This window comes from Actinomadura alba, assembly GCF_014323705.1.
Classification (GTDB): domain Bacteria; phylum Actinomycetota; class Actinomycetes; order Streptosporangiales; family Streptosporangiaceae; genus Actinomadura_C; species Actinomadura_C alba.
Genome location: NZ_JABVEC010000040.1, coordinates 1 through 56934, shown reverse-complemented (window position 1 = coordinate 56934; position 56934 = coordinate 1). Strand labels below are relative to the sequence as shown.

At 70.7% G+C, this 56934-nt stretch carries 57 protein-coding genes (1 of these 57 only partly in view); 18 read left to right on the top strand and 39 right to left on the bottom strand.

The features are described 5' to 3' along the window. Positions 1-2711, top strand: the 3' portion of a protein-coding gene (locus HKK74_RS33580) for a HEAT repeat domain-containing protein (protein ID WP_187247431.1). Its footprint begins 2140 nt before the window's first position; only the last 2711 of its 4851 coding nucleotides appear in the window; the start codon falls outside the window, past its left edge; the stop codon is at positions 2709-2711. A gap of 43 nt (positions 2712-2754) precedes the next feature. Here HKK74_RS33580 and HKK74_RS33575 read toward each other — a convergent pair whose 3' ends face one another. From HKK74_RS33575 to HKK74_RS33510, 14 genes are all read right to left on the bottom strand, one after another. Continuing rightward, on the bottom strand, positions 2755-3168 hold the full coding sequence (locus HKK74_RS33575) for a hypothetical protein (RefSeq protein WP_187247430.1): 414 nt from the start codon (positions 3166-3168) through the stop codon (positions 2755-2757). Further along, positions 3161-3526 (bottom strand): hypothetical protein, encoded by a 366-nt coding sequence (locus tag HKK74_RS33570; RefSeq protein WP_187247429.1) that lies wholly within the window; start codon positions 3524-3526, stop codon positions 3161-3163. The genes HKK74_RS33575 and HKK74_RS33570 overlap by 8 nt, the downstream gene beginning before the upstream one ends. A 351-nt stretch (positions 3527-3877) precedes the next feature. Next, complete coding sequence (locus HKK74_RS33565; protein WP_187247428.1) at positions 3878-5488, bottom strand: monocarboxylic acid transporter; 1611 nt, start codon at positions 5486-5488, stop codon at positions 3878-3880. Next, positions 5485-5814, bottom strand: a complete 330-nt coding sequence (locus HKK74_RS41150; RefSeq protein ID WP_312882045.1) for a DUF485 domain-containing protein — start codon at positions 5812-5814, stop codon at positions 5485-5487. Before HKK74_RS41150 ends, HKK74_RS33565 begins: the two co-directional genes overlap by 4 nt. Positions 5815-5981: 167 nt before the next feature. Continuing rightward, positions 5982-7472 (bottom strand): sodium/solute symporter, encoded by a 1491-nt coding sequence (locus HKK74_RS33555; RefSeq protein WP_187247426.1) that lies wholly within the window; start codon positions 7470-7472, stop codon positions 5982-5984. A 43-nt stretch (positions 7473-7515) separates the two neighbouring features. After that, positions 7516-8022 (bottom strand): DUF485 domain-containing protein, encoded by a 507-nt coding sequence (locus HKK74_RS33550; RefSeq protein ID WP_246492236.1) that lies wholly within the window; start codon positions 8020-8022, stop codon positions 7516-7518. Beyond that, a complete protein-coding gene (locus tag HKK74_RS33545) occupies positions 8015-8770 on the bottom strand; it encodes a LytR/AlgR family response regulator transcription factor (protein ID WP_187247425.1) in 756 nt (251 codons plus the stop codon). Before HKK74_RS33545 ends, HKK74_RS33550 begins: the two co-directional genes overlap by 8 nt. 116 nt (positions 8771-8886) lie before the next feature. Beyond that, positions 8887-10071 carry a sensor histidine kinase gene (locus HKK74_RS33540; protein WP_187247424.1) on the bottom strand — a complete coding sequence of 395 codons (1185 nt, stop codon included), beginning with the start codon at positions 10069-10071 and terminating at the stop codon, positions 8887-8889. Beyond that, positions 10056-11459 carry an ADP-ribosylglycohydrolase family protein gene (locus HKK74_RS33535; protein ID WP_187247423.1) on the bottom strand — a complete coding sequence of 468 codons (1404 nt, stop codon included), beginning with the start codon at positions 11457-11459 and terminating at the stop codon, positions 10056-10058. Before HKK74_RS33535 ends, HKK74_RS33540 begins: the two co-directional genes overlap by 16 nt. A 32-nt stretch (positions 11460-11491) precedes the next feature. Beyond that, complete coding sequence (locus HKK74_RS33530) at positions 11492-12517, bottom strand: ADP-ribosylglycohydrolase family protein (protein ID WP_312882044.1); 1026 nt, start codon at positions 12515-12517, stop codon at positions 11492-11494. Between the two features lie 23 nt (positions 12518-12540). Beyond that, complete coding sequence (locus HKK74_RS33525; protein ID WP_312882043.1) at positions 12541-13641, bottom strand: ADP-ribosylglycohydrolase family protein; 1101 nt, start codon at positions 13639-13641, stop codon at positions 12541-12543. A gap of 196 nt (positions 13642-13837) precedes the next feature. Further along, a complete protein-coding gene (locus tag HKK74_RS33520) occupies positions 13838-14092 on the bottom strand; it encodes a hypothetical protein (protein ID WP_187247420.1) in 255 nt (84 codons plus the stop codon). A 370-nt stretch (positions 14093-14462) separates the two neighbouring features. Beyond that, on the bottom strand, positions 14463-14669 hold the full coding sequence (locus HKK74_RS33515; RefSeq protein WP_187247419.1) for a hypothetical protein: 207 nt from the start codon (positions 14667-14669) through the stop codon (positions 14463-14465). A gap of 355 nt (positions 14670-15024) precedes the next feature. Next, positions 15025-15405, bottom strand: coding sequence for a hypothetical protein (locus HKK74_RS33510; RefSeq protein ID WP_187247418.1), 381 nt, complete (start codon positions 15403-15405; stop codon positions 15025-15027). Positions 15406-15700: 295 nt separating this feature from the next. On the opposite strand from HKK74_RS33510, the gene HKK74_RS42055 reads away from it, so the two are divergent. Further along, positions 15701-16096 (top strand): hypothetical protein, encoded by a 396-nt coding sequence (locus HKK74_RS42055; RefSeq protein WP_376771581.1) that lies wholly within the window; start codon positions 15701-15703, stop codon positions 16094-16096. Positions 16097-16121: 25 nt separating this feature from the next. On the opposite strand, the gene HKK74_RS33500 is transcribed toward HKK74_RS42055, so the two are convergent. The 7 genes from HKK74_RS33500 to HKK74_RS33470 form a co-directional block, all read right to left on the bottom strand. Further along, positions 16122-16760 (bottom strand): hypothetical protein, encoded by a 639-nt coding sequence (locus HKK74_RS33500; protein ID WP_187247417.1) that lies wholly within the window; start codon positions 16758-16760, stop codon positions 16122-16124. A 459-nt stretch (positions 16761-17219) separates the two neighbouring features. Further along, complete coding sequence (locus HKK74_RS33495; RefSeq protein WP_187247416.1) at positions 17220-17609, bottom strand: hypothetical protein; 390 nt, start codon at positions 17607-17609, stop codon at positions 17220-17222. Between the two features lie 383 nt (positions 17610-17992). After that, on the bottom strand, positions 17993-18301 hold the full coding sequence (locus tag HKK74_RS33490; protein WP_187247415.1) for a hypothetical protein: 309 nt from the start codon (positions 18299-18301) through the stop codon (positions 17993-17995). A gap of 539 nt (positions 18302-18840) precedes the next feature. Then, the gene (locus tag HKK74_RS33485; protein ID WP_187247414.1) at positions 18841-19107 is read right to left on the bottom strand and encodes a hypothetical protein; all 267 of its coding nucleotides are present in this window, start codon (positions 19105-19107) and stop codon (positions 18841-18843) included. Between the two features lie 363 nt (positions 19108-19470). Continuing rightward, positions 19471-19776 (bottom strand): hypothetical protein, encoded by a 306-nt coding sequence (locus HKK74_RS33480; RefSeq protein ID WP_187247413.1) that lies wholly within the window; start codon positions 19774-19776, stop codon positions 19471-19473. Between the two features lie 445 nt (positions 19777-20221). Beyond that, positions 20222-20611: a hypothetical protein gene (locus HKK74_RS33475; protein ID WP_187247412.1), complete on the bottom strand. Its 390-nt coding sequence runs from the start codon at positions 20609-20611 to the stop codon at positions 20222-20224. 854 nt (positions 20612-21465) lie between these two features. Then, positions 21466-21918, bottom strand: a complete 453-nt coding sequence (locus HKK74_RS33470) for a hypothetical protein (RefSeq protein ID WP_187247411.1) — start codon at positions 21916-21918, stop codon at positions 21466-21468. A 675-nt stretch (positions 21919-22593) separates the two neighbouring features. On the opposite strand from HKK74_RS33470, the gene HKK74_RS39415 reads away from it, so the two are divergent. Next, positions 22594-22938: a hypothetical protein gene (locus HKK74_RS39415; protein ID WP_222723055.1), complete on the top strand. Its 345-nt coding sequence runs from the start codon at positions 22594-22596 to the stop codon at positions 22936-22938. Positions 22939-23241: 303 nt separating this feature from the next. On the opposite strand, the gene HKK74_RS33460 is transcribed toward HKK74_RS39415, so the two are convergent. The 10 genes from HKK74_RS33460 to HKK74_RS33420 all read right to left on the bottom strand — a co-directional run bounded on the left by HKK74_RS33460 (position 23242) and on the right by HKK74_RS33420 (position 31035). Further along, positions 23242-24396, bottom strand: a complete 1155-nt coding sequence (locus HKK74_RS33460) for a 4-hydroxybenzoate 3-monooxygenase (protein WP_187247409.1) — start codon at positions 24394-24396, stop codon at positions 23242-23244. A gap of 51 nt (positions 24397-24447) precedes the next feature. Then, a complete protein-coding gene (locus HKK74_RS33455; protein ID WP_187247408.1) occupies positions 24448-24963 on the bottom strand; it encodes a MarR family winged helix-turn-helix transcriptional regulator in 516 nt (171 codons plus the stop codon). Positions 24964-25053: 90 nt separating this feature from the next. Further along, positions 25054-25824, bottom strand: a complete 771-nt coding sequence (locus tag HKK74_RS33450) for an IclR family transcriptional regulator (protein ID WP_312882041.1) — start codon at positions 25822-25824, stop codon at positions 25054-25056. Between the two features lie 8 nt (positions 25825-25832). Further along, a complete protein-coding gene (gene pcaC / locus HKK74_RS40515) occupies positions 25833-26228 on the bottom strand; it encodes a 4-carboxymuconolactone decarboxylase (RefSeq protein ID WP_312882040.1) in 396 nt (131 codons plus the stop codon). Further along, positions 26218-27033 carry a 3-oxoadipate enol-lactonase gene (gene pcaD, locus HKK74_RS33445; protein WP_246492235.1) on the bottom strand — a complete coding sequence of 272 codons (816 nt, stop codon included), beginning with the start codon at positions 27031-27033 and terminating at the stop codon, positions 26218-26220. Before pcaD ends, pcaC begins: the two co-directional genes overlap by 11 nt. After that, on the bottom strand, positions 27030-28241 hold the full coding sequence (gene pcaB / locus HKK74_RS33440; protein WP_187247407.1) for a 3-carboxy-cis,cis-muconate cycloisomerase: 1212 nt from the start codon (positions 28239-28241) through the stop codon (positions 27030-27032). Before pcaB ends, pcaD begins: the two co-directional genes overlap by 4 nt. Further along, positions 28231-28794 (bottom strand): protocatechuate 3,4-dioxygenase subunit alpha, encoded by a 564-nt coding sequence (pcaG, locus tag HKK74_RS33435; protein ID WP_187247406.1) that lies wholly within the window; start codon positions 28792-28794, stop codon positions 28231-28233. The genes pcaB and pcaG overlap by 11 nt, the downstream gene beginning before the upstream one ends. After that, entirely contained in the window at positions 28791-29465 is a 675-nt protein-coding gene (gene pcaH, locus HKK74_RS33430; RefSeq protein ID WP_187247405.1) for a protocatechuate 3,4-dioxygenase subunit beta, read from the bottom strand. Before pcaH ends, pcaG begins: the two co-directional genes overlap by 4 nt. 20 nt (positions 29466-29485) lie before the next feature. Next, a complete protein-coding gene (locus tag HKK74_RS33425) occupies positions 29486-30208 on the bottom strand; it encodes a CoA transferase subunit B (protein WP_187247404.1) in 723 nt (240 codons plus the stop codon). An 80-nt stretch (positions 30209-30288) separates the two neighbouring features. After that, positions 30289-31035: a CoA transferase subunit A gene (locus tag HKK74_RS33420; RefSeq protein ID WP_187247403.1), complete on the bottom strand. Its 747-nt coding sequence runs from the start codon at positions 31033-31035 to the stop codon at positions 30289-30291. 202 nt (positions 31036-31237) lie between these two features. Between HKK74_RS33420 and HKK74_RS33415 the strand changes: the two genes are divergently transcribed. From HKK74_RS33415 to HKK74_RS33405, 3 genes are all read left to right on the top strand, one after another. After that, the gene (locus HKK74_RS33415; RefSeq protein ID WP_187247402.1) at positions 31238-32269 is read left to right on the top strand and encodes a VldE C-terminal domain-containing protein; all 1032 of its coding nucleotides are present in this window, start codon (positions 31238-31240) and stop codon (positions 32267-32269) included. Between the two features lie 74 nt (positions 32270-32343). Then, positions 32344-33027, top strand: a complete 684-nt coding sequence (locus HKK74_RS33410; RefSeq protein ID WP_187247401.1) for an SDR family NAD(P)-dependent oxidoreductase — start codon at positions 32344-32346, stop codon at positions 33025-33027. Beyond that, on the top strand, positions 33012-34082 hold the full coding sequence (locus tag HKK74_RS33405; protein ID WP_312882039.1) for a threonine aldolase family protein: 1071 nt from the start codon (positions 33012-33014) through the stop codon (positions 34080-34082). Before HKK74_RS33410 ends, HKK74_RS33405 begins: the two co-directional genes overlap by 16 nt. A 41-nt stretch (positions 34083-34123) precedes the next feature. Here HKK74_RS33405 and HKK74_RS33400 read toward each other — a convergent pair whose 3' ends face one another. From HKK74_RS33400 to HKK74_RS33385, 4 genes are read right to left on the bottom strand one after another with little or no spacing between them, the layout of a single operon-like run. Further along, positions 34124-34825: an adenosylcobinamide amidohydrolase gene (locus HKK74_RS33400; RefSeq protein ID WP_312882038.1), complete on the bottom strand. Its 702-nt coding sequence runs from the start codon at positions 34823-34825 to the stop codon at positions 34124-34126. Then, positions 34822-35589 (bottom strand): ABC transporter ATP-binding protein, encoded by a 768-nt coding sequence (locus HKK74_RS33395; protein ID WP_187247400.1) that lies wholly within the window; start codon positions 35587-35589, stop codon positions 34822-34824. Before HKK74_RS33395 ends, HKK74_RS33400 begins: the two co-directional genes overlap by 4 nt. Further along, on the bottom strand, positions 35586-36644 hold the full coding sequence (locus HKK74_RS33390; RefSeq protein WP_187247437.1) for a FecCD family ABC transporter permease: 1059 nt from the start codon (positions 36642-36644) through the stop codon (positions 35586-35588). Before HKK74_RS33390 ends, HKK74_RS33395 begins: the two co-directional genes overlap by 4 nt. A gap of 46 nt (positions 36645-36690) precedes the next feature. Continuing rightward, entirely contained in the window at positions 36691-37635 is a 945-nt protein-coding gene (locus tag HKK74_RS33385; RefSeq protein WP_246492234.1) for an ABC transporter substrate-binding protein, read from the bottom strand. Positions 37636-38016: 381 nt separating this feature from the next. On the opposite strand from HKK74_RS33385, the gene HKK74_RS33380 reads away from it, so the two are divergent. The 4 genes from HKK74_RS33380 to HKK74_RS33365 all read left to right on the top strand — a co-directional run bounded on the left by HKK74_RS33380 (position 38017) and on the right by HKK74_RS33365 (position 42775). Then, a complete protein-coding gene (locus HKK74_RS33380; protein ID WP_187247399.1) occupies positions 38017-38658 on the top strand; it encodes a maleylpyruvate isomerase family mycothiol-dependent enzyme in 642 nt (213 codons plus the stop codon). A gap of 9 nt (positions 38659-38667) precedes the next feature. Then, the gene (locus HKK74_RS33375; protein WP_187247398.1) at positions 38668-39576 is read left to right on the top strand and encodes an LLM class F420-dependent oxidoreductase; all 909 of its coding nucleotides are present in this window, start codon (positions 38668-38670) and stop codon (positions 39574-39576) included. Positions 39577-39618: 42 nt separating this feature from the next. Beyond that, positions 39619-41379, top strand: a complete 1761-nt coding sequence (locus tag HKK74_RS33370; protein WP_187247397.1) for a DUF2207 domain-containing protein — start codon at positions 39619-39621, stop codon at positions 41377-41379. Positions 41380-41512: 133 nt separating this feature from the next. Next, entirely contained in the window at positions 41513-42775 is a 1263-nt protein-coding gene (locus HKK74_RS33365) for an MFS transporter (RefSeq protein ID WP_222723054.1), read from the top strand. A 10-nt stretch (positions 42776-42785) separates the two neighbouring features. On the opposite strand, the gene HKK74_RS33360 is transcribed toward HKK74_RS33365, so the two are convergent. From HKK74_RS33360 to HKK74_RS33350, 3 genes are all read right to left on the bottom strand, one after another. Next, positions 42786-43184: an ankyrin repeat domain-containing protein gene (locus HKK74_RS33360; RefSeq protein ID WP_187247396.1), complete on the bottom strand. Its 399-nt coding sequence runs from the start codon at positions 43182-43184 to the stop codon at positions 42786-42788. A gap of 150 nt (positions 43185-43334) precedes the next feature. Then, positions 43335-44102, bottom strand: coding sequence for an alpha/beta hydrolase (locus HKK74_RS33355; RefSeq protein WP_187247395.1), 768 nt, complete (start codon positions 44100-44102; stop codon positions 43335-43337). 335 nt (positions 44103-44437) lie between these two features. After that, positions 44438-44692 carry a hypothetical protein gene (locus HKK74_RS33350; protein ID WP_187247394.1) on the bottom strand — a complete coding sequence of 85 codons (255 nt, stop codon included), beginning with the start codon at positions 44690-44692 and terminating at the stop codon, positions 44438-44440. A gap of 521 nt (positions 44693-45213) precedes the next feature. Between HKK74_RS33350 and imuA' the strand changes: the two genes are divergently transcribed. The 7 genes from imuA' to HKK74_RS33315 all read left to right on the top strand — a co-directional run bounded on the left by imuA' (position 45214) and on the right by HKK74_RS33315 (position 55443). Then, the gene (gene imuA' / locus HKK74_RS33345) at positions 45214-45948 is read left to right on the top strand and encodes a DnaE2-dependent mutagenesis accessory factor ImuA' (RefSeq protein WP_187247393.1); all 735 of its coding nucleotides are present in this window, start codon (positions 45214-45216) and stop codon (positions 45946-45948) included. Positions 45949-46298: 350 nt separating this feature from the next. After that, the gene (locus tag HKK74_RS33340; RefSeq protein ID WP_187247392.1) at positions 46299-47849 is read left to right on the top strand and encodes a DNA polymerase Y family protein; all 1551 of its coding nucleotides are present in this window, start codon (positions 46299-46301) and stop codon (positions 47847-47849) included. Between the two features lie 50 nt (positions 47850-47899). Beyond that, positions 47900-51310 carry an error-prone DNA polymerase gene (locus HKK74_RS33335; protein ID WP_187247391.1) on the top strand — a complete coding sequence of 1137 codons (3411 nt, stop codon included), beginning with the start codon at positions 47900-47902 and terminating at the stop codon, positions 51308-51310. Between the two features lie 19 nt (positions 51311-51329). Then, entirely contained in the window at positions 51330-51842 is a 513-nt protein-coding gene (locus tag HKK74_RS33330) for a GNAT family N-acetyltransferase (protein WP_187247390.1), read from the top strand. 138 nt (positions 51843-51980) lie between these two features. Beyond that, a complete protein-coding gene (locus tag HKK74_RS41145) occupies positions 51981-52676 on the top strand; it encodes a TetR/AcrR family transcriptional regulator (protein ID WP_187247389.1) in 696 nt (231 codons plus the stop codon). Positions 52677-52888: 212 nt separating this feature from the next. Then, on the top strand, positions 52889-53815 hold the full coding sequence (locus HKK74_RS33320) for an ABC transporter ATP-binding protein (RefSeq protein WP_187247388.1): 927 nt from the start codon (positions 52889-52891) through the stop codon (positions 53813-53815). Next, positions 53812-55443 (top strand): ABC transporter permease, encoded by a 1632-nt coding sequence (locus HKK74_RS33315; protein WP_187247387.1) that lies wholly within the window; start codon positions 53812-53814, stop codon positions 55441-55443. Before HKK74_RS33320 ends, HKK74_RS33315 begins: the two co-directional genes overlap by 4 nt. A gap of 102 nt (positions 55444-55545) precedes the next feature. On the opposite strand, the gene HKK74_RS33310 is transcribed toward HKK74_RS33315, so the two are convergent. Continuing rightward, a complete protein-coding gene (locus HKK74_RS33310; RefSeq protein ID WP_187247386.1) occupies positions 55546-55896 on the bottom strand; it encodes an ATP-binding protein in 351 nt (116 codons plus the stop codon). 169 nt (positions 55897-56065) lie between these two features. Between HKK74_RS33310 and HKK74_RS33305 the strand changes: the two genes are divergently transcribed. Then, positions 56066-56887 (top strand): DUF5753 domain-containing protein, encoded by an 822-nt coding sequence (locus HKK74_RS33305; protein ID WP_187247385.1) that lies wholly within the window; start codon positions 56066-56068, stop codon positions 56885-56887. The last annotated feature ends 47 nt before the right edge of the window (positions 56888-56934 follow it).

The window sequence follows — 56934 nt, the reverse complement described above, 5'->3', positions numbered from 1 at the left end:
GGGTGCACCGGTTGCTGCGCCACCGCGACCGGCACGTGCGCAAGCAGGCGATAGCACTGCTCACCCGCGACGCCACCGGTGATGACGCGCAGGCGCTGTCGGCGAGCCTGATCTCGCTCACCTCCGCCGGTGACGTGCAGACCGTACGGCAGGCGCTGCTCGCGCTCGGTCACGCGCGTGCCCGCTGGGCGTGCCACGCGATCGCGGCGTGCCTCGAACATCCCAACATGAACGTCAAGAGGACCGCCGCCCGCGTACTGGCCCGTACCGGGACGCCCGCCGCGGTGCCGGGCCTGCTGTCCTGGCTCGGCCGTCATGACAATCCCGGCCTGCGCGACGAACTGGCCGGTGCCTTGCGCGCGATCCTGGGCGACGCCTACCCCGCGACCGTGCTCGCCGCGGCCGACCGTTCCGGTGACGAACGGACCCGCACGCTCCTGCTCGAAGCCCTGAGCCGCCGGCTCTCGGCCCGCGCGGTGGGCGCTCTCGTAGACCAGGGATCGCCGGCCGGGCCGATCCTGCTGGCGCTGGTCGCGCGGGGGCGGCTCATCCTCGCCGCCGGAACGCCAGAAGAGCTGGCGGACCGGTTCGCCGCACACGGCATCGCCGCCACGGCCGGGCCACCGGCGGCACACGACGATCCCCTGGACGCCGGCGTACGGCTCCTCGCGGACCGCGGCTGGAACATCGAGGTCGCGCGGCGCCTGGTCGAAGAGGTCGAAGAGCATGAGCGCGCGCCCGTACCGGTGACCTCCGACCGGCTCCGCCGGGTCCGGCCGATGCTGGGGAACTGGCTCGACCTCGCGGCCACGGGACGGTCCGGCCGGGCTCCGGTCCTGCGGCTCACGCTGCGGTCGTGCCCGGAGCCGTGGACGGCGGCCGAGATCGAGACGTTCACCCGGTCGGCCCGGGTGCTCATCTCCGGGCTCGCCAACCTCGGCGGCCACGACCGGGACGGTCTGCTCGCCGTGCTCGAGGAGGTGGCACCGCGGCTGCCGACCGCGGCGGCGCTCGACCTCGCCGCGCGGGTACGCGCGCTGCCACCCGGATCCGGTGGCGGCCGGTCCCCGCTGACCCTGCTGGGACGGTGCGGCGCGGTGCTGACCCTTGCCGACGTCCTGGCCGCGCTCACCGGCGCGCGTTCCGGCCCCGACCCCGCGACGGTCGAGGAGAGTGTGCTGCGAGAGGCCTTCATGCTCTCGCAGCGCCCCGCGTCGGGCGCGCCGGAGCCAGACGGGACGCGTGAGTGGCGCGCCGCGCTCAGGGCCGCCGCGCGCTCACCGGAGACCCTCGACGAATTCCGGCGCGGTGCGGGGCCCGTCGCCCGCGTGGCCGGCTCGCGTGACCATCTCGACGCGCTGATCGAGGTGTTCCCCTCGGCCGGTCACGAGACGCGCGAGGCGCTGCTGGACTGGATGTGCACGCTTCAGCCGATCGGCGCAGCGCCCTGGACCATCGCCGAGACCGCCCGGGGCGCCGCCCCGGCCCGCGCTCCGCGCTCCGGCGATCTCGACCAGCCCCGGTCGCGGGCGCTGCGCGACCGGCTGCTCGCCATGCTCGACGGCGAGGATCCGGGCCGTCGCGAAACCGCGGCCCGGGCCCTGCGCGACTGGCCGGAGCCCGAGATCAGGCTCGCGCTGCTGCGTGCCTTCCTGCGCGGCCGGGTCGATCTCGCGCTCACCGCCGATCTCACCCGCGCCCTGACCGTGGAGGAGGCCGAGCGCCTCACGGGCGGCACCGGCACCGGCACCGGCACCAGCGACGACGACGACCGCGAGGCGGTACGCGAACGGGTGGCCCGCGCGGCCGCCCATCTGGATCCGCCGGAGGTCGAGCGGCTGATCCCCCTGCTGCTGGAATGGTGGGAGCGGGGTGCCCCCGCCACCCGCGCGGCGGCCGGGCGGGCGCTTCGGAGGGCGGCTCCCGACGCGCTCGCCACGGCGTTGTCGGGCCGGCTCGACGCGGGCGCCTGGGGCTTCCTGGATCTGCTCGACGGGATGCCGCTACTGCGCACCGCGCCGCTCGCCGAGACCCGCAGGCGGCTGATCGCCGAGGGACGTGACGATCTGGCCGGCCGGCTCGTGCTCGTGGAGGGGCCGCTGCGCCACCCGGGCGCCCCCGAGCGGGACGCCGCCACCCTCGCCGCGCTGCGCGATCGCGCCCGGCCGCCCGCGCGTTCCAGTGTGGGACCGCGGCGCGAGGAACTGCTGGAGCTGGCCCGCGCCGGCCGGCCCGAGCAGATACGCCGCGCGCTCTCCCGGCTCGCCGAGCCGTACGACGACCGTCCGACGAGCCCGGGCAGTGCGGGGCGGCCGGACCACGACCCCGAGCTCGAGGACGTGCTCACCGAGCTGTCCGGACATGCCGAGGCGCGCGTCCGCCTGCACGCCCACCGCATCGCGCGCAAGGTGCTGGACCGGCCGTCCTACCTGCGCCGCACCACGCTCCTGCTCGACGACCCGCAGCCCGACGTGGTGCGCTCGGCGGTCAAGACCCTGTGCCACGCGGGGTACGAGCCCGCCGTCCCGGCGGTGGTCGGCCTGCTCACCCACTCCCACCCGAGCGTGCGCAGGGCGGCCGCCGACGGGCTCACGCTGGTCGGGACGTCCGCCGTCCCGGCCCTGAGGCACGCCACCGGACGAGCGCGACCGGACCGGCGGCACCTCTACGTCGCCGTGCTGGAGAAAATCACCGCGACGACGACCGGGTGAGGATCAGCGCGGTCCATCCGTGCCCGCCGTACGGGCGGCCGGGTCATGGGCCGACGGTCGCGGAGGCCGTCCGGCGCAGCCACAGGAGTCCGATGATCGGCAGCACCAGGGGGACGAAGCCATAACCAGCGCCGTAGTCCGACCAGACGGTCGCGTCGGGGAAGGCGGCGGAGTCGGCCAGACTGAGGGTACCGACCGTCAGCACCCCGGCGAGTTCCACGGCACAGGCCGCCACGGCGACGCGGCGGGCGTCGCGGGCCAGCGCGGCCGTGGCCACCAGGTAGATCACCGCGGCCAGTGCCGACAGCAGATAGGCCAGCGGGGCCTCGTCGAACCGGGTGGCGATCTGCACGCCCGACCGCGCCCCCGCGGCGAGGGTGAAGACGGCGTAGACGAAGACGAGGGCGCGTCCCGGCCCCGCCGAGATCGCGCGTGAGGCCCGGGCGCGTTCAGCCAACTGTGCCCTGCCAGATCTGCTGCATTCTCATGACCAGGACCGGGACGACGAGGCAGGCGACACCCGCGACCACAGCCCCCCAGCGGGTCCGCTCGGCGGCCCCGAGGAAGCCGCCGATGGGAAGGACGATGAGCGAGCCGACCAGGTAGCCGATGAAGACGGCGAGCTCTCGCGGCTGCTCACCACCGGCCAGCTTCACCACCGCGAACACCACCTGCACGAGGAGTGCCAGCTCGACCACCGCGAGCGCGGCGAGATGCGACCAGCCGATCGGCCGGTCGCGCGCGGCCGGCACCAGCGTCCACGCCGCGGCGGCCAGCGAGATGACGATGATCGCCGTCGCCAGTCCGTCGATCACGGATCCGCCTCTCACACTCCGCAGTTCGTCACGCGCCCGAGCGGGGCTCGCCCGATGCCCGGCTCCGCCGGCGCACCCTTGCGCAGACTACTACAAGGGGTAGTATTTCCGGTCGCCGAAGCGATGGACGGGACTCGACAGCCTACCGATGCCCGCTCATGGCCGATCGGCGCCCCGCCGTCGCCGACCGTGCCTTCACCGACCGTGCCTTCACCGATCGCGGCCTGGCCGATCGTGCCTTCACCGATCCGGGCCCCGGGAAAGGGACCGGCCGGCCGCGGGGGTCAACGCGGCCGGCCGGTGGGCGGGGAGAGATTCGTCAGGGACCGGGAAACCGGTCAGATGGACGGCTCAGTGGTGGACGGCGCCCTCCGCGTGCGCGCCGGTCAGCGCGCGCACCTCGATCTCGGCGTACTTCCCGGGGTTGCTCTCCTTGCTGAGCACCGTGCCCAGCCAACCGCACAGGAAGCCCACGGGGATCGACACGATGCCCGGGTTCTCCAGCGGGAAGTACGAGAAGTCCACACTGGTGAACAGCGCCTTCTCACTGCCGGACACCACCGGTGAGAAGAACACCAGGAGCACCGCGGACCCGAGGCCGCCGTAGATGGCCGCGACGGCGCCGGCGGTGTTGAACCTCTTCCAGAACAGGCTGTAGAGGATCGCGGGCAGGTTCCCGGACGCGGCCACCGCGAAGGCCAGCGCAACGAGGAACGCCACATTGAGCTTCTGCGCGAAGATGCCCAGGACGATGGCGACGGCGCCGATCACGAAGGCCGAGATGCGGGCGACCCGCACCTCTTCCTTGTCGGTCACGTTGCCCCTCTTGATCACGTGGGCGTAGATGTCGTGCGCGAAGGAGGAGGACGAGGCCAAGGTCAGCCCCGCCACCACCGCAAGGATCGTGGCGAACGCGACCGCCGCGATCACCGCCAGCAGGATCGTGCCTCCCACGTCACCGAAGATGAGCTCGCCGATCTTCTCGGCCAGCTGTGGCGCCGCGGTATTGCCCGCCGGGTTGGCCGCGGCGATCTCCTTGGTGCCGACCAGGGCGGCGGCGCCGAAGCCCAGAACCAGGGTGAGCAGGTAGAACGTGCCGATGATCCCGATGCCCCACAGGACCGACTTGCGGGCGTCGCGCGCGGTCGGGACGGTGTAGAAGCGGATGAGGATGTGCGGCAGGCCGGCCGTGCCGAGCACCAGCGCGAGACCCAGGCTGATCAGGTCGAGCTTGCCGCTGAGGCCCTGTGCCTCGGTCGCGTAGCGCAGCCCCGGCTCGAGGAACGCCTCGCCCTTGCCGCTCTGCTCCGCGGCGTCGCGCAGCAGGGTGGAGATGTTGAAGCCGAACTTGCCGAGCACGAGCACCGTCACGAGCGTCGCGCCGCCCATGAGCAGGACGGCCTTGACGATCTGGACCCAGGTGGTGCCCTTCATCCCGCCGACCACGACGTAGACGATCATTAGTGCGCCGACGAGGACGATGGTGGCGGCCTTGGCGAAGTCGCTGGTGAAGCCGAACAGCAGGGCGACCAGCGCGCCGGCGCCGACCATCTGGGCGAGCAGGTAGAAGATCGAGACGGTGATGGTGGAGACGCCGGCCGCCGTCCGCACCGGGCGCGGGCTCATCCGGAACGCCAGCACGTCGGCCATCGTGAACTTGCCGGAGTTCCGCATCAGCTCGGCGACGAGCAGCAGCGCGATGAGCCAGGCCACCAGGAACCCGATGGAATAGAGGAAGCCGTCGTAGCCGAACAGCGCGATGAGGCCGGCGATGCCGAGGAACGAGGCGGCGGACATGTAGTCGCCGCCGATCGCCATGCCGTTCTGCGCGGCCGAGAAGGACCGGCCGCCGGCGTAGAAGTCCGTGGCGTCCTTGGTGTGCCGGCTGGCCCAGACCGTGATGACCAGCGTTCCCGCGACGAAGATCAGGAACAGCGTGATGGCGAGTGCCTCGTGGCTCATTTGGCCTCCCCCTCGACCTCATGGCGGATCTTGTCGGCCAGCGCGTCGAGCTTGGTGTTGGCGCGCCGGGCGTACAGCCAGGCGATCAAGAAGGTGGAGACGAACTGCAGGATGCCGAACACCAGGGCGACGTTGATGTGCCCGACCAGCTTTGCGCCCATGAAATCGCGCGCCCAGCCGGAGAGAATGACATAGAGCAGGTACCACGCGAGGAACGCCACCGTCATCGGAAAGGCGAAAGAGCGGAATCGTCGGCGCAACTCTTGAAAGTCTGGGCTCTCCTGGGTCCGTTCGAAGACGGTCCCTTCCTCCTGTGCCGTGCTCACGAAGCCTCCTGACCATGTGATGCGAGTCACCACACCGTAGGGGGCGCCCGTTCGGGTGAGGAGGGGCTCGTCGGCAGGCCGTCCCCGTACTGCGGCCATCCGCACTCAGGTGCGACGAGCGGTCGATTCGGTGCGTCGAGCGGTCGTTACCGTACCTTGATCTCCGGTCAGGCCCCACCGCGCGGGTGCCAGTCGCCCCGGTCGACGTCGAGCGTCTCGGGCGCGTGCAACCGCACCATCGTGCGCGCCACGCCGGCCGGAACGCGACCGGGGGTCAGCAGCGAGACCACCACCATCACGCCGAACGCGATCGGCACCGTCCAGGCCGCGGGCTGGGCCAGCAGCACCCCCGGCCAACCCCTGAGCGGCCCGCTCACGATCGTCCACATCACGGCGGTGCAAGCGAGCCCGCCGCTGACCAGCAGCCCGGCCAGGGCCCCCGCATCGGTGAGCCGCCGCCACCAGATGCCGAGCACCAGCAGCGGGCAGAACGTCGAGGCCGCCACCGCGAAGGCGAGCCCCACCACGTCGGCCACGGGCAGCGCCCGGGCCATGGTGGCCAGCATCAGCGGCATCGCCACCGCCAGCACCGTCGCCACCCGGAAGGACCGGACCCCTCCGTGCAGGATGTCCTGGGCGATGACGCCCGCCACCGACACGGTCAGCCCGGAGGACGTCGACAGGAACGCGGCGAACGCGCCCCCCGTGACCAGCGCGCCGAGCAGGTCGCCGAGCGCTCCGCCGACGACCCGCTCGGGCAGGGTGAGCACGACCGCGTCGCCGTGGCCGGACACCAGCAGATCGGGGGCGTAGATCCGGCCGAGCGCGCCGTACAGCGCCGGCAGAAGGTAGAAGGCCCCGAGCAGCCCGAGCACCACCAGAGTCGTGCGTCTCGCGGCCCGCCCGTCGGGGTTGGTGTAGAAGCGCACGAGCACGTGCGGCAGGCCCATGGTGCCGAGGAACGTCGCCAGGATCACGGAGTACGTGGCGTAGACCGGATGCTCACGGGTCCCGGCGAGCGGCACCAGCCACTGCTGGTCGGTGATGCCGGGCATCCCGTCCCCGCGCCACGCCAGCAACAGGAAGATCACCGGGACCGCCAGCGCCGTCAGCTTCAGCCAGTACTGGAACGCCTGCACGAACGTGATGCTGCGCATGCCGCCCGACAGCACGTTCACGACCACGACCACGGCGACGAGCAGCCCTCCGGCCCAGACCGGGGCGCCCGTCAGCGTCCGGAGGACCAGTCCCGCGCTCTGGAACTGCGGCATCAGATAGAACCAGCCGATGAGGACGACCAGCACGCTCGCGGCCCGCCGGACCCGCATCGACTCCAGCCGGGCCTCGGCGAAGTCCGGCAGCGTGTAGGCGCCGGACCGGCGCAGCGGCGCCGAGACCAGGACGAGCAGCACCAGATAGCCGCCGGTCCAGCCCACCGGCAACCAGAGCATGTCGGCGCCGTACGCGAGGATCAGGCCCGCGATACCGAGGAACGAGGCGGCGGAGAGGTACTCGCCGCCGATCGCCGACGCGTTCCAGAGGGGCGAGACCGTACGCGACGCCACGTAGAAGTCCGAGGTCGTACGCGACAGGCGCAGCCCGAACGTTCCGATGGACACCGTCGCGACCACGACCAGCACGACCGCCGCGAGGCTCAAGCCGTCCGCTCCCTGTCCGGGCCGTACGGGCCGGCCGGTCCGCTCACCGGTGGTCCACGAGTTCGGCGAAGTCCTGCTCGACGCGTTCGGCCTGCCGTACGTACCACCACGCGCAGACCACGAACAGGGGATATATGAGCACGGCCAGCAGCAGCCACGGCAACGGGACACCGAGCAGCCGCAGGTCGCCGAGGCCCGGAGCCAGCAGGAACAGCGCCGGCAGACCGCCGATCACGCCGGTCACCGCCACGCAGACCGACAGCGCCAACCGCAGCTGAGAGCGGATGAGCGAGCGCATGTACACCTCGCCGAGCCCCGTCTGCTCATCGATCTCACGGGTCCCCGGATGGCGCGGCCGCGTCGCCGCCCGCGTGCGCGGGCTGGTGACCAGCACTCTGTTGGATTGCCTCGCTCCGCTCGGCGGCTCGTCGCGCTTCGAGGGCTCTTCGGGATGTGGGTACGCGCGGGGTCCCTCGGCATCGGAGGACTCGGAACGCTCACCGGGTGGAGCGGTGGGCTCAACGGCCGGGGGGGTGTCGTCGTCATTCATGGGGGGAGCTCCGGCGGGCCCGGCGGACGAGGAGATCGCGCAGCTCACGGGTGTGGCGGCGGCTGACCGGGAGTTCGGCGCCACCGACCCGTACGGTGCACCGGCCGGAGTCCAGCCGCAGTTGCTCGATGTGGTGCAGGGAGACCAGGTGGCTGCGGTGCACCCGGACGAAGCCTGCGTCGCGCCATCGCTCCTCGAGCGTGTTCAGCGGGATGCGGACGAGGTGGCTGCCGGACGCGGTGTGCAGGCGCGCGTAGTCTCCCTGCGCCTCGACGTAGTGCACCTCGGTGGCCGGAACGAACCGGGTGACCCCGCCCAGTTCCACGGGGACCGGCTCGGGCTCGGCGACGGCCAGCGGACCCGTTCCAGTGCCCGCCACCACCCGGCGGACGGCCTCGGCGAGCCGCTCCGGCCGGACCGGCTTGAGCAGGTAGTCGGTGGCCTTCAGCTCGAACGCGTCGACCGCGTGTCCCTCGTAGGCCGTCACGTAGACGATCTCCGGTGGGCGGACGAACCGGGACAGCAACCTGCCGAGCACGATCCCGTCGAGGCCCGGCATCCGGATGTCGAGGAACACCGCGTCGACCGGACGGCCCTCGGCGAGGGCGCGGTCGAGGCACCGCAGCGCGGCGGCGCCGTCGCGGGCGGTGCTGACCTCGGCGACGCGGGGGTCGGCGCGCAGAAGATACCCCAGGTCCTCGAGAGCGGGCAGTTCATCGTCCACCGCGAGGACGCGCAGACCGGCCACTGCTCCTCCGCACCATCACACCGTCCATCGGATCCTCTTGAGGGTGGTGACTCGGCCATTCGATGTCAACACAGGGACCATTCGAGGTCAGCACACCGGGCAGGCGCCCGGAGACGCTACGTCGCGGAAACGCCGGGACGGTATTTCGGCACCCGCAGGCTCACCTTCATCCCGGCGCCCTCGGCCGTCTCGACGACGAGCCCGTAGGCGTCGCCGTACACCTGGCGCTGCCGCTCGTCCACGTTGGCGAGGCCGATGCCGGCCCCGCTGCGCGCCTCACCGGCCAGCACGCGGCGCATCCGGTCGGGGTCCATGCCGACGCCGTCGTCCTCCACGCTGATGACGCACTCGGCGCCGCCGTCCTCGGCGAGGATCGTGATGCGTCCTGGCCCCGGCTTGCCCTCCAGCCCGTGCCGCACGGCGTTCTCGACCAGCGGCTGTACGCACAGGAACGGCACGGCGACGGGCAGCACCTCGGGGGCGATTCGCAGGGTCACGTGCAGGTCGTCGCCGAAACGGGCGCGTTCGAGCAGCAGGTAGCGGTCGATGCTGCGCAGTTCCTCGGCGAGCGTGGTGAAGTCGCCATGTCTGCGGAAGGAGTACCGGGTGAAGTCGGCGAACTCCAGCAGCAGTTCGCGGGCCCGTTCGGGATCGGTTCGCACGAACGAGGCGATCGTGGTCAGCGAGTTGTAGATGAAGTGCGGTGAGATCTGCGCGCGCAGGGCGCGTACCTCGGCCTCCATGAGAAGGGTCCGTGACCTGTCCAGATCGGCCAGTTCGAGCTGGGCGTCGACCCAGCGGCCCACCTCCTCGGCCGCGCGCACCAGCCCGGCCGACGCCTGGGTGCCGTAGGCGGTGAGCGTGCCGACGACCCGGTCGTCGGTGGTGAGCGGCACCACGATCGCGTGGCGGACCGGGCAGTCCAGGTCGCCGCACGCCACCACGTCGGGGCCCAGCACCCGGGTGCGGCCGCCCGCGAGGGTGTCCTTGGCGTGATCGAGGGCCGCTTGGGCGTGATGGCCGCCCGCCCCCTCCCAGGCGAGCAGTTCCTCGGCGTTCGTGATCGCGAGCGCGGCCTGCCCGAGGAGCACGCCCAGGTGCCGTGCCGCCTTCTCGGCCCCCTGGGCGGTCAGCCCCGACCGCAGCGGCGGGGCGGCGAGCGACGCCGTGTGCAACGTCTCGAAGGTGGCCCGGTCGACCGGGCCGCCGAGGTCCCGGCGCCCGCGCAGGACCCGGCGGAGCAGGAGGGCGGGGACACCGATGACCGCCACGACCACCAGCGTCGCTATGACCGCTTCCACGGCGCCACGCTAACGCCTCCGGGGCGGTGCGGAGCGGGCAATGCGCACACGCGTGCGGCCAGCTCGCCGAAGGACACCCCGTCGAAGCCGGCCAGGCCGCTGGACGCACGGCCGCGCAGCGCGGTCGTCCATCTCGAGGGCAGCAGGCGGGCGCCGGTGAGGGCGCCGGCGATCGACCCGACGGTCGCGCCGTCGGAGTCGGTGTCCCAGCCACCGCACACGGCGGCCGCGATCGAGGTCGTGAAGTCGCCCGCACCGTGCACCAGCGCGGCGGCGACCAGGGCGGCGTTGTTGACCACGTGCACCCAGTGCAGGTCCCCGTGGCTCGCGTACAGCTCGCCGAGGACGCGCTCGAAGTCCTCGTGCCGCCGCGCGGCCGTGACCGCCCGGCGGACGGCGCACGCGAGCCGCGATCGCGGAGGCACCACCGACAGCCCCGCGGCGAGCACCTCGTCGAGGCAGGCGCCCGTCACCGCCGAGGCGCACATCGCGGCGACGAACATCGCCCCGTACACGCCGTTGGCGGTGTGACTCAGCCGGGCGTCCCGGTGCGCCATCGCGGCCGCGGCGCCGGGGTCGCCGGCGTTCACCCAGCCGTACACGTCCGTGCGGATCTGAGCGCCGATCCACTCGCGGAACGGGTTGTGGTACGTCGCTGTATCCGGCGGTTCGACGCCCAGCAGCAGGTTGCGGTAGGCGACGCGTTCGGCGGTGAAGACGCGGCCGCCGGGCAGGTGCTCCAGCCAAAAGCGCGCCACGTCCTCGGTGGTGAAGTCCCGGCCGTGGCGCTCCAGCGTCGCCAGCGCCAGCATGGAGAACTCGAGGTCGTCATCGGGCGGAGCGCCGTCGAGGTTCTCGGCCAGGGAGGTGGCCGCGCCGTGGGTGTTCCACGGCCACCGGTCCGCGATGTCGCCGGGCAGCCCCTCGGCCGTGAACCAGCCGCGGATCGGCCAGTTCCCCGTCGCCTCGGCTATCTCCCGGATGCCCTCGCGGGGGATCTTCTCCACCGGTGCGCCCAGTGCGCAGCCGGCCGCCCGGCCGAGCCACGCGCCGAGCACCCGGTCGGGATCGGGTGCCGTGCGCCCGCCCTCGGGCCAGTCCGGGCAGGCCGCGATGATCTCATCGAGCCCTGAGGGTTCACCGTCCGGCACCGGCAGGCCGGCGAGTTCGTCCAGCAGTCGTTCCGCGAGACCGCGCAGTGCGGGCGTGGGCCGTGCCGCCGTGCCCGCGCGCGGCGGGGGGTCCGGGCCGCCGGCCGCCCGCCATCGCGCCGCGACCGAGCGGACGGCTCTGGGATCGCGCCCGTCCTGCCCGGCCTGCCGGAGCTCGTGCCCGACCAGGTCCTCGGGATGAGTCCAGGTGAGCCGCGTCCAGGTATGGCCGGTCATCGGACGTGACTCCTCATCAGACGTGACTCCTCTCAGACATGGCCCGTCATCCGCCGGGCATCGCTGTGGGGTGGCGTCGCGCGGTCCGTACGGCCGGCCGCGACGTGGTCGGCGATCTGGGCGAGATCGGCTCCGGCGAGGCAGGGCAGGCAGCACCCGGGCAGCACGCGGGCGCTCCTGCGCCATCCGCCCGGCAGCGCGGCGTAGCCGGTGAGCGCGCCGGTCAGCGCGCCGGTGAGCGCCGGCGCCGAGTCGGCGAGCGAGGGAAGGCACGCGGCGGCCGGGACCGCGCTCATGAGCGCTCCGCCGGAGGCCCGGGTGAGCGCGAGGGCCACCGGGATCGTCTGCGCGGCGGCCACCCCATAGCTGTAGACATGGTCCTGTACGGCCGCGTCGAGCAGGGGCACGGCGGCGAAGGCGTCACCCGCGAGCTCCGCGGCCGTCAGCGCGGCGCCGGCGGCGCACCGGATCGCAGTGTGCTCGGGCAGCTCCGCGAGTGCCGCAGTGACGACGGTCGCGACGGGCTCTCCCACGACGGCCACCGAGACCGCCGCGGCCATCGCCGCCGCGCCGTGGACGCCGTCCTCCGCGTTCGTGATCTCGGCGTCGGCACGCCCGGCGCGAGCCGCCCGCGCGGGATCACCGGGATGGGCCGCTCCGAACGCGACCGCCCGCACGGCCGCGGCGTCATCGAAGAAGTGCGGATTGTCATGGCCGCTCGCGGGCGGTCCGATGCCGCGCCGGAGGTTGTCGAGCGCCGCGCGCACCGACATCCGCACGCGGAGGCCCGGGGCGCCGGCCAGCGCCTGGAAGGCGGCGCGGCGATCGGTGCGCAGGCCGCGCGCGGTCCACGCGAGCCATTCGGCGTCGTCGGACGGACCGACCTGCAGCGCGGTGACCGGCTGGTTCAGTGTGAACGGCACCGGCAGCGTGGTGAGCCGGTGCTCTTCGGCGAACTCGTCGAGTTCGCGGGCCAGCCTGCGGGTCCACGGCGCCAGGAGTCCCGAGCGGTGCCGCGCGGCCGGCCAGCCCGCGGCGTCCCCGATGGCGAGCCCCACGAACGCACCTCGGACGCGGTCTCTCAGATCCCCCGCCGGCACGCCCGCCACCCCCCTTGGTCTCGCGGCTGTTCGCGCCGCGCGCCGGGGGCACGCCCCGGGCCGGTGTGCTCCCGGCGCGCGGCGGCCGCCAGGGCGTCGGCGGCATCGCGGACGTCACGCCCGGCGACGGCGCGCAGGCACGTTCCGCGAGCCGGGCCGATGCGGGCCGACCAGCGCTCGGGCACACCGTCCTCGCCCTGGCCCGCGCCCGCCAGGGCACCGGCGATCGCCGCCGTGGTGTCGGCGTCACGGCCGAGGTTCACCGCGTTGGTCACCGAGACCTCTACCTCTCCCGCGCCGAGCAGGTACGCGGCGAAGGCGAGCGCCACCGCCTCGGGCGCGAGATCGGCCCAGGGACAGTGCCGTACGACCACGGCCTCGTGCAGATCGGCCGTGTGCCGCTCGTCGGCGATCACGGGTATGGCGGAGCGTCGCGCACCGGCGATCCGCACGCTCGCGCGGACGGTGCGACCGGTCCAGGAGTCCGCCGGGATGACCGCCAGCGCGGCGTCGATCACCTGGGCCGGTGGGGCGCCCGTCATCGCGAGGGCCACGGCCGCCGCAACGGCGCGCCCGCCGTGCACGCCCTCACCACCATGGCTCACGGCTCCGTCGACGCCCGCCAGGCGGGCCGCCTCAGCGGGCTCGCCCGCGGCGAAGACGCCGTACGGGGCGGCGCGCATCGCCAGGCCGTCCGACCAGCCATGCTGCTGCCACCGGCCGCTCAGCGGAGGCTCCAGGCCACGGCGCAGCGCCTGCACCGTGCCCAGCTCGGAGAAGCCCGCCCCGCGCATGGGGCCCGGCCGCTCGTCCAGCGGCGCGATGATGTTCCGGCGCCATTCCCGCGCCACGTCCCCGCTGCTCAGGGCGGAGCCGTAGGTCTCCAGCAGGAAGGCGGTGAAGAGGGCGTACTCGGTGTCATCGGTGCCCACCGCCATGCCGTCCGGCCCGCGAGCGAGCTCGGTGAGGCGTCCCCAGCGCCCGGCGATCTCCTCTGGCGCCAGGTTCTCGGCGGGACGGCCGAGGGCGTCGCCGGCCGCGAGGCCGAGCAGGCATCCCCTGGCCCGTTGCCGGTCGACCACGACGACACTCCCCTCATCCGCTCCGCGGCGTCGCACGCGGCCCGCACGCCTGATCCGGCGCCCCACCCACCCCGGCGCGTCCCTCCGGCGAAGGGCCCCGCACCGCCCGGTGCGGGGCCCTCGTGCCGACAGCGTCCTACGGGCGATCTCTCACCTCGGCCCGGCGTGCGCTGTCACTGGTCGGTCGCCGCCGGTGTCAGACGTCGTCGAAGTCGTCGTCTTCGAAGTCGTCGTCGAAGTCGTCGTCGTCATCGAAGTCGTCGTCATCGTCGAAGTCATCGTCGAAGTCGTCATCGCAGTCGTCGTCGAAGAAGGACAGGACGGTGCCGGTCTGGCCGGCCGTGGCCACGGTGGCCGCGGCGGCGGGTGCGGTGGTACCGAAGGCGAGGGCTGCCACCCCCGCGAGCAGCAGGCCGAAGATGGCGACAGTCATGCGCTGCAGAATTCCCACGGAAACTACCTCCTTGGAGAATTCGAGCCATAAAGGCTGGAATCGCGTTTCTGTGGTACGGAGTCGATCCCCCGGCGCGACGCGTGGACGCCGCACCGGCGAACGGCTGCATGAATGGCCCACTGCCTCCATGACCCCATGCCACATCTTCCGAATAACGGCATTCCCGGGGCCAACTGGGCGAAACTGGGAAAAATCCGGATTTGACCCAATTTATAGAGGTTTGACAGAACCTGCAGCGAGAAACGAAAACAGGTCCCGCACCCTCAGGTGCGGGACCCATGGGCCCCAGCGCCGGCCAGACCGGCGGTGGCCTCGTCACCGCCCGCCTGGCGCGCGCACTGGCCTCTCTACCGCGCGAACGCCGCGATCACCACCAATCGACAAAGCAGTCGTCACAGCAGTCGTCCCAACAGCCACATTCCCAGTCGCCGCACCAGGCGGACAGGGTGATGCCGTGACTGCCGGCCGTCGCCGACGAGGCGGCCGCGGCCGGGGCCGCGCCCATCGCGAGGGTCGCCACTGCCGCCAGCAGCAGACCCGAGATGGCGAGAGTGATGCGCTTCAGAATTCCCACGGAGACCTCCTTGGAGAATTCGAGCCGTGAAGGCCGGAATCGCGTTCCGCGGCACGGAGCACCTGCCGGCACCCTTCCCGACCGCCACGCCTCAGGGTAATAGGACATACGACACCTATTGCCCGTATCACCACATACCGCACCTTTCGGTAACGCCATCCCCCCGGCATGCCGCGCCAAAACGCGACTTGACCGCATGCCGGAAAACTCCCAGAAGTGACTTTAATCGCGGGCACACGAAAGGGCCCCGCGCTCCTTCGAGCGCGAGGCCCATCCTCGATACGACCCCGTACAGGTGCCGGTCGGTACGCCGCTACCCGGCCCCGGGGACCGCTGTCACCGGTGAGGACACGGTTCAGTCGTTCCAGCCACCGCCGTCACCGAAGTCATCGTCGTCCACGCCCCTGAGGTCGTCGAGGCCCCTGAAACCACGGCGCTGGCCGATTTCGGGGCCGCTCCGGCTGATGTTGTTGTTCCTGTTGATGACGACGATGCGCTGGTTGTGTGAGAACGTGTGGCGGTTGCTGTGCCGGCCGTGGTGGCGGTTGCAGCCCCCACAGCCCCGACGGCAGCCGCAGCTGCGGTTGCAGCCGCATCCGCGGCGGTGCCCGCACGACGACTTGGCGGATGTGACTTGAGGTGCGGCGGCCATCGCCTCGGCACTGGCCGAAGTCGCTCCGCCGATCATGAGAGCAGCACCTCCCGCGAAAACCAGGCCGGACATGGCGATCGCCATGTGCGTCGGAATTCCCATGGAAATACCTCCTGGGGGAATTCAAGCCGTAAAGGCTGGATTCGGGCATGTACGGAACAGTGCCGATCTGCCAGCGCGACCCCCGCCACGCTGAATGATGAGCATATTTCCGCTCACCACGCGACCCTGTACCGCATGTTCGCTAATGTCATCCCCTAGGGCTCTAAGCACGAAACGGTAAGAAAGCTAGCTTGACTACGATTCTCCACCTTGGACAGCTCTTCTTTAATCTCCAGAAATAGTCAAACTTAGGGTATTTATACCATTGCGTCCGAATATGTCCCGGTTGATAGAGTTTGGAAGTCGCGGGCCCGGGCCGGGGGCACTGGACAGGCTCGACGCGGGCGAGGGCGTCGTGTGGATGGCGATGTCCCGTGGTTCCTCTGGGTTCATCCAGCTCACCGGTGATCGAGAGTGCCTGGAGGTGGTCGTGGATGTCGTCGCGGACTTCCCAGGGGATGCGTGGACGCCGGAAGCGGTGCAGGAGCGCGAAGGCGCGCTCTACCAGCCAGCGGTGGACGCCCAGTCGCGGGTCAGCGTGAACGCGAGAGGTATCCCGGTGCCGTCCGTGATCAGATGGTGCTTGCTCCCCGTTCTGCACCTGTCGACAGGGCTCATGGCACTCGGGTCCGGGTCCCGCATAGTGCGAGGACCCGGACCCGAGCGGATCTGAGTGGATCTGAGTTTGATTTGGATCGCTACATGGGCGCCGCAGGCACCCCCGAGTCAGGCGCTCCGGGCGCGATGGCCGGCGCGGCCACCGGAGCCGCACCCTGCGTCGAACCTTGCGCCGCTCCCGGGGCCGCTGCCGGAGCCGCCGCAGGGGCCGCCGCAGGGGCCGCTGCCGGAGCCGCCGCGGGCGCAGTCGTGTCCGGCGCGCCGGGCGTCAGCAGGCCGGGCTCGAGACTACGGATGAACCGCTCTTCCGGGTCCACCCGCTGGCGCTGGACCTGGCCGCTGCGGCTGACGTTGTTGTTCCGGTTGATGACGATGATCCGCTGATGAAGGTGGTGGACGTTCAAGTGCCGGTTGGAGCCGTGGTGCCGGTTCGAACTGCAACCACAGCCACCACGACCGCCCACGAAGTGGCGAACCCCGGCCCTGCGGACATGGAATCGCCGCACCGCCACCCGTCCATGGCGGACCTTGCCACCACGGATCTTTCCGCCGCGCGCCTTTCCGGCCGCTTTTCCGGACGCCTTCCCGCCGCAGACGACGCCAGGCGCGATCGCCACGCCCGCAGCGCGGGCCGGACTGGCCGCGCCCACCGCGAGCGCGGCCGCTCCCGCGAAAACCAGGCCGGACACGGCAACCGCCATGCTCTTTGGAATTCCCATGGAACTTGCCTCCTTGGAGAAATCAAGCCATAAAGGCCTAATTCAGATTTCTACGGAACGAGGTCGGCCCCGTGGCAACGATCAAATGTTCCGACGATAAAGTGGGCATCAATGGGCCCACCGACTGACTTCATGCCGCATGTTCCATTAACGTCATCCCCGGAGGGAGGCCCACAAAACAGCGAGATATAAGACTTGGCGTCAGTTCGATACTCTCGACAAAGCCGCTTTAATTGCCGGAGATTGTGCACATTTCACCCTATGCCCGTTTTGCAGGAATCACGGGTACATGCGGCCGAGTCCTCGGCGGCGGCGCGGGACGGGGTCCCGCACCGACCACCGGCGCGAGACCCCCATGCCCGCAAGACCCAAAGGTCCTGATCCGGTCACCCGGCCGGTCCACCGACGGGCGGCGACGTGGTGACGCAGCGACCCTCCCACCGCGAACGGTGTATCTATCTACCTGTCTTCTTCTGGTCGGATTTCCTGCTGCTGCCGCTCCTGCTGCCGCTGGAACTGGTCGGTGTCACTGTCGCTGAAGTTGCGGTTCCGGTTGACGATGATGGCGCGCCTGTGCTCCCGGGCGTGGAAACGGTCGAACTCGCGGAAGTGATCGCGGTTGTGGCATCTGTTGATGCAGGGCCGGTGGACCCTGACCCTGTGGACCGGCCTGTGAACGACCACCCTGCGATGGACCACCGGACGGGGGCCGGGACCCACACCGCCACCGCCCACAACGCCACCGGAAATCACATGCTGAGGTGCGGCGGCCATGACCTGCGCACTGGCCGGGGCGGCCGCGAGAACGGCACCTCCCGCGAAGGCCAGGCCGGACACGGCAATCGCCATGTACTTCGAAATTACCATGGAACTTGCCTCCTTGGAGAAATCGAGCCATAGATGGCCGACTTTCGAATCTCTACGGAACAAGGTCTGTCACGTTGGTGACACTTCTCAGCGCGACGAACAATGGGCAGGCGAATCAAATCCATCACTTGACCCCATCCCCGATGTTCCGCTTATTTCATCCCCTGGGCCAACTTCACGAAACCGCGAGATATGAGACTTTGGACTCTTTACCACCGTGCTTTAATGAACGGCGATCCGGGGCACTGAGGGCCCTTTTAGATACGTGCACGGCGGGGTCCCACACCAGCCGATGTGGGACCCCTCATGCCGGCCACGGCCATGAGCACCGGTCGGCCAGAGATTTCGCGGTTCCGACTGATTCCTCAGTTTTCGTCTTCGTCGAATCGCTGTTGCTGACGCTGCTGCTCCCGCTGCCGCTGGAACTGGTCGCTCCTGCTGAAGTTGTTGTTGCGGTTGATCACGATGATCCGCTGGTTGTGGCGGAAGTGATGGCGGTTGAAGTGGTGCGACCTCCTGTGGGAACGCCCGCAGCAGCCATCGGAGACCAACTGGCCGGGGGCGGCGACCACGGTGTGGGCACTGGCCGGCGCCGCCGCGCCCACCGCGAGGGCGGCACCCCCCGCGAACACCAGACCCGACACGGCAACCGCCGTGCTCTTCGAAATTCCCATGGAACTTGCCTCCTTGGAGAAAACCAGGCCATAAGGCCGAATTCTAGTTCTTACGGACGATGGCGAGCCCGCCGTGCGACATTTGGCCGCTACACGAATCATGGATGCGTTGACGTATCCACTACCTCACTCCATGCCGTATTTTCCATTTATCTCATCCCCTGCACCTAGTTCGCGAAACCGCAAGATATAAGACTTGGCACCGATTCGGGGATCTCGACATGGATGCTTTAATGAGGTGCTAGTTGCGACATCAAACACCCTATTATCCACGATTTGGCTCTATGTCCAAATTCAGTGACCTGTCCCGCAATTCACCATTTGCATAAAGCGGGTCCCGCGCCTACCATGCGCGACCCCACAGCTGTGGACGTTGGTTCAGGTCGCTTGCGGCTTCCAGGCGCTACGACCAGGTCACGGCGAGGTCCTTGCCCCACGGACGGTCGCCGGCGTGGGCCCTTAGAGCGGCGCGGGGCCCTGGAACCGCGGCCTATGCGCTGCAGCTCCCGCGCCGCCCCGCCATTGTCCTCCCGCAGGCGCTAGCGCCGACGCAGGAACTGGTCGCTCCTGCCGAAGTTGTTGTTGCGGTTGATCACGATGATCCGCTGGTTGTGGCGGAAGTGATGGCGGTTGAAGTGGTGCGACCTCCTGTGGGAACGCCCGCAGCAGCCATCCGAGACCAACTGGCCGGGGGCGGCGACCACCGTGTGGGCACTGGCCGGCGCCGCCGCGCCCACCGCGAGGGCGGCACCCCCCGCGAACACCAGACCCGACACGGCAACCGCCATGTACTTCGAAATTACCATGGAACTTACCTCCTTGGAGAAATCAAGCCATAAAGGCAGAATTCGGATTAGTGGAACCAAGTCGGCTACATGCCACTACTCACGGCTTGGCCAGGCGAATAGGCCCACCCACCTGACTTGCAACGCCGAACATCGGAATTACCGAGCCATTTAGCCAGGCCGCGTATTGGCGTCGACCAGTGGGCGATGAGAATGTCACCGTGACCGAAGAAAGTGAGACGGCGAACCAGATGGGGTCTCGCACCGATTCGGTACGAGACCCCAGCCGACGATACCAGCGGATGGCGGCTACATCGTCAACAGTGCTTGTGGCATGGCGACCATGCCGCGGCATGGTGACCGCCATTGATTCTGGACAATCGCCTAGTCGTCCTCTTGGAACCGCTGACGCTGCTGCTCCTGCTGCCGCTGGAACTGGTCGTTGTTGCTCCTGCTGAAGTTGTTGTTACGGTTGATCACGATGATCCGCTGGTTGTGGCGGAAGTGATGGCGGTTGTGGTGATGGAACCTGTGGTGATTGCGCCCGCAGCAGCCATCGGCCACCAGCTGCACAGGGGCGGCGGCCGTGGTGTGGGCGCTCGCCGACGTGGCCGTACCCACCGTGAGGGCCGCGCCACCCGCGAACATCAGACCCGACACGGCAATCGCCATGCGCTTTGACATTCCCATGGAACTTGCCTCCTTGGAGAAAACGAACGTGCAGAAATCAGACCATGTAGGCCGAATTTCAGATTTCCAATGGAACAAGGTCGGCTTTGTAGCGCGACTCCCGTCACACCGGAGAACGAGGATCAACGGATCGTTCGCCTGAGTCCATACCCTTCGTTCCGATTAGTTGATCCCCAGAGCCAAGTCCACGAAACCGCAAGATGTGAGACTTGACATCCATTCGATGCTCTCGGCGATCCGGCTTTAATCAGCACGATCACATATGCTATGCACGCAATATGTCACTACATAGGAATATGTCCAGATCTATGGCTACACAGCCGCTGATTCCTGCTGCCTGCACGGCTGGAGATGTGACCGGGTCCCGCACCGAATCGATGCGGGACCCATGGCTATAGCACTCGACCGGATGCGGCTACGGCATGAACGGTTCTCGTGATAGTGCTCAGCGCGGCTGTGCGGCGTTAGCGTTCATGCGCGGACCGTTCTGCTCTTCTTCCTCTCTGATCCGCTGCCGCTGCTGCTCCAGCTGCCGCTGGAACTGATCGTTCCTGCTCCTGCTGAAGTTCTGGTTCCGGTTGACGATGATGGCGCGATCGTGGTTCCGGTAGTGGTGGTGCCTGAATTGCCGGAAATGGTTATGGTTGCTACTCCTGGTGCAGCATCCACGGCCGCGGCAGCCGCCTTGGCAGCCGGTAAGGGCCTGCTGAGGCGCAGCGACCGTGGTCTGGACGCTGGCCGAGCTGGCCGGAGTGGCCACCATCACCCCGAGGGCGGCACCCCCGGCGAGAGTCAGGCCGGACACGGCGACCGCCATGCTCTTCGGAATACCCATGGAACTTGCCTCCTTGGAGAAATCAAGCCGGAAAGGCTGAATTGCATCTCTACGGAACAAGGACGGCGCCGTGGCGACGTATGCCGTTGCACGGAACAATGGATGCATAATGGACCCACCAACTGACTTCATGCCGCATGTTCCGCTAACGTCATCCCCTGGGCCAACTCCACGAAACCGCAAGATGTGAGACTTGACATCGATTCGACAATCCTAGAGATCCTGCTTTAATCAAGGCGATCAGTACCGTTACACAGATTTATGTGGGCGTACATACGCGTATGTCCGAATAGCCGCGACTGTTCTGATGTCCGGGTATTCGCAGCGGCATACCGTTCACTTCAGAGCATGGCCTGTTCGTCCCTACAGAAGGAGTCCGGCGGTCTCCGGGCCGAGTCCCCAGCGGCACTCCCCCCACGTGCTCCGCCGGCGGCGTCAGGATGACGACCGCTCACGGGCCGACGGACGAACCGTGGGCGGCCGCCGGAGACATGCTTGACCGGATGGAGCGGTTCCCGGTCGCTCAGGCCGGGGTGAGCCCGGGAGACAGAGCGCACCGGGCCGTGAGCGCCCGGAAACGGTACCAGCGGATCGTTGAAGGCGACGGCCGGACGGATATGACGCCTTTTGACCGTTCACCACTTTCTCAAGGCCGATCGGAACGGGGGCGGCCGAAGCTCAGTTGGTCGGTGACCTCACAGGTGGTCAGGCTCGATGAGCGCCTCCTTTCCCGAGAACCGTCTCGCGGTCAAGTCTCACCGGCCTTGGACCGCAGCCTCAGCGGCCGGGCACGGAAAGGGTCTCGCGCCGACCGGCGCGAGACCCGAACGAGAGTATTTCCGTGATGCCGGTCCTCAGCGTGGCAGCGGCATACCAGGCATCGCACCGGGAAGGCCCGAGGCTCCCGGAGCTCCCGGAGCGATGTTCGCTCCACCGGCTCCCCCTGGCGCGTTTTCCGAATCACGGTTCCGCGGTGCCGCTTCCGGCCTTCTCAAGGCTCCCTGCGTTCTCGACGTCGAGCCCCTCCGCGCGCTGGGCGTACTGGTCGTTCCGGGCGGCGCTGCGGCACCGCCGCGATTCTCCTCCTGCTGCTGCTGCTGGCCTTCATCGCCGCCACCGCCGCCGCCACCGCCGCCACCGCCACCGGCGGCGGCGGCCGCCGCGGCCGCCTCTCCCCGGGCGCGCTGGCGCTGCTGCTCCTCCTGCCGCTGGAACTGGTCGTTGTTGGCCCTGGCGGTGTTGTGGATCCGGTTTATCACGATGATCCTCTGACGGCTGTGCTGCCGATGCGCCGCGCGGTCGGTCATCCGGCTATGACTATGGCTCGAGCACCTCGCACGACCGCACCCGTGACCTGAGATGACCTGTGTGGGAGCGGCCACCAGGGCTGCCGCGCTGACCGGGGCCGCCGCGCCCACGGCGAGGCCCGTACCCCCCATGAACACCAGGCCGGACACGCCGACGGCCAGCCGCCTTGATATTCCCATTGACTTGCCTCCTTGGAGAATTCACCCTTAAGGCCGATTTCGAACTACTGCGGAACAAGACAGGCCGCCATCTGACATTACATTCTTGCCATGACGAACGATAAATGAATGCACCATATACCCAGTGGCCGACTTCCTGCCGCATCTTCTACTAACCTCATCCCCAGGGCCAAGTTCACGAAACCGCAAGATGTGCGACTTGGCTTCGATTCAACATTGCAGACAACTGCGCTTTAGGCCGCGCCAGTCATTCACGCCACACGCTTTTATGCGACAATTAATATGACTATGTCCGACTCCGCAATAGGATATCCTTCATGTGCAACAGGATCCGACTTCGGGCCATAAATTGTATCCATCGCCAATTATCTTCGAGTGGCGCACAAATGAGCAGGGGCCTCGCACCCGAAGATGCGAGGCCCCTTTCACCGCAGCCGCACCCGAACGGGTGCTCGCGGTCACCGCACGGCGATGGCGCCGGTGCTAGAGGACCCAGTGTTCGTTGTTTTCGTCCTTTTCGTTGTTTCTGTTCTCCTGCTGCTGCTGTTGCTGCTGCTGCTGCTGCCCACCGCCACCGCCGCCACCGCCACCGCCACCGGCGGCCGCGGCTGCTGCTCCCTTACCGGCGGCCGCAGCGGCACCGCCGCCACCACCGCCACCACCACCGCCACCACCGGAGATCACCTGTTGCGGCGCCGCGGTCACGGCCGCGGCGCTGGCCGGAGCGGCCGCGCCGACGGCGAGGGCGGCTGCGCCCGTAAGAACCAGCCCGGACATCACAACTGCCACACGCTTCTGGCTTTCCATGGAACTTACCTCCTTGAAGAAATCGAGCCATAGGGCCAGATTTTCTATGGAACCGGTCGGCTTCGCAGCACGACATCAGTCGCACCTGAGCAATTAATGCTTTATGCCGGATGTTCCGCTTGCATAAATCCCCTGGCACTAACTCCATGAAACCGCGGATTGTGAGATTTGGCTTCGATGCAACGCCCTCGACAGACATGCTTTAATAATAGGGATTCGGCATCTAATGTCCTCTTTGTACGGCTTCAAGTCATACATCTGATAAGCACCGCTTTGGCAAGCGTCCGAACGGTGCCGGGAAGCCTGTGCATGGCCCGTTGCTGCGCGACAACGACGTCAGAGAGGAAACCCGACGTAGTTCTCCGCCAGCGTGGTAGCAGCGGCACGGGAGGAGACCACATAGTCGAGGTGCGACAGTCGCAGGCGGCGCCCGAAGGCGTTCTCGGAGGGATCGGTGTGCAGCAGGGTCGTCATCCAGTACGAGAAGTGCTCGGCCCGCCATGCCCTTTTGAGACAATTGTCAGAATAGCTGTCGAGCAGGGCTTCCGACCCGATTTCGGCCATTTCGACCAGCGCCTCGGCTAGCATCGTCACGTCGGACACCGCGAGGTTGAGCCCCTTCGCCCCGGTCGGCGGCACGATGTGCGCGGCGTCCCCGGCGAGGAACAGCCGGTCGTGACGCATGGGCTCGGCGACGAAACTGCGCATCGGCGTGATGCCCTTCTCCAGGATCTGGCCGTCCTTCAGCCGCCAGCCGGAATCGACGGCGAACCGCGTGCTGAGCTCCTCCCAGATGCGCTCGTCCGGCCAGCGGGCGATGTCCTCGTCGTGGGGGACCTGGAGATAGAGACGGCTGATCGTGGGTGAGCGCAGGCTGTGCAGTGCGAACCCCCGCTCGTGATGGCAGTAGATGAGCTCGTCCGTGGAGGGCGGGACGTCCGCCAGGATGCCCAGCCATCCGTACGGATAGTCGCGCTCAAATGTCCGCAGCGTCGGCACAGCCGGGCGGCACACCCCGTGGAAACCGTCGCACCCGGCGATCACGTCGCAGTCGAGGGTGTGCGTGCGGCCGTCCTTCCGGAAGGTCACGGACGGGGCCGACGGGTCCACCGCCACGACCTCGCTCTCGAAACGCAGGTCACCGCCCGCGGACAACCGCTCCGCGATCAGGTCCTTCACGATCTCGGTCTGCGCGTACACGGTGACGGTCCGGCCGGTGAGCTCGGTCAGCGGAATGCGGTGCCCGGCGCCGCCGAAACGCAGCTCGAGCCCTTCGTGGACGAGGCCCTCACGATCCAGCCGTCCGCCCACCCCGCTGTCGCGCAGGATGTCGGCGGTGCCCTGCTCGAGCAGGCCGGCGCGCTGCCTACGCTCGACGTACGACCGGTCGCGGCTCTCCAGCACCACGGAGTCGATGCCCCGCGTGTGCAGCAGGTGGGAGAGCAGCAGCCCAGCCGGGCCGGCTCCGACGATCGCCACCTGGGTGCGCATGACGCCTCCTCATCCGGTATCACCACGATCCTGGCCTGATCGCGTACCGGGTCAGGGGCCTTCCTTCCGTCCAGCGGAAGTCCCGAGGCCCTCGCGACGCAGGAGCGGGTGATCGGGGACGAGCGGCTCGACGACCGCCTCACAGATGGCCCGCAGCTGGTCGACCTGCTGTGGCGTGAGCCGATCGAACAGATGGGTCCGCACGCCCTCCACATGCCCGGGAGCCGCTTCCACCAGGGCGGCCATCCCCTCGTCGGTGAGCATCGCGAGCTGGCCGCGCTTGTCGTCCGGGCACTCCCGGCGCCGTACCCAGCCGCGGCCCTCGAGCCGTGACACGGCGTGCGACAGCCGGCTCGGGCTCGAACGGGTGAGCTCGGCGAGTTCTCTCATGCGCAGTTCCCGTCCCGGAACCTCCGACAGCACAACGAGAATCTCGTAATAGGCGTGCGGCATGTCCGAATCGCGCTGGAGCTCCCGATCGAGCTGGTCGAACAGCACCCTGCTCGCGGCGTAAAAGGCGCGCCACGCACCCTGTTCATCGTCGTTCAACCACCGGGGTCGGCTCACGAGGTCATCCTAGTAGTTGTTCAACGCTCAACTAATTGATAGCGTCGGCGGTGGCACCCGCCCGATACGGTGGCCGTCCTGTCCCGTGCGTCAGTCGTCGCCCCAGTGCGCGGCGACGTCCCGGGACAGGGCGTGGGCGGCGGTGACGACCGCGGGGACCAGGCGGCGCAGATCGGCGCCGCGGTTGTGGGCCACCACCGACAGCGCCGCCACCACACGCTCATCGGCGGCCCGGACCGGGGCGGCCACCGAGCACGATCCCAGCGTCATCTCCTCGCGGGTGACGGCGTACCCGTCCCGGTGCACCTCGGCCAGGCACATGCGCAGCCGGGCCGGGTCGGTGATCGTGTTGGGGGTGTGGGCCGAGAGCCCGACGTCCAGGACCTTCTCCCGCAGGCCGCCGGGCGCGTAGGCCAGCAGGACCTTGCCCACGCCCGTGGCGTGCAGTGGCAGTTCGGCGGCGACGCGGGTGACGACCGGCACCGAACGCGGCCCGCGGAGCCGTTCCAGGTACAGGGCCTTGTCGTCGCGGAGCACGGCGAGCTGGACGTTCTCGTGCGTTCCCTCGTACAACTCCTCCATGTGCGGCAGGGCCAGCTCACGCAGCGTGGACGCAGCGGAGGCCTGGGCCCCGATGCGCCAGAGCCGCATGCCGACGCGGTAGGTGTTGTCGGCCTGCCGGTCGAGGAAGCCGCCCCGGGCGAGCTCGCCGACGAGGCGGTGCCCGGTCGTCAGCGGGAGCCCGGCCCGGCGGCAGACCTCGGTCAGCGAGAGACCGAGATCGCCGGGGGCGAAGGCCTCCAATATCGCCATGACCTTGCCCGTCACGCTGGGAGGGGTCGATTTCGTTGCATCTGCCACACGCGTCATCATGTGCCGACATCGCCCGGTGCGTCCACCCGTCCCTCCTCGATCAGCACCCGCTGAGCGACCGCGAAGGCGGAGTTCGCGGCCGGGACACCGCAGTAGATCGCGGTCTGCAACAGGACTTCCTTGATCTCGTCGGGATCCAGCCCGTTGCGCAGGGCGGCGCGCACGTGCATGGCGAGCTCTTCGAGGTGCCCGCCGGCGACCAGGGCGGTGAGGGTGACGCAGCTGCGGGTCCGGCGGTCCAGCAGCGGCCTGGCCCAGATCTCACCCCACGCGTAGCGAGTGATCAGCTCCTGGAAGTCCGCGGTGAACTCCGTGGTGCGCGCGGTGGCACGATCGACGTGGGGGTCGCCGAGGACCTCGCGCCGGATCCGCATCCCCTCGTCATGACTCACGTGCTCCTCCTCCGGCCGGGGACCAGGTGGCGGTCAGGTGCTCGGCGATCGCCTCGCCGACCACCGCGGGGCTTTCGACGTTGGCCAGGTGCGCCGCCGGTGAGACGACGCAGAGGGCGGCTCCGGAGATGCCGTCGAGCAGCAACTTGGAGTGCTCAACGGGGGTGGCCGGGTCACCGGCGCCGGCGATGATCAGGGTCGGGGCGGTGACCTCGCCGAGCCGGTCGCGCGCGTCGAAGTCGGCGATGGCCTCGCAGCAGGCGGCGTAGCCCTCCCGGTCGGTGGCGCGCAGCATCGCCAGCTGCGGCCGCGAATCGGTGAAGTCCGGGGTGAACCAGCGGCCGCGGGTGGTCTCGACGAGCGGCTCCGTGCCCTCGCGGCGCACCAGCGCCGCCCGCTCGTGCCAGCTCTCCGCCGGGCCGAAGCGGGCGGAGGTGCAGCACAGCACGAGGCTGCCGATCCGCTCCGGCGCGGTGATGGCGAGGGTGGTGCCCACGGCGCCGCCGATCGAGAGGCCGCAGTAGGCGACCCGGTCCAGCCCGTGGAGATCGAGCAGCGCGACGACCTCGGCGGCCAGCCCCTCCATCGTCACGCCCCCCTCCACACCGGGCCCGGCGCCGTCCGGCCCGCTCACGGGCGGGGCCGCCGAGCCGCCGTGCCCGGGCAGGTCGTAGCGCAGCACCCGCCAGGTGCGGGTGAGGAGCGGCAACTGCGGGGCCCACAGGTCCAGCGTCGTGCCGAGCGAGGGGCCGAGCACCAGCACCGGCGCGTCGTCGGGCCCGTCGAACCGATGGTTCAGGGTCATGACGAGACCTCCCGGACGTGGTCGAGGGCACGGTCGACCAGTGCGGAGGCCGACCCCGGGCCGGTCTGCTCGCCGTGCTCGGCCAGGACGCCGAGCAGCAGGTCGAGGTTGGTGCGCATGCGTTCCGGGAAGATCTCGATCCCCTCCAAGAGTTCGGCCATGGTCTCGGCGGCACCGCCGGTCAGCCGCAGGCACTCTCGGAGCGGCTGCCATTCCGCGTGCCACTCCCCCGCCGGGCGTTCGAGCGCGGCAGGCTGGGCGGTCATCAGAATCTGGGCGTACGCGGGCACCTGCAGCGCCGTGGCCCGGACCATCGTCGCGAGCGCGGGGTTGCGCTTGTGCGGCATCGCGGAGGAACCGCCCCGGCCGGGCCCGGGAGGTTCGGCCACCTCGCCCACCTCGGTCTGGGCGAGCACGACCACGTCGGTCGCGATCTTGCCGAGGGCCCCGGTGACGATGGCCAGGGCGGAACCGAGCTCGGCGACGGGAAAGCGCAGCGTGTGCCAGGGCAGCACCGGCTCGGCCAGGCCCAGTTCCTCGGCGTACACCGGCAGGAGCTCGACCGCGCGCTCGCCGAAGGCGGCCATCGTGCCGGCGGCCCCGCCCAGTTGCACCGGCAGGCGCAGGCCGGCCAGCCGGTCCCGCGCGTGTACGCACCCGACGAGCCACCCCGCGGCCCTGAGCCCGAACGTGGTGGGCACGGCCTGCTGCCCGAGGGTGCGTCCGGCCATGGGGGTCTCACGGTGCCGCGCCGCCAGTTCGGCGAGGGCGTTCACCACCCGTCCCAGCCCGGCGAGGATCACCTCCCGGGTGCGGGCGGCGACCAGCATCGCGCCGGTGTCCATGATGTCCTGGCTGGTGGCACCCTGGTGGAAGTGCCGGGACAGCTCCGGCACCGCCCTGCTCCTCAGCTCGGCGACGAGCGGCACGACCGGATTGCCGGCGGCCCGGGCGCGCACGGCCAGCTCACCAGGATCGATCTCCGCCGAACGGGCGAGCCCGGACACGGCGTCGGCCGCCTCCGGGGGAACGAGACCGAGGCGGGCCTGGGCGCGGGTCAGACCCGCCTCGGCGTCCAGCAGGGCGCGCAGCCAGGCGCGGTCGGAGGTCGTCGCCTCGGCCTCCGTCCCGGCGCGCGCCGGTTCCAGCAGCCCCCGGTCCGAGCGGTCGTCAGGGTCGGTGGGCTCAGGCGGCGACTCAGGAGGCAAAGAACACCGTCTCCCCGTCACCCTGGAGACGGATGTCGAAGCGGTAGCCGCCGTCGTTCTCACGCTGCGCGACGAGCGTGCCGCGCCGCTCGGCGTCGACCGCCGACAGCACCGGGTCGGCCGCGTTGGCCTCGGTCTCCTCGGGGAAGTAGAGACGGGTCGCCACCGGCTTGAGCAGTCCCCTGGCGAAGACGAGCACCGCGATGTACGGCGCGGCGCCGCCGACCGGTCCCGGCTTGACCGTGGAGAACCAGTAGCGCCCGGCCGAGTCGGTGGGGCACCGGCCGAAACCGGAGAAGCCGTGACCGGCCCGGAGCAGCCCGCCCTCGCCACTCGGTACGGTGCCGTCGGCGTCCGCCTGCCAGATCTCCAGGATCGCGTCCGGCAGCGGATCGCCCGCCCCGTCGAGCACGGTGCCCCGCAGGGTGATGGCGTCCGGGTGCCACTGCGGCGCCACTCGCGGGCCGTCGTCATAGGGAAGCGCGTAGCCGAAGAACGGGCCGACCGTCTGCGAGGGCGTGACGGGAAGGGTCTCGTGGCCGGTCTCCATCATGCCTCCATCGGCGTGGCGTCGAGGACGATGTCCCACTGGTAGCCGAGCGCCCATTCGGGGACCGTGGTGTCCAGGTCGAACCGCGCGACGAGCCGTTCCCGCGCACGCTCGTCCGGGATCGACTGGAAGATCGGGTCATGGGCGAACAGCGGGTCGCCGGGAAAGTACATCTGGGTGACGAGCCGCTGGGTGAACGCGGTGCCGAACACCGAGAAGTGGATGTGGGCCGGCCGCCACGCGTTGTGGTGGTTGCGCCACGGGTAGGCACCCGGCTTGATCGTCACGAACCGGTAGCGTCCCTCGCCGTCGGTGAGGCAGCGACCCGCGCCGGTGAAGTTCGGGTCGAGCGGCGCCGGATGCTGGTCGACGAGGTGGACGTAGCGGCCGGCCGCGTTGGTCTGCCAGACCTCCACCAGCGCGCCTCGCACCGGGCGCCCGCGTGAGTCCAGTACCCGTCCGGTCACGATGATGCGCTCGCCCATCGGCTCGCCGGCGTGCTGCCGGGTGAGATCGTGGTCGAGCGCCCCGAGCTCCTGGTGACCGAAGACCGGCCCGGTCAGTTCGATCGCGTCGGGACCGAGCTTCGGCATCGGCAGCGGCCGGGCCGGGGCGCGCAGTGCCGTGCTCTTGTAGCCCGGGCTGAGATAGGGCGGGTGCGGGTCGGTTGCCATGAGATCTCCCTGGTCAAGGGTCATTCTGCTGCCGCCGCCCGGCCGGTGTGAACGCGGGCCTCCGTACGGGACCCGGCCTCCGTACGGAACGGGGCCTCCGTAAAGAACTGGGCCTCCGTACGGAACGGGGCCTCCGTACGGTCGCGCACGTCGGCCTCGGTCACGCCGGGTGCGGTCTCGACGAGGACCAGCCCGTCGGGCGTCACATCGAGGACGGCGAGGTCTGTGATGATCCGCTGTACGCACGCGGCACCGGTCAGCGGCAAGGTGCACTCTGTGACGATCTTGGGGCTGCCGTCCCTGGCGGTGTGCTCCATCACCACGATGACCCTGCGGGCGCCGTGCACGAGGTCCATCGCGCCGCCCATCCCCTTGATCATCTTGCCGGGCACCGCCCAGTTCGCCAGATCCCCGCGGGCCGAGACCTGCATGGCGCCCAGGACGGCGACGTCGATGTGGCCGCCGCGGATCATGCCGAACGACAGCGCGGAGTCGAAGAAGGCCGCCCCCGGGAGCACGGTGACGGTCTCCTTGCCGGCGTTGACCAGGTCGGGGTCGAGCTCGTCCTCGGTGGGGTACGGGCCGACGCCGAGCACGCCGTTCTCGGAGTGCACCACGACGTGCACGTTCGGCGGGATGTGTCCAGGGATCAGCGTGGGCAGCCCGATCCCGAGGTTCACGTACGCGCCGTCGGGCAGTTCGGCCGCGGCCCTGGCGGCGATCTCGTCCCTCGTCCAGCTCATCGGTCGCCCGTCCTTCTCACTCGCTCACCCGCTCCGGTCTGTGCCGAACGGCACCGGCCCTCGCCCGTCCCATGCCCGGTTCAGGAGCGCACTGTCCTCTTCTCGATGTACTTGTCCGCGGCCTGCTCAGGAGTGAGCACCACCACCCGCTGGACGAAGACGCCCGGAATGTGCACCTCGCCCGGGTCGAGCTCGGTCAGCTCCTCGACCTCGGCGATCGTGACCCGGCCGGCCATCGCGCACAGCGGGTTGAAGTTGCGGGCCGCCTTGTCGAACACCAGGTTGCCGAAGCGGTCGCCGCGCGCGGCGCGCACCAGGGCGAAGTCCGTGGTGATCCCGTGCTCCATGACGTAGGAGCGGCCGTCGAACTCGCGCACCTCCTTGGCGGGCGAGGCGACGGCGACGCCGCCGTCCGGCGCGTAACGCCACGGCAGCCCGCCCGAGGCGACCTGGGTGCCCACCCCGGCGGGGGTGTAGAAGGCCGGGATGCCGCATCCCCCGGCCCGCAGCCGCTCGGCCAGCGTGCCCTGAGGCGTCAGCTCGACCTCGATGTCGCCCGCGAGGTACTGCCGGGCGAGCTCCTTGTTCTCCCCGATGTACGAGCCGGTCGCACGGGCGATCCGGCCGGCGGCGAGCAGCCGCCCGAGGCCCCGGCCCGCCACGCCGCAGTTGTTGGAGACCACGGAGAGCCGCGTGGTGCCCCGCTCGTACAGAGCCTCGATCAGCACGGTCGGAACCCCGCAGAGGCCGAAGCCGCCCACCGCCATCGAGGCGCCGTCCGTGACGTCCGCCACCGCCTCCGCCGCGGACCCGACGACCTTGTTCATGAGTGCAGCCTGTCCATGGGACCACCGTGGCAGAGCCACCGGCCGAGGCGGGCACGGGCTTCCGTCCAGCGGAAGGGACGCCGGGAGGGTCCGAAGGTATTTGGTACTTCGGTCAACCCTTGTGGTGATTTGCCCCTAATGTGAGGCACGTCCAAGTACCTCTCCTGCTGACCGGCCAAGTGAAAACAAACAAGGAGCGTACGTGGTCACCCCCCACGCCCCCCGCCGAGCACTCACCTGGAGCCGCCGAGGCGCCGCGGCCCTCGCCGTCGCGGCGGCGGCCCTGCTGCTGCCGCCCGTCTCACCGGGTCTGGCGCAGCCTCCGATCGCGGCCGCGCCGCTGCCGTCGGCCGCCCCTGACCCGGCGAAGACGTTCAAGGACCTCAAGAAGCGCGCCGACGCCCTCGAGAAGGAGTACCGCGGCGACCTGGAGACCCTCGGCGACGCGAAGAAGTCCGCCCAGCGCGCCACCGATGAGGCCGAGCGGACCGGCGAGGCCTTGGAGAAGGCACGCGAAGAGATCCGCAGGCTGGCGGCCTCGTCGTACATGAGAGGCGGTTTCGACTCCGCCGCCGCGCTGCTCAGCGCACCACAGGCGGGCGGCTCCGCCGGCGCGGACATGGTGGAGTATCTCGCGCGCGACAACGCCCAGCAGGTGCGCGCCCTCACGACCCTGGCGGCCGGCGCCGAGCAGAGCCGCAAGGCCGCGCAGACCCGGATCGACAAGGTCCGCAAGGAGGTCGACGAGCTGGAGGGGCAGCGCACCCGCGTCAAGAAGCTGCTGGCCAAGTACAAGCCGGAGACGCCGACGAGGCAGGCGGCCGCGCCGTCCGGCGGCGGGCGCCCCGACGGTGCGGCCTCGGGCGCGAAGTCGACCATCATCGGCAACACCATGACCGCGCGCATGCGCACCGTGCTGCTGGAGGTCGACGGCAAGTTCGGCGCGTTCCCCGCCATCGGCTGCTACCGGGCGGGCGACCCCCAGGACCACGGGTCCGGCCGGGCGTGCGACTTCATGGAGAGCACCGGCGGCAGCATGCCGAGCGCGAGCGCCACGGCGCACGGCGACAGCGTCGCGCAGCACGTCATCAGCAACGCGTCACGGCTCGGGCTCAAGTACGTCATCTGGCGGCAGCGGATCTACGACATGCGCAACCCCGGCTGGCGGGCCATGGAGAACCGCGGCGGAATCACCGCGAACCACTACGACCACGTGCACATCTCGGTGTTCTGACCGCTCCGCCCCGCCGGCGGCCCGGAGGGGCACCGAGTGCGTCGCTCGTGGCGGAACCTGATATCACGGTGGGCATGGATGACGCTGTGATCGTGGTCGCCGGAGCGGGCGGCCCTGCGGGACGGGCGGTCGTACGGCGGCTCGCCTCGGCGGGCGCGCGGGTCGTGGCGGCCGACGTGCGGCCGCAGACCTGGGACGACGCGGGCTCGGACACGGGGCGCATCGCCTCCGCCGTGGTCGATCTGCTGGACGAGGGCGCCACCCGCGCGTGGGCGGCCGAGGTGATGAAGACCCACGGGCGGGTCGACGGGCTGGTGCATCTGGTCGGCGGCTGGCGCGGCGGGGAGACCTTCGGCGACACCGACCTGGCCGACTGGGCGCTGCTGCACGACCTGCTCGTCCGTACGCTCCAGCACACGACGCTGGCCTTCCACGAGGCCCTGCGCGAGGCGCCGCACGGCCGGGCCGTCATCGTGTCGCAGCCCGCGGCGGGCGCGCCGACCCAGGGCAACGCCGCCTACGCCGCCGCCAAGGCCGCCGCCGAGGCGTGGACGCTGGCGCTCGCCGACTCCTTCCGGCACACGCCCGCGGCGGCGACGATCCTGGTCGTCAAGGCGCTGCTGACCGATGCCATGCTGGAGCGGAAAGCGGACTGGCCGGGTCACACGCACGTCGACGACCTGGCGAGCACCATCGCGGGCCTGTGGGACCGGCCCGCAGACGAACTGAACGGAAAGCGCCTGTGGCTGACCGAGTGACCGGCGGGACCACCCGCCACAACCCCGACGTACGCGGATTCGCCAGCGACAACCACGCCGGTGTCCATCCCGAGGTGCTCGCGGCGCTGGGGGCCGCCAACGAGGGCCACCAGGCGGCGTACGGGGACGACGTCTACACCGCCCGGCTGAGGGAGGTGTTCCGCGACCACTTCGGCGAGCGCACCGAGGTCTACCCGGTGTTCAACGGCACCGGCGCCAACGTGGTCGGGCTGCAGGCGATGTGCGACCGGTGGGGAGCCGTCGTCTGCACCGAGGACGCGCACCTCAACCTCGACGAGTGCGGCGCCCCCGAGAAGGTCGCCGGGCTGAAGCTGCTCCCGGTCGACGCGGTCCACGCCAAGCTGACGCCGGAGCTGATCACCGCCCGGGTGCGGGGCATGGCCGACGAGCGCCACGCCCAGCCGCAGGCGGTGTCGCTCACCCAGAGCACCGAGCTCGGTACCGTCTACACCGCCGAGGAGATCGCGGCGATCTGCGCGCACGCCCATGACCTCGGCATGCTCGTCCACGTCGACGGGGCCCGCCTCGCCAACGCCGCCGCCTCGCTCGACCTCCCGCTGCGCGCGTTCACCACGGACGCCGGTGTCGACGTGGTGTCGTTCGGGGGCACGAAGAACGGGCTGCTGCTCGGCGAGGCGATCGTGGTGCTGAATCCGGACGCCGTACGTGGCGTGACGTATCTCCGCAAGGCCGCCACGCAACTGGCCTCGAAGATGCGGTTCGTGTCGGCCCAGTTCCTCGCGCTCCTCGAGGGCGACCTGTGGCTGCGCAACGCCCGGCACTCGAACGCGATGGCGCAGCGCCTCGCCACCGCGATCGCCGACCTGCCGGGGATCTCGGTGGTCCGCCCCGTACAGGCCAACGCGGTCTTCGCCGTCATCCCGCCGGACGTCGCCGACCGGGTCCGCAAGCGGTTCAGTTTCTACACCTGGGACGAGCGGACCGGGGAGGCGCGGCTGATGACCGCCTTCGACACCACCGAGGCCGACGTCGACGCCTTCGCCGCCGCGCTCGCCGAGGAGACCGCCGGCTGAGCCGACGGGCGGCAGCGGGCGAACCGGCCGGCCGCGCGCGCTCACCCGCCCGCGAGCCGCCGCAGTTGTGCGGTGTAGTCGACGGCGCCTTCGCGGACCGCCGCGTGGACGGCCCGCGCGATCCTGGCGCCCCACCGCGAGCGGGGGCCGCCGAACGGATCCGCAGGCCCGTCGGTTCGCACGGCCACACAGACGGCGTCGGTGGCGGTCCCGCTGCAGTGGTAGCCCGCGTCGAGGAGCGCCTGCGTCTTGGCCTCGGTCACCGTGGCGACCGCGTTGACGAGCGCGGCGTCACCGAGGGACGCGGGCACGGACACCACGATGTTGATCGTGCCCGGCCGCGGACCGTCGGTGCCGGCCGCGGCCTCGTCCCGGATGGGGGCGAACTCGAGGTCGACGCCATCGGGCGGCGCCGCGGCCCAGGTCGGCACCCGGAGACCCACCGTGGCGACCGCCTCGACCCCTTCATCGGCACGGATCACCAACCGGTCCACCGCCGCGGCGGTGAGCATGCCGACACCGGGCCCGGCGAGCCCGAACTCCGATGCCAGTTCGGCGAGGTGCGTTATCGGGTCGAGCCGCGCGTAACCACCGGCGACCTGCGCATTGAGCACCCACTCGGCCGGGCCGATGCCGCCGCCGACCATCGCCGAAGAGATCATCCGCCAGCCGTCGCCGGCCCGCCACACCGACGCGGGCAGGCGTACGCCGTCCTCACGCCGCCACACCACGTCGACGTTCACGGCCGCACCAGCGTCATCGCCGGGCGTCCGTCCGGGCCCGGCGCGACGCTCACGCGGGCGCCGAAGTGGGCCTCGACGGCCTCTTCGGTCAGCACCTCGCCGGGCGGGCCGGCCGCCACGACCCGGCCGCCCGCGAGCAGCACGAGGCTGTCGGCGTACTGCCCGGCCAGTGACAGGTCGTGCAGGGTCGTCACCACGGTGAGGTCGTCGGCCAGCCGCAGCCGGTCCACGAGCTCCATGACCTGCTGCTGGTGGCCGAGGTCCAGCGCGGTGGTCGGTTCGTCCAGCAGGAGCACCCGCGTGCGCTGGGCGAGCGCGCGGGCGAGCACGACACGCTGCCGCTCACCGCCGGACAACTGCCCCATCGGCCGGCCGGCCAGGTCATCGAGGTCGAGCCGCTCCAGCACCTCGCCCGCGACCGCGCGGTCGTGCCTGCTCTCCCGGCCCAGGTGGGGGATGTACGGCGCCCGGCCGAGCAGCGTGTAGTCGAACACGGTCATGTCGGCGGGCAGCACCGGGCTCTGCGGGGCGTAGGCGACCAGGCGGGCCCGTTGCCGCGGCCGCAGTGACCGTACCGGCTGACCGTCGACGATGACGTCGCCGCCGTACGGCAGCAGCCCGACGATCGCGCGCAGCAGCGTCGACTTGCCCGCGCCGTTGGGACCGATCACCGCGAGCCATGACCCCGCCGGGGCCTCGAGCCCGACCTCGGACAGCACCGTCCGGCCGGCCAGGGCAACGTCGAGGGAACGTACCGAGATCACATCTCCACCCTGCGGGTGGCGCGCAGCACGCCGATGAAGAAGGGCGCCCCTACGAAGGCGGTGACCACGCCGAGCGGCAGCTCCGCGGGGGCGACGATCGTACGGGCCACCAGGTCGGCGAGCATGAGGAAGGCCGCGCCGACGATGAACGACAGCGGCAGCACGATCCGGTAGGAGCCACCGGCCAGGCGGCGCACCAGGTGGGGCACGACGATGCCGACGAACCCGACCAGCCCGCTCACGGCCACCGCGGACGCGGTCGCCATCGAGGCGGCCGCGAGCACGATCAGGCGCACCCGAGTCGCCGACAGGCCCAGTGACGTGGCCTCCTCGTCACCGACGCTGAGAACGTCCAGCAGCCGCCCGTGCATCAGCAGGATCGCCGTCGAGACCGCGCCGTACGGTGCGATCATGCCGAGGGTGGCCCAGTCGGCTCCGGCCAGGCCGCCCATGATCCACGCGAAGATCCGTTGCAGTTCCTCGACCTTCGCCTGCTGGACGAAGGACTGAACCGCGGACAGGAAGGAGGCGACCGCCACGCCCGCGAGCACGAGGGTGCCGGCGCCGCCGCCCCGGCCGGTGGTGCTGCCCAGCACGTACGCGAGGAACACGCCGCCGACGGCGCCCGCGAACGCCGCGAGCGGAATGCCGTACGACGTCCCGACCGGAACGAACACGATCACCAGGGTGGCGCCCAGCCCGGCGCCCGCGGCCGCTCCCAGCAGGTAGGGGTCGGCGAGGGGGTTGCGGAAGACGCCCTGATAGCCGGCTCCGGCGATGGCGAGCAGCCCCCCGACGGCCGCGCCCATCAGTACCCGGGGCAGCCGGAGCTGGAACAGGATTTCGTGTTCGAGCGGCGTGAGCCCCGGCTCGAGGCGCATGAACGGCATCTGGCCGAGCAGTTCCCGCGCGACGCCGGCCGGGGAGAGCCCGACCGCTCCGGTCAGCACCCCCGCTGCGGCGACGGCCACGAGGAGGGCGAGGGCCAGGGCGAGCGGAGCCGGCCGGAGCCGGGCCGGCCGTACGCCGTCGGCCGGCGGCCCGCCCGGTGTCATGCGCCCGCCCGAAGTCACGGGCCCATCCGGTGTCACGTGCCCGCGTTCACTGCCGCGCCGCCGCCTTCTGCACGGCGGCGCCGACGGCCTTCACGAGGTCGACCAGCCGCGGGCCCCAGCGGGAGGCGACGTCGTCGTCGAGCGGCACGACGTTCTCGTTCTTCACGGCCGCCAGGCCGTCCCAGCCGGTCCGCCCGGCCACCGTGTCCGCGGACTGGCCGCAGCACTTGGTGTCGGCCAGGAAGATGAGATCCGGATCGGCTTTGAGCAGGTACTCCGGGGACAGCTGCGGATAGCCGTCGCCCCGCTCGTCGGCCCGGTCGGCGATGTTCCGAAGGCCGAACAGGGCGTAGACCTGACCGATGAAGGTCTTCGAGGTCGCGGAGTGCAGAGACTCGCCGAGCTCGTGGTAGTAGGTGAGGCCGCCGGCCTGCGGCGCGGCCTTGACGGTCGCCTCGATCTGCTGCCGCATGCCCTGCGCGAGCGTGGTGGCCGCACCGGCATGGCCGGTGGCCCGGCCGAGGTCGGCGATCTGGTCGTAGGTGTCCTCGATCTTCACGGCCGACGGTTCCAGCAGCACCGGGATCCCGACCTTCTCCAGGTCCTTGACGATGCCGCCGATGTCGCTCGCCAGCACGACCAGGTCGGGCTTGTGGCCGATGACCGCCTCGGCGTTGGGCTTGAAGCCCGACAGCTTGCTCTTCGGGGCGTTCGCCGGGTGGTTGGACTGGTCGTCGACCGCCACGACCTGCGGGCCCGCGCCGATGGCGAACAGGATCTCGGTCGCGGTCGGCGACAGCGCCACGATCCGCTTGGGGGTGGCCGGGATAGTGATCTTTCCGTTGCCCGCGTCGATGACGACGGGCGTCGCGCGGGCGGCGGGACCGGCCGCGGTGTCGGAGGTGTCGGACCGGCCGCAACCGGACAGCGTCATGACGCACAACACCAGAAGCGCACACACGGCGCGTACGGGTCTCAACAGGACCTCCATGGTCGCAGGGAAGCGCGAGACCCGTCAGGACGGACGCCCTTCCCACGAGGGCGGATATCGTCGGCGCACATGAAGGCGACCTGGCTCGTCTCCGAACGGAGCATGGCAGTTGCGGGACAGCGGCCGGACTCGCACCGGCACTTCGCTTCACGACGCGCAGGGAGCAGGCTACCAGGAGCCTACATATCGCCTGGCATGGACCAATAACCCGCAAATCTCACGCCTGGCCATCACCCTCGATCCCCCGGCTCGTTCGCATCCGACAGCAGGCCGTGCTCGGCTCGCACGTCACCCACCACGGGACGAGCCGTTCCCCCACCACGGGACGAGCCGTTGAATTCGGTACAGAGCTGTGACCGCTCGCAGCGGTACGGTCGCACAATGCGGGTCTACGAGATAATCGCGAACGAGCGCCGCGCACTGGCCGACGTACTCGACGAGCTGACCCCCGAACAGGCGCGCAAGCCCAGCCTGTGCACCGGATGGTCCGTGCAGGACGTGGCCGCCCACCTGGTCATGCCGCTCGAGACCGGTCCGCCCGCTCTCGCGCTCGCACTGCTCACCGCTCGCGGCGACTTCGACCGGGCCAATCGCCGGCTCACCGCCAGGCACTCCGCCCGGCCGCTCACCGAACTCGCCGGCTCCCTGCGCCGCAACGCCGAGCACCGGTTCAAGCTGCCCGGCATGGGCCCCGAGGCGCCGCTGACCGACCTGCTCGTGCACGGGCAGGACATCCGCCGGCCGCTCGGCATCGACCGCGAGTTCAGTGAAGAGCGCATCACCCTGTCTCTGCGCTTCCTGACCGAGACCAGGGCCAGGGGGTTCGTGACCAGTGGCAGGCTGCACGGGCTGGCCTTCGACGCCACGGACCTGGACTGGTCGCACGGCGAGGGCGCCCTGGTGCGCGGCCCGGCCGAGGCGTTGCTGCTGTCCATCTGCGGACGCCCGGCGGGACTGGCCGAACTGCGCGGCGACGGCACGGCCGTGCTGCGAGCGAGGCTGACCGAATCCGGTTCAGGTTAGAGTCACCGCATGCGTATCGGACTATCACTCAGCGAACCCTCCGGCCCCGGCGCCATCAGGGCGCTACGGGACGAGATCGCGCGCGCGGCCGACGACGGCTTCGCCTCGGCGTGGAAGAGCAACATCTTCGGGCTCGACGCGCTGACCGCACTGGCCGTCGCGGGCCATCAGGTGCCGGGCATCGAGCTCGGCACCGCGGTCGTACCGACCTACCCGCGCCATCCGGCCGCCCTCGCGCAGCAGGCCCGCACCGCGGCCCTGGCCCTCGACGGCCGGCTCACCCTGGGCGTCGGACCTTCGCACAAGATCAGCATGGAGGGCTTGTACGGCTACGACTTCGACCGGCCGCTCCGGCACGTGCGGGAGTTCCTGTCGATCCTGCTGCCGCTGCTCGACGGGCGGCCCGCATCCTTCACGGGCGAGACCATGCGCGCCGAGATCACGCTGTCCGTCCCCAACCCGGAACGGGTCCCCGTGGTGCTGGCCGCACTGGGCCCGAAGATGCTCGAACTCGCCGGCGCGCAGGCGGACGGCACCGTGCTCTGGATGACCGGGCCCAGGACCATCCGCGAGCACATCGTCCCGACGATCACCGCGGCCGCCGAGGCCGCGGGCCGGCCCGCGCCGCGCGTGATCTGCGTCCTGCCCGTCTGCGTGACGGGCGACCCCGACGCCGCCCGGGCCGCCGCCGCCAAGATCTTCGAGGTCTACGGGCGGCTGCCGTCCTACCGCGCGATGATGGACCGTGAGGGCGCGGCCGGGCCGGCCGACCTCGCCATCGTCGGCGACGAGGACACCGTCCGCGAGCAGATCGAGGACCTCGCCTCGGCAGGGGTCACCGACTTCGTCGCCGGTGACTTCTCCCGGGGCGACGACGCCGTCCGCACCCGGACCTTCCTGAAGTCCCTGCTGGGCTGACCGCGTTCGCCGGACCGGACGGAAGCGAGGTGGAGTCTCCGCATGGCGGACGCTGACGCGGCCCTTCGATGGGGCGTGCGCCGGGGTGTGCGATCGGCCGCGGTCGTCGTCGCGGCGGTGCTCGCGTGGGCGGTGTGCGCGATGGCGTGGAACGGCGCACCTGCTGCGCGGGCGGACGACGGGGTGCGGATCAACCGCCTGGACATCATGGCCGACGTCCGCGGCGACGGCGGCGTGCACGTCCGCGAGACCATCACGTACGACTTCGGGCGGGACCACGGGCCCGGCGTCGAGCGTGACATCCCGCGGCGGAGCCGGGGCTTCCTGCGCCACCGCTACTACCCCGTCAGCGGTGTCCGCGCGGCCACCCCAGAGGGCGTCCCCCTGCCGGCCCGGGTGACGGAGCGGGACAACGTCGCCGTGGTCGCCATCGGCGATCCGGGCGGCACCGCCGGCGGTGTGCGCACCTACGTCCTGGACTACGACCTGGGCCACGTGCTGACCGCCGGACGCGATCATGACGAGCTTCGACGCGACTTCGTCGGACTCGACCGGGACGTCACGGTGCGGAACATCACGGTCCGGGTCAGAGCTCCCGGGATCATCGGCGCGTCCTGCGGTCGCGGTCGGTGCGACCGCATCGAACGGAGCGGCGGCACCGTCACGGCGCGGATGAACGCGCTGGACCACATGGCCGATATGACCCAGACCATGAATCTCACCGTGCGGTTCGGCAAGGGGAGCGTCACGGTGCCGCCGCCCCGCCACGGGCCGTACGCCTGGACCGGTTGGCCGGTCTTGACGGGGACCCTCGCGGCCTGCCTCATCCTGTCGCTCTGGACGTCCCTTCTGCGCTTCGGCTACCTGCGCTTCGCGGAGCGCAGGGTGCTGCGGCCCGGGCACGACGAGCCCCCCGAGGGCCTGCGCCCCGGCCAGGCCGGAGTGATCTGGGCACGGGCAGCGCAAGACGAGCACGTGGCGGCCACTCTGATCGACCTGGCCGCCCGCGGGCATCTGCGCATCGACGAGGTCACCGCCACCGGGCCCCCGAGGCGGACCGGGGACACTCCGCGCTGGACGCTCACCGCACAGGACGCGCCGCGCGACGACCTGGCCGGATACGAGAGGGCACTTCTCACCGGCCTCTTCGCCGCCGGAGAGACGCTCACCTTCCAGGAACTCGCCGACGACGACAGCGCGCTCCGGAAGGCGAAGGACGATCTGACCGAGGACGCACGCGACCATCGCTGGTTGCACGAGCCTCGTCGCGTCCTGCGCGCCGGGCGTTCGACGCTCCTGGTCCTCTGCGCGGTGGCGGCGGCCGTCGTGGCCATGTGGCCGTTGCACACCGCCGTGGCCATGGGGCCGAGGTATCTCGGCGCCGGTCAGCCGCCGTTCGCGGTCATGGCGGCGGGCTTCACGACGGCGCTCATCTGTGTTGTGGCCTCGGTGCCGGCATGGCACGCCGAGCCGAGATGGACGCGGCCCGGCCGCGGCCTGCTGCGCCGGCTGGCCGGCCATCGCGGTCATCTCGGCCGGCTGAAGAGCTCGCCCGCGCACGACGCCGGCCGGATCACCGCTCACCTGCCGTACGCCATCGCCCTCGGAACGTGGTCGTACCCGATGACGGCGATCGGCAGCGAGGGTCCCCCGGTGCCGTGGTTCACCGGGAGCTCCGGCGTCCTGGCGTTCGCGCGGGATCTGCTCGGCAGAGACCGGTATCGCTCGCCCGCGTCCCCGTCATCGGCCCGCGCCGGTTCCGCCCGCCCCTCGGGCTCCTCCGCCGGCGGGGGCGGCCGGTAGCCCGCGGCCGCTCTCGAGCGCGCACCCGCTCTCCCACCGGCGGAGCGAACTCACTAATATCAGTGAGGTTTCTTAACAGAGAGACGCGCCTGTTTCTTTACAGAGAGACGCGCCTACAGGGAGACGGGTACGAGTGCGGGGCTGGATGCGGTCGAACCTCAACGGGTTGCCCGGCACGTACTGGTACCTGTGGACCGGCATGCTGGTCAACAAGGTCGGCGGCTTCGGCATCCTGTTCCTGTCGCTGTACCTCGTGAACACCCGCGGGCTCGACCCGACCGCGGCCGGAGCCGTGGTGGGGCTGAACGGTCTCGGCGGCGCCGTCGGCGTCCTGGCCGGCGGGGTGCTCGCCGATCGGTGGGGACGCCGCCGCACCCTGCTGGCCTGCCATGCCGCCGCGTCCGCGCTGATGTTCACGCTCGCCTTCGTGTCGTGGTTGCCGGCCATCGCCGTGATCAGCTGTCTGCTCGGCGCGGCGCAGACGATGGCCGGCCCGGCGATGGTGGCGGCGATCGTCGACGTGGTGCCGGAACACGACCGCACGCGAGCGTTCAACCTGCAGTTCTGGGCCTTCAACCTCGGCACGGCCGCAGCCGCACTGCTGGCCGGGCTGCTCGCCGAGGCCAGTTTCACGCTGCTGTTCGTGGTCGACGGGGCCGCCACGTTCGCGACGTTCCTCGTCTTCCTGCTGCGCGTGCCCGAGACGCTACCGCCGCGCGCCGCCACGGCGGGGACGGCACTCCCGCCACCGGGCAGGCGTGGGCTGCACACCGCGCTCACCGACCGGTTCTTCCTGCCGTTCGTCGGCCTGACCCTGCTGCTGGCCGTCCTCAGCAGCCAGACCTCGACGATCCTGCCGCTGGCGATGAAGGCGGACGGGCTGGGCCCGTCGGCGTACGGCGCGCTGATGGCGTTCGCGGGCGGTCTGATCGTCGCCGGGCAGCTCTTCGTACCCCGGCTCATCGGCACCCGGAGCAAGGCGGTCGTGCTGGCCACCGCGAACGCGCTGCTCGCCGTCGGCTTCACGCTGGTCGCCTTCGCCGACGCCGTGCCGCTGTACGTCGTCGCGGCGGTGATCTGGACGATCGGATCCATGGCCGCCGCCCCGCCCAACGCCGAGATCATCGCCGAGCTGTCGCCCGCCGACCTGCGCGGGCGCTACCAGGGGGTCTTCTACCTGACCTTCCCGCTGGCCGGCTTCATCGCGCCCGCCCTGGGCGGCGTCGGCCTGCAGCGGCTCGGCGACCGGCACTGGCTGATCTGCGGCGTGCTCGGCGTGCTGGCCGCCGCCGGGCACCTGCTGACCGGCCGGGCACGGGAGCGCCGCGCCGCGGAGCTCCGGGCGGTGCGGGCGGGCGACGGCACCCCCGCCCGTGCCGGGCGGCTGAGCGGCTGAGCGCCCGGCGTCAGCTCCGGTCCTCGGTGGCCTCGCAGAGCAGCTTCCACTCCAGGCTGTAGTCGCGGGTCAGCCTGGCGATGTCGAGCGGGGTGTGACCGTGCACGTCGGCACGCCGCAGGTCGGCACCGGCCATGCGGAGCATCTCGATGACCTCGTCACGCCCGTCGGCCCGGAAGGTCGCGAGGATCAGCGGGGTGTAACCGCTCTCGGTCGTCGCGTCGACGGACGCCCCCGCGGCGATCAGCACCCGGACGGCGTCCACCGACCATTCCTGGCAGGCGAGGTGGAGCGGGGTGAAACCGTCTTCGTCGCACTGATTGGGATCGGCGCCCTGAGCGAGAAGTTCGCGAAGCCGGTCCGCCTCGTTCAACGCGGCGGCGGCATATAGGTCGTGGCTCCCTGGCATGACCTCTATTGTCCGCCGAAGCCCGCCCGCACGTCGCCAGTTTCTGTCAATTCGCTCTGACTTCTAGTGAGATTCCTGCGTCGGGGCGGGCCGGCGCCGTCCCGGGTGGAGGCTCCACCGGGTGATCCACCAGGCCTTTTCCGCAATGGACTAGGACGCCCCCGACGCGATCCAGTCGGCGATCCGCGTGATCAGGACGGGGGTGGCGGCCGCCTCGGCATGCCCGAAACCCGGCTCGATCCACAGCTCGCGAGGCTCACGCGCGGCGCCGTACAGTTGCTCCGCGTGCTCGACCGGCAGGAAGGGGTCGGCGTCGCCGTGCACGACCAGCAAGGGCACCGGCGCGACCCCGCCCGCGAGTTCGTGCGGCGCCGCGGGGACCGGGTTCCAGCCCTTGGCCGCGATGCGCGTGCCGCGGGCCACCCGCGCCGCGAGCCGCCCGGAGGGCCGCTCGATGGCCCAGTGCACCCGGCGCATCATCGCCGTTCCCCGGTAGTACCAGCGCGCCGGCGCGCTCACCGAGACGACCGCGTCGACGCCGCCGTGCAGGGCGGCGTGCCGTACGGCGACCGCTCCGCCCATCGAGAAGCCCACCACGGCGACCCGCCCGTAACCCAGTTCCCGGGCGCGGGCCACGGCGGCGTCGACGTCCAGTACCTCGCGGTCGCCCACGGTCGACCGGCCGCCCGAGCGCCCGTGCCCGCGGAAGTCGAGGCTGAGCACTCCCCCGGTGCGGTTCAGCACCGCCGCGATCCGGCGCAGCATGGGCTGCCGCCAGTGGCAGGTGAAACCATGCAGCAACACCACGCAGAGGCCGTCCGGATCCGGGCCGTCCGCTCCGCGGTGCGGAGCGGACAGGTGGCCGGCGTCGATACGGACACCGTCGTCGGCGAGCAAGGTCAGCTGTTGAGCGGTCATCGCCCCGGCTTCCTTTTCGCGGGATCAGTTGTTCTTCTCCGGGATTATCCCGCCCCGAAATCATCTTGCTACAGCCGCCCCTGACCAGGAGCACCCCGGCGCACCGGACCCCGGACCTTATGGGCCTCACGCAGCAGGCGGGCCATGTGCTGAAAACGGAATCGACGCCGGGCCGGCCGTGCTCGGCATCTCACAGCGCACCTACCGCGTCCCGTCTCAATGTGGACATATCTCTCATTTGATAGTCGCAGCCAGGAAAGGGTCCCGCGCGCATGGCGCGGGACCCCTGTTGCCGGGCAATAGCCCCATGCGTGTCGCAGTCAGGTCGCTACTACTTACTCTCCGCCGCCGCCGTGGTGGTGGTGCCGCCGCTCCTCATTGTTCGGGTTCGGGTCGTCCTCCTCGTTCAAGAAGAAGTCGCCCTCTTCGACGACGAAGTCCTCGCCAAAGTTTTCACCACCGCCGCCACCACCGTGCGGGACGGCCGTGACCGCCGCGGTCGCAGGAGCCGCCGTAGCCGTCGCGAAGGCCGCCCCTCCAGCGAACGCCAGGCTGGAGAGGACAACTGCCATATACTTCGGAATCCTCATTGAAACTACCTCCCTGGAGAATTCAAGCCGTGCAGGCTGGAATCGAGTTTCTATGGAACGGAGTCGGTTTCCCGGCACGGCAGCTGGCCATCACACCGGGCAGTACACGCACCAACGGGCTCACCCCCTGACTCCATGCCGAATCTTCCAGTAACGCAATCCCCATAGGCCAACCGGCATAAACAGCAAGATGTCCCGACTTGACCTGGCGGCCATGCTTCGAAGACCGGGCTTTACTCCAGTACTCATATCCCGGCGGATAGGGACGACGCAGGCGCGGCGGACAATCTTCTGTGCATTGAAGAGACCAGGCCGTTTGGATTCCCCGGTTCGACCCACTATAGGTCACCACAGTAACGGACATAAGGCATAATAACCAATAGACTGGAATAGTCTCTATTTAAGGCTTTAATCGTATTCTGCTCGCGAGTCCAGGGCGCCGGCGCGCCCCGCGAGGATGGCCGGGAGACCCGGGGGTGATCGACTTGACTTTGTCGAACTGATGTTCGACGCTGGTCGTCGTGGGGGTTCCGATGGAGATGTCGGCGCAGGTCGGAGCGGTGCCGACCGGTGTCGGCCGGCTGGAATCCGGCACGAGGGCACCGGCTCCAGTGCCCGTGTCGAGGGCACTGGAGCCGGTGCTCGGCAACGGGCTCCGCCGGGGCTCGGTGGTGTCCGTCGCGGGCCCGGCCGCGGGGTCGCTGGGGCTCGCGCTCATGGCCGAGGCGTCGTCGGCCGGCGGCTGGTGCGCGGTCGTGGGGGTGCCGGAGCTGGGCATGGTGGCCGCCGCCGCCATGGGCATCGAACCGGCGCGGCTGGTGCTGGTCGACGATCCGGGGCAGCGGTGGCCAGAGGTCGTCGCGGCGCTGATGGAAGGGGTCGAGGTCGTGCTGTTGCGCCCGGGCGGAAGGCCGGATCCCACGGTGGCACGCCGTCTCACCGCGCTGGCCCGGCGGCACGGCTCCGTACTCGTGTCCGCCGGGGCGTGGGAGGGGGCGCACGTGCGCCTCCAGGTGCGTGAGGCCTCATGGATCGGCGTGGGCGACGGCCACGGGCACCTGCGCGGCCGGCAGGCACTGATCCACGCCGAGGGCCGCGGCGCCGCCGGTCCCGGCCGCCAGGCATGGGTGTGGCTGCCCGACCCGGACGGCCACATCACCGCCGCGACCCCCACCCGCCTGGAGGCCACCGACGACTCCGGCCTGACCACCACCGCCCCCGACCCCGTGCACTACCCGCTGGCGGTCGCCACGTGAACACGAAGGCCTCCGCCTCCACGTCCCCGCGGGAACCCACCCGAGCCGTCGGCGATGGCCGTGCTGAAGGCGCCCCGAGCGGGCCCGTGGCGTCTGTGCCTGAAGAGCCCGCGAGGGGCGCGGCGGTGGCTGGACTGAGGAGCGCGCGGAGCCCCGAGCGGGCCGATGGCGGCTGGACTGAGGAGCGCAGGGAGCGAGGTACGAGCGACCGAAGCGACGAGGGAAGCCGTCATCTCAAAGGCCCGCGAGGCGCCGAGCGGAGCGAGGCCGAAAAACAGGAACGAGCGAGCACGCGACGAGGGAAGCCGCCGCCTCAAAGCGCCCCGAGCCGCCGAGCCGAAGGCGAGGCCATGAACAGGGCGCTCGTGCTCTGGTGTCCGGACTGGCCGGTGACCGCGGTGGGGGTCGACGCGGCGACGGCGGGTGCGGTCGTGGTGCAGGGCCAGGTCGCGGCGTGCACGGCTGCGGCTCGTGCGGCGGGGGTACGCCGCGGGCAGCGGTTGCGGGACGCGCAGCGGCACGCGCCGGAACTGGAGGTGCGTGACCGGGACCCCGACGCGGAGGGGCGGCTGTTCGAGCGGGTCGCGGCGGCGATCGCCGAGGTCACCCCGTGGGTAGAGGTCGTACGGCCGGGCATGTGCGCTCTGCCCGCGCGTGGGGCGGCCCGCTACCACGGGGGTGAGGAGGCCCTGCGGATCCTGATCCAGGACACCGTGGTGGAGCTCGGCTTCGACTGCGGGGCCGGCATCGCCGACGGGCTGTTCGCCGCCGAGCTCGCCGCCCGCACCGGCGACGGCGGGTCGATCGTGCCGCCCGGTGGGTCGGCGGAGTTCCTGGCGCCCTATCCGGTGACCGTGCTCGGCCGGCCCGAGCTGGCCGGCCTGCTCGACCGGCTCGGGATCCGCACACTCGGGGCCTTCGCGGCGCTGCCCGTGGAGCGGGTCGCCGAACGGTTCGGCGCCGATGGCCGGGTGGCGCACCGGCTGGCCCGGGGGCTGGAGCCGCGGCCGGTGTCGCCCCAGCCTGGGCGGGCCGACCTGTCGGTGAGCACCGACTTCGACCCGCCCGCCGACCGGGCCGACCGGGTGGTCTTCGCCGCGAAGTCGCTCGCCGACGAGTTGCACGCGGGGCTGGCCGCCGCCGGGCTGGCCTGTGTGCGGCTCGGCATCGAGGTGGCCTGGGACGACGGGCGTGAGATGGCGCGGCTGTGGCGGCACGACGGTGCGCTGTCCTCGCTCGCGGTGGCCGAACGGGTCCGCTGGCAACTGGCCGCCTGGCATCCCGGGGAGCCGGATGACAGTACCGGGGAAGAAGCCGGAGAAGGGGCCGGGGAGGGCACCGGTGGGATCGCCCGCCTGCGGCTCTGCCCGGATCAGCTGGTTCCCGACGAGGGCCGGCAGCAGGCGTTGTGGGGGCAGACCGACCTGGCCGACCGGGTCGCGCGGGCGGCGGCCCGGATCCAGGCGATGCTCGGTCATCACGCGATCACCCAGCCGGTGCTGGTGGGCGGGCGGGGGCCGGGCGACCAGGTCGTGCGGGTGCCGCTGGGCGATCTCCCACCGCGGCTCTCCGAGCAGGGGCCCTGGCCGGGGCGGCTGCCCGCCCCGGCACCGGCCGTCGTTCATCCGGAGCCGGTGCCGGCGGCGGTGACCGACGCCGCCGGTGCCCTCGTCATGGTCTCGGGCCGCTCCACGGTGTCCGCGCCGCCCGCCCATCTGGCGGTCGGGGGCGGCCCGCCGGTGCCCGTGACGGCGTGGACGGGGCCATGGCCGGCCACCGAGTACTGGTGGGATCCCGAGCGGTCCCGCCGCCGGGCCCGCTTCCAGCTCGTCACCGCCGACGCGGCGTACCTGGTCGCGGTGGAAGGGGGCGAGTGGCATGTCGAGGCCACCTATGACTGAGCCGACCGGGTGCCGCGCCCGGCCGGCCCGCATGGCGAGGAGGGCCGGCCGTGGGCTGGGGTGACCCGCCCATTCCGTGGCGGGAGTTCGAGCGGCGCCTGTCCTGGCGCACCCGTGGCGACCGTGGCACCGGCGGCACCGGCGGCTCCGACGACTCCGGTGGTCCCGGTGACCCCGGCACCGCCCCTCACGGGCGGGACGACGGTGGGGTACGGGAGCTCCCGGCGGCCACCCGGCCCACCGGCGGGCCGGCCGGCGGGCGGCACGCGGTCGCCTGGGCGGAATTGCACTGCCACTCCTCCTTCAGCTTCCTCGACGGCGCGTCCGGTCCGGAGGCGCTTGTCGCCGAGGCCGTCCGGCTCGGCGTCGAGGTCATGGCGATCACCGACCACGATGGGATGTACGGCGCGGTGAAGTTCGCCCTGGCCGCCCGCGGCACAGAAGTCCGGACGGTGTTCGGGGCCGAGCTCAGCCTCGGCCTGTCCGCGCCGCAGACCGGCGTGCGCGATCCGGAGGGCGAGCATCTGCTGGTGCTGGCCCGCGACCCCGACGGATACCGGCGGCTGTGCTCGGTCATCAGCGCCGCCCAGCTCGCGGGCGGGGCGAAGGGCCGGCCGGTGTACGACCTCGAGACGCTGGCGGCGGCCCATGACGGCCACTGGGCGGTGCTGACCGGCTGCCGCAAGGGCGCCGTCCCCCGGGCCCTGCGCGAGCACGGGCCCGAGGCCGCCGAGCGGGAACTGGCCCGGCTGGCCGGGATGTTCGGCCGCGGCAACGTGTTCGTCGAGCTGACCGACCACGACCAGCCGGGGGACGACGCCCGCAACGACCTGCTGCATGAGCTCGGCACCCGGGCGGGGGTCGGGGTCGTGGCGAGCGGCAACGTGCACTACGCGGCTCCGGCCGACGCCACCCTGGCACAGGTGCTCGCCTCGGTGCGGGCCCGCTCCAGCCTGGACGACATGGCCGCCTGGCTGCCCGCGAACGGCACCGCGCACGTGCGGTCCGGGGCCGAGATGGCGGCCCGGCTGGCCCGCTTCCCTGGCGTACGAGAGCGGACGGTCGAGCTGGCCCGGGCCTGCGCGTTCGACTTCAAGGTCGTGGCGCCGAACCTGCCGGACTGGCCGGTGCCCGAGGGCCTCACCGAGGCGGACTGGCTGCGGCACCTCGTCGCCGAGGGGGCGCGCGACCGCTACGGCCCGCCGGACGCCGAGACGACCCCCGGGGCCTACGCGCAGATCGCCAGGGAGCTCGACGTCATCGAGCGGCTCGGCTTCCCCGGCTACTTCCTCATCGTCCACGACATCGTGGCGTTCTGCCGGAGTGAGGACATCCTGTGCCAGGGCCGCGGCTCGGCGGCCAACTCGGCGGTCTGCTACGCGCTCGGCATCACCGGGGTCGACGCCGTACGACACGGGCTGCTGTTCGAGCGGTTCCTGTCCCCCGGCCGCGACGGGCCGCCCGACATCGACCTCGACATCGAGCACCGCCGCCGCGAGGAGGTCATCCAGTACGTCTACCGCAAGTACGGGCGGGACCGTACGGCCCAGGTCGCCAATGTGATCTCCTACCGGCCCAAGATGGCGCTGCGCGACGCCGCCCGCGCCTTCGGGCACTCCCCCGGCCAGCAGGATGCCTGGTCCCACCAGGCCGGCCCGCACGAGCCACCGCCGCCCGAGGCGGGCGTGCCCGCTCCGGTGACGGCCGTGGCCGAGCGGATGTACGAGCTGCCGCGCCACCTCGGGATCCACTCGGGCGGCATGGTGATCTGCGACCGGCCCGTCGGCGAGGTATGCCCGGTCGAGTGGGCCCGGATGCCGGGGCGCAGCGTCCTGCAATGGGACAAGGACGACTGCGCCACCGCCGGGCTGGTGAAGTTCGACCTGCTGGGGCTCGGCATGCTGTCGGCGCTGCACGACACCTTCGACCTGGTCGCGGAGCACCACGGCCGCCGCTACGCGCTGCACTCGATCCCGCCCGAGGACCCGCTCGTCTACGACATGCTCTGCGACGCCGACACCGTCGGTGTCTTCCAGGTGGAGTCGCGGGCGCAGATGGCCACGCTGCCGAGGCTGCGGCCGCGCCGGTTCTACGACCTGGTGGTCGAGGTCGCGCTGATCCGGCCCGGCCCCATCCAGGGCGGCTCGGTCCATCCGTACCTGCGCCGCCGGAGGGGTCTGGAAGAGGCCACCTGCCCGCATGAGCTGATGGAGCGCTCGCTGAGCCGTACGCTCGGCGTGCCGCTGTTCCAGGAGCAGATGATGCAGCTCGCGGTCGACTGCGCCGGCTTCACCCCCGACGAGGCCGACCGGCTCCGGCAGGCCATGAGCGCCAAGCGCGCCCCCGAGCGCATCCATCAGCTGCGGCAGCGGCTGCTGGACGGCATGGCCGAGCGCGGTATCACCGAGGACGTCGCCGAGCAGGTGTACGACAAGATCCTCGGATTCGCGAGCTTCGGCTTCCCCGAGTCCCACGCGCAGAGCTTCGCCCATCTGGTCTACGCCAGCGCGTGGCTCAAACGGCACTTCCCCGCAGCGTTCTGCGCGGCTCTGCTGCGCAACCAGCCGATGGGGTTCTACCACCCGCACACGCTGATCGACGACGCGCGCCGGCACGGTGTGGTGGTCCGGGGCGTGGACGTCAACGCGAGCGACGCCGACGCCGCCCTGGAACCTCTCCCCGCCGATCCCGATCATGCGGGCGCCCAGGTCGCCCATGCCGTCGAGGGGACCGGGAACGCCCGGGTCCACCCGCACGCCCCCGATACGCGGCAGCCCGCGCTGCGGCTGGGCCTGTCCTCCGTACGTGATCTCAACCGGGACACGGCACGCGAGATCGCCGCCGGCCGCCCCTACCAGGACATGGAGGACCTCGTCCGCCGGGTCCCCCTGCCGGCGGCCGCGCTGGAGGCCCTCGCCACCGCCGGGGCCTTCGGCTGCTTCGGGCTGACCCGGCGCGAGGCACTGTGGGCCGCCGGGGCGGCGGCCCAGATCCGGCCCGGCCAATTGCCGGGGACCACCCCGGGGGGCACCGCGCCGCCGCTGCCCGAGATGACGCCGATCGAGGAGACGATCGCCGATCTGTGGGCCACCGGCGCCGCCCACACCCATCCGGTGGCGCACCTGCGGGCGGAACTCGACGAGCGCGGCGCGGTCACCGCCGCGTCGCTGAAGGATCTGCCGGGCGAGACCAACGTCATCGTCGGCGGGCTGGTCACCCACCGGCAACGCCCGGGGACCGCGGGCGGGGTCATCTTCCTCAACCTCGAGGACGAGACCGGCATGGTGAACGTGATCTGCCGCCCCCAGGTGTGGGAGCGCCACAAGTCGATCGCGCTGCGGTCGTCCGGCCTGCTGGTCCACGGCCGGCTCGAATGCCACGACGGGGCGATCAACCTCACCGCCACCCGACTCCGGCGGCTCCCGGTCGTGGCGGCCGGCCGCAGCCGCGACTTCCGCTGACTCCCCTACCATGGGCGGGGTGGAGGAGATCATCACGTATCTGGAGATGACCAGTGCGGACGGGCTGATTCCGGCACGGCCGGTGCCCGAGATGACCCTCGAGCGGGTCGATCCCACCTCCCCTCTCATCGTGCCGACGCAGACCCGGATGGGGGCGCCGTTCGGCTGGCGCACCGCCACGAGGTCGCCGGAGCAGTGGGCCGAATGCCTCGCCCACCCCCTTCGGCAGTTCTGGGGCATCCGGTACGCAGACGAGATCGCCGGAATCATCGACTTCGATTCCCAGCCGGGCGGCGAGGTGGAGATCACCACGTTCGGCCTGCTGCCCGAGTTCGTCGGCAGAGGGCTGGGCGGCCACGCGCTGACCCTGGTGGTCCGGCAGGCTTGGGCGGCCGAGCCGGTCGACGCCGCGTCCGTTGGTCGCGTATGGCTGCACACCTCGACGCGCGATCATCCGAACGCCCTGCGCAACTACGAGCGTCGCGGCTTCCGTCCCTACAAGACCCGGGTGAACCGGCGCCACGACCTCTGAGGTCCCGTACGGCCTGACCTGCGGGCCACCCGTCAGTCACCCCCTCACGTGACCGGCCTCACCGGCGTGCACCCAATCGGCTGTACAGACGTATGGTATACATCTGTATTGCATGCTGAACGTTTGTATTGGAGCGAGATGGGATCAGCCGAACGACCAGAGGACGCGGCGCACGAGGACCTGACGGCCCGCGCCCGGATCAGGGATGCGGCCCTGATCCAGTTCGCCGAGCGAGGCGTCAAGGGGGCGACGATCCGCGGCATCGCGGAGGCCGCCGGCGTGTCGCCCGGGCTGGTCCAGCACCACTTCGGTTCGAAGGAGGCGCTCCGGGAGGCCTGCGACGCGTACTCGATGGAGGTCATCCGGAGCACGTCCGAGACGGCCACCAGCGACATGGGCGACCCCGGCTTCCTGTCGGTCATGATGCAGACGACCCTGCCGATACGGCGCTATGTGGCGCGCGCCATGGTGGACGGCTCCCCGGCCGCCGCGGCGCTGTTCGACGAGATGGTCGACTACACCCGGCAGTACATGGAGCACCCGGCAGCGGGCCTCGGCACACCGCACACGTCAGATCCGCATGCGTACGCCACCGCGCTGGTCGCCATCAGTCTTGGCCCTCTCGTGCTGCACGAGCACCTCTCCCGGGCGCTGGACGGCGACGTCCTGTCCATGGAGGGATACCCGCGGCTCGGCCTGGCCATGGTGGAGGTCTTCGCCGACGACATCATCAGCCCCGACCTCGTCGAGCAGGCGCGCAAGGCCTTCGGCGAACTGCTGGCCGACTCTTCGACATCGCGCGCACCCGCACCGGCCGAGAACGACGGTGACTGACGCCTCCCGCGCGCCGGCCGCCTACGGCGTCCGCGATCGCGCCGACCGGCTGCCGACCTCCTGGGCGGCGGCCCGGAAGACCGACTCCGACCCGCCTGCCCCGCCTCGGCCGTGTGCGTCCGGGCACGGCCATCGGCTCAGTTCTCGGCACACCGCCCCGTTCCGGCGGCCGGCGTGCAGTCCGACTCACTCTTTATGAGAGGAAATCCCCCATGAGCACACAGGCGGAGCCGGCGATCTCGATCTCCGGTCTGCGCAAGTCGTTCGGCGGCTCGATGGCCCTGGACGGCCTCGACCTCACCGTGGCCGCCGGAGAGGTGCACGGCTTCCTCGGCCCGAACGGCGCCGGTAAGTCGACGACGATCCGCGTACTCCTCGGGCTCCTGCGGGCGGACGCCGGGCAGGTCGGCCTGCTCGGCGCGCACCCCTGGAACGACGCGGTGGAGCTGCACCGCCGTCTGGCGTACGTGCCGGGCGATGTGAACCTGTGGCCAAACCTCTCCGGCGGGGAGGCCATCGACCTGTTCGGATCCCTGCGCGGTGGCCTGGACGAGCGGCGCCGCGAGGACCTGGTCGAACGCTTCCAGCTCGACACCTCGAAGAAGGCGCGGACCTACTCGAAGGGCAACCGGCAGAAGGTCGCCGTCGTGGCGGCGTTCGCGTCGGACGTCGAGCTCTACATCCTGGACGAGCCGACCTCGGGGCTGGACCCGCTGATGGAGGCGGTCTTCCAGGACTGCGTGCGCGAGGTCAAGGCGCAGGGCAAGACGGTCCTGCTGTCCAGCCACATCTTCTCCGAGGTCGAGGCACTGTGCGACCGGGTGAGCATCATCCGGGAGGGCAAGACGGTCGAGAGCGGCACGCTGGCCGAACTGCGTCACCTGACCCGGACGTCGATCTCGATCGAGACCGCCCAGCCCATCACCGGGCTCGAGGACCTGCACGGCGTGCACGCCGTCGACCTCGACTCCACGCGTGCGAAGTTCGACGTCGACACCGCCGAACTCGACCGCGTGCTGCGCTACCTCACCCGCTTCGAGGTGCGCTCGCTGGCCAGCGCCCCGCCGTCGCTCGAGGAGCTGTTCATGCGGCACTACGGCCGCGACGGGCACGGCGCCGAACTGGAGACGGCGCAATGACCGCCTTCACGGGCACAGCGCGGCTCACCCGGCTCGCGCTGCGCCGCGACCGCGTACAGCTGCCGATCTGGATCCTGAGCGGGGTGGCGCTGCTCGCGGCCACGGTCTCCTCGACGAACCAGCGATACCCGAGCGACGCGGATCGCATCGAGGTTCTGCGCACCGCCGTCGACAGCCCGACCCTCCTGATGTTCCGCGCCGCGCCCACCGGGTCGAGCACCGGGACCATGGCGATGTTCCAGATCCTCGCCTTCCTCGCCGTGGTGGCCGGGCTCATGAGCACCCTCGCCGTCGTACGGCACACCCGGCAGAACGAGGAGACCGGCCGCGCGGAGATGCTCGGTGCGACGGTGGTCGGGCGGCACGCGATCCTGACCGCGGCACTGATCGTGACGGTCATCGCCAACGCCGTGCTGTCCGTACTGCTCGGGTTCACGCTCGTCGGCAACGGCGAACCCGCCTCGGGCTCCTTCGCGGCGGCCGCGGCCGTCGGTGCCACCGGCATCGCCTTCGCCGCCATCGCCGCCATCGCGGCGCAGATCACCCAGACCTCCCGCGCGGCCAACGGCATCGCCGCCGCCGCCATCGGTGCCGCGTACGTGGTGCGCGGTGCCGGCGACGCGCTGGGCGAGGTCCAGGCGAACGGATACACGATGGTCAGCGCCTGGCCGTCCTGGCTGTCCCCGATCGGCTGGGCGACCGAGGTGCGCCCGTTCGCCGGCGACCGGTGGTTGGTGCTCGCGCTCCCGCTCGCGCTGTTCGCCGCCGGAACCGGGATCGCGTTCGCGCTGACCGTCCGGCGGGACTCCGGCGTAGGCATGATCCCGGCTCGTCCGGGCCCGACCAGGGCCGCACCGCGGCTACTCGGCCCGCTCGGGCTGGCCTGGCGGCTGCAGCGCGGCACACTGTACGGCTGGGCCGTCACAATCACGCTCACCGGCCTGACCGTCGGCTCCCTCGGCAACTCGCTCACCGGCGACAACGCGCTGCCCGAGGGCGCGGCCAACACCATCAACAGTCTCAGCGGCGGCGACGACGGCAACCTCATCGACTCGCTCAACACGGCCATGATGGGCTTCATGGGCATGATGGCGGCCGGGTACGCCGTCCAGGCGTTGCTGCGGCTGCGCTCCGAAGAGGCGGGTGGACCGGCGGAGGCGGTGCTCGCCACCGCCACCGGCCGGTCACGCTGGCTGGGCGCCCACCTCACCATCGCCGTGGCCGGCGCACTCGCCCTGCTCCTGCTCGCCGGGGTCTCGATGGGCCTGGTGTACGGGCTGAGTGGTGACGACCTCGGCGGAGAACTGGCCAAGCTGACAGGCGCGGCATTGGTGCAACTGCCACCGGCACTGATCCTGGCCGGGTTCGCCGTGGCCGCGTTCGGGCTCCTGCCACGGCTGACCATCGGGCTCGCCTGGGCCGCACTCGCCGTCAGCCTGATCCTCGGACAGCTCGGCGAGCTGTTCGAGCTGCCCCAGGTGGTACGGGACCTCTCACCGTTCAGCCACGTTCCCGCGCTGCCCGCCGGCGAGCTCACCGTGACGCCGCTGGTGGCCCTGGCCGCCATCGCGCTGACGCTGGGCGCGGTCGGCATGGCCCTCTTCCGGCGGCGCGACCTCGCGCTCTGACCCACGGCACGCAGTTGATCAAGCATTGAGGCACCTCCACGTGCCTCAATGCTTGATCAAAGCTCGATCGGAGCACCGATCAGGCCACCCACGAGATGCCTCTCATCTGAGCAGCGCCCATATGGTCTTACCTCCCTTGTCGCTCGTGTCGTACCAGCCGAATTCGGCGGCCAGCGAGCGCACGATGTTCAGCCCCCTGCCGGATTCGGACACGAAGTCCGGCTCCCGCACGACCGGGTGTTCCGGGGACGAGTCCCAGACCTCCAGCAGCGGACGGCCGTGATGAGGTCCCAGGAACAGCCGGATGCTCCCTCGGGTCTCGGGTACATCGGAGGCCGTCGCCCTGACGGCGTTCGTCACCAACTCCGAGACGATCTGACCCGCGTTCTCGATCAGATCGGCGTGCCGCAGACTGATCAGCTGATGCCTGACAAAAACGCGGGCAATAGCCACAGACTGTGGAATAGGCACCAAGGTGACCTCTAGCCGGGACTTCCCCGGCACGGCGATCGCGCCCACTTTTCACCGCCCTTGTCCATCGTCGTTTCCGATGACAAGAGTGGTGCGAACGGACTAACTTGTCGCGTGTCGATAACACTCCCGACACACGTGAGCGTGACATATGCCCCCCGTCGAATACCTCAATCCGGATACGTCGTTCAAGCACTGGATCGCTTCCGACCTGCGATTCTTTCGAGAGCGGGAAGGTCGCTCGCTGTCCCAGATGGGCCTGGTCATGGGCTGCAACCGGCATACCGTGTCGAACATCGAGCACGCCCGCGACGGCTGGAACATGAACGAAGACCAGGCCGAAAAACTCGACGCGTTCTTACGACTCAATGGGCATTTCCAGCGACTTGTTCGCTATGCCCGAACCGCCCACGACCCCGACTGGTTCGCGGAGTACACCGACCGCGAGTCCAGGGCCCTGACGATCCGGACCTACCGGCTCTCACTCATCCCCGGGCTCTTCCAAACTCCGGAGTACACCCGGGCGCTCATTGCTCCGCCACCCATGGTTGCGGACGTGGAAGCGGTAGTGGAAAGCCGCATGAAGCGGCAAGAGGTACTCACGCGAAGTAAGCCACCGCTGATCTGGGTGCTACTCGATGAGGCCGTGCTGTCTCGACCGGTGGGCGGCGCACAAGTAATGCGGGATCAACTCGCACGACTACGAGAGATGGCAGAGTTGCCGCACGTCACGATACGCGTCATACCGCAGTCGACTGGCGCCTACCTTGGCCTGGACGGCTCCTTCAACAGCCTGACCATGGAAACCGGCGAGCTCGTTTTCGTGGAGGCACCGGGAGGCGGCAGGCTCATCCAGGGAAGCACGGAGATTCGGGAATTCGGGGTACGTTGGGATCGGATCGGATCGGCGCAAGCGCCCTACCGTGGGACCTCATGCGATCTCATAGCGCAAGCGATGGAGCGGTTTTCATGACCACCTGGCGAAAGTCCACCCGTAGCGGCAGCGGAAGCGCGGGCGGA

What these genes read in the sequence shown, in the direction of transcription:
- HKK74_RS33565 (WP_187247428.1), bottom strand. Translation starts at nt 5,488, where the DNA reads ATGAGCCACGAGGCACTCGCCATCACGCTGTTCCTGATCTTCGTCGCG.
- HKK74_RS33550 (WP_246492236.1), bottom strand. Translation starts at nt 8,022, where the DNA reads ATGAATGACGACGACACCCCCCCGGCCGTTGAGCCCACCGCTCCACCC.
- HKK74_RS33535 (WP_187247423.1), bottom strand. Translation starts at nt 11,459, where the DNA reads ATGACCGGCCATACCTGGACGCGGCTCACCTGGACTCATCCCGAGGAC.
- HKK74_RS33510 (WP_187247418.1), bottom strand. Translation starts at nt 15,405, where the DNA reads ATGGCGATCGCCATGTCCGGCCTGGTTTTCGCGGGAGGTGCTGCTCTC.
- HKK74_RS42055 (WP_376771581.1), top strand. Translation starts at nt 15,701, where the DNA reads ATGTCCCGGTTGATAGAGTTTGGAAGTCGCGGGCCCGGGCCGGGGGCA.
- HKK74_RS33500 (WP_187247417.1), bottom strand. Translation starts at nt 16,760, where the DNA reads ATGGGAATTCCAAAGAGCATGGCGGTTGCCGTGTCCGGCCTGGTTTTC.
- HKK74_RS33495 (WP_187247416.1), bottom strand. Translation starts at nt 17,609, where the DNA reads ATGGCGATTGCCGTGTCCGGCCTGGCCTTCGCGGGAGGTGCCGTTCTC.
- HKK74_RS33490 (WP_187247415.1), bottom strand. Translation starts at nt 18,301, where the DNA reads ATGGGAATTTCGAAGAGCACGGCGGTTGCCGTGTCGGGTCTGGTGTTC.
- HKK74_RS33485 (WP_187247414.1), bottom strand. Translation starts at nt 19,107, where the DNA reads ATGGTAATTTCGAAGTACATGGCGGTTGCCGTGTCGGGTCTGGTGTTC.
- HKK74_RS33480 (WP_187247413.1), bottom strand. Translation starts at nt 19,776, where the DNA reads ATGGGAATGTCAAAGCGCATGGCGATTGCCGTGTCGGGTCTGATGTTC.
- HKK74_RS33475 (WP_187247412.1), bottom strand. Translation starts at nt 20,611, where the DNA reads ATGGGTATTCCGAAGAGCATGGCGGTCGCCGTGTCCGGCCTGACTCTC.
- HKK74_RS33470 (WP_187247411.1), bottom strand. Translation starts at nt 21,918, where the DNA reads ATGACCGACCGCGCGGCGCATCGGCAGCACAGCCGTCAGAGGATCATC.
- HKK74_RS33460 (WP_187247409.1), bottom strand. Translation starts at nt 24,396, where the DNA reads ATGCGCACCCAGGTGGCGATCGTCGGAGCCGGCCCGGCTGGGCTGCTG.
- pcaD (WP_246492235.1), bottom strand. Translation starts at nt 27,033, where the DNA reads ATGACCCTGAACCATCGGTTCGACGGGCCCGACGACGCGCCGGTGCTG.
- pcaG (WP_187247406.1), bottom strand. Translation starts at nt 28,794, where the DNA reads ATGATGGAGACCGGCCACGAGACCCTTCCCGTCACGCCCTCGCAGACG.
- pcaH (WP_187247405.1), bottom strand. Translation starts at nt 29,465, where the DNA reads ATGGCAACCGACCCGCACCCGCCCTATCTCAGCCCGGGCTACAAGAGC.
- HKK74_RS33425 (WP_187247404.1), bottom strand. Translation starts at nt 30,208, where the DNA reads ATGAGCTGGACGAGGGACGAGATCGCCGCCAGGGCCGCGGCCGAACTG.
- HKK74_RS33420 (WP_187247403.1), bottom strand. Translation starts at nt 31,035, where the DNA reads ATGAACAAGGTCGTCGGGTCCGCGGCGGAGGCGGTGGCGGACGTCACG.
- HKK74_RS33410 (WP_187247401.1), top strand. Translation starts at nt 32,344, where the DNA reads ATGGATGACGCTGTGATCGTGGTCGCCGGAGCGGGCGGCCCTGCGGGA.
- HKK74_RS33390 (WP_187247437.1), bottom strand. Translation starts at nt 36,644, where the DNA reads ATGACACCGGGCGGGCCGCCGGCCGACGGCGTACGGCCGGCCCGGCTC.
- HKK74_RS33385 (WP_246492234.1), bottom strand. Translation starts at nt 37,635, where the DNA reads ATGGAGGTCCTGTTGAGACCCGTACGCGCCGTGTGTGCGCTTCTGGTG.
- HKK74_RS33380 (WP_187247399.1), top strand. Translation starts at nt 38,017, where the DNA reads ATGCGGGTCTACGAGATAATCGCGAACGAGCGCCGCGCACTGGCCGAC.
- HKK74_RS33375 (WP_187247398.1), top strand. Translation starts at nt 38,668, where the DNA reads ATGCGTATCGGACTATCACTCAGCGAACCCTCCGGCCCCGGCGCCATC.
- HKK74_RS33370 (WP_187247397.1), top strand. Translation starts at nt 39,619, where the DNA reads ATGGCGGACGCTGACGCGGCCCTTCGATGGGGCGTGCGCCGGGGTGTG.
- HKK74_RS33360 (WP_187247396.1), bottom strand. Translation starts at nt 43,184, where the DNA reads ATGCCAGGGAGCCACGACCTATATGCCGCCGCCGCGTTGAACGAGGCG.
- HKK74_RS33355 (WP_187247395.1), bottom strand. Translation starts at nt 44,102, where the DNA reads ATGACCGCTCAACAGCTGACCTTGCTCGCCGACGACGGTGTCCGTATC.
- HKK74_RS33350 (WP_187247394.1), bottom strand. Translation starts at nt 44,692, where the DNA reads ATGAGGATTCCGAAGTATATGGCAGTTGTCCTCTCCAGCCTGGCGTTC.
- HKK74_RS33340 (WP_187247392.1), top strand. Translation starts at nt 46,299, where the DNA reads ATGAACAGGGCGCTCGTGCTCTGGTGTCCGGACTGGCCGGTGACCGCG.
- HKK74_RS41145 (WP_187247389.1), top strand. Translation starts at nt 51,981, where the DNA reads ATGGGATCAGCCGAACGACCAGAGGACGCGGCGCACGAGGACCTGACG.
- HKK74_RS33320 (WP_187247388.1), top strand. Translation starts at nt 52,889, where the DNA reads ATGAGCACACAGGCGGAGCCGGCGATCTCGATCTCCGGTCTGCGCAAG.
- HKK74_RS33315 (WP_187247387.1), top strand. Translation starts at nt 53,812, where the DNA reads ATGACCGCCTTCACGGGCACAGCGCGGCTCACCCGGCTCGCGCTGCGC.
- HKK74_RS33305 (WP_187247385.1), top strand. Translation starts at nt 56,066, where the DNA reads ATGCCCCCCGTCGAATACCTCAATCCGGATACGTCGTTCAAGCACTGG.